Origin of the sequence: Enterobacter sp. T1-1, assembly GCF_000710795.1 — a bacterium.
Classification (GTDB): domain Bacteria; phylum Pseudomonadota; class Gammaproteobacteria; order Enterobacterales; family Enterobacteriaceae; genus Enterobacter; species Enterobacter cloacae.
The window spans coordinates 1-41,085 of the sequence record NZ_JALW01000069.1; the positions used below are offsets into that span (position 1 = coordinate 1).

Here is a 41,085-nt window from a genome sequence, read left to right on the forward strand (position 1 = left end):
TTTTTCTGGGGAACCCTCAGCCCGGTGGGAGAGGGCCGGTGTGGGGGCATCAGCCCGCCCCCGCTTAAATACTGAACGAAGACCCACACCCGCAGGTGCTGGTGGCATTTGGGTTCGTCACCACAAAGCGTGAACCTTCCAGACCTTCTGTGTAGTCTACCGAACCGCCCACCAGATATTGCAGGCTCATCGGGTCAACCACCAGCGCGACGCCCTGTTTCTCGATAGTCATATCGCCGTCGTTAACCTGGTCGTCAAAGGTAAAACCATACTGGAAGCCGCTGCAGCCGCCACCGGTAATATAGACACGCAGTTTCAGATCCGGATTGTCTTCGTCGGCAATCAGGGTTTTCACTTTGTTGGCTGCTGCTTCGGTAAACTCCAGCGGCAACGCTACGTCATCACTCATCTTATGCTCCCATGAATACTGCTACTGCAATTGGGTAAAATTCACCCAATTCTTTTTGTCATTATCTAATACCCTGGTAATTCATTCAAGTATTCTGCATTGCGGCCCGTTCTGCCTCCTGCTTCGCCAGGGTGCGTGCAAGAATGGTGGAGTATAGCGGTTTTCCACCCAGGAATTGGGCTAATAGTGTCGCGCCGAGACAGGTAATGATCATTGGCAAAATGAGCTGGTAATTATCCGTCATCTCCAGCACCAGCACGATGCCGGTGAGCGGCGCGCGCAGGGAGGCCGCCAGCAGCGCTCCCATCCCGGCAACGGCAAAGGTACCCGCATCCAGATGGTATGCCGGAAAACTGACCTCAGCGGCCATGCCAAAGGCAGTACCAAGCAGCGTCCCCAGCGCCAGCATCGGGGCAAAGATACCGCCAGGCGCACCGGAGGAAAAACAGAGCACCGTCGTGATGACGCGAGAAATAAACATAAACAGAAGCAGACCCACGCTGAAGTTGCCCGCAGCTGCAATCGGGATCAGTCCGAACCCGCCCCCCGCCGCGTTCGGTTCAATGAACCCCAGCACGCCGCACAGGCCGCCCAGCAGACCGCCCATCAACACCCACTTCGTGGTATTCCCGCCGTGGATGCGCTGGAACATATCCTGCATACGCAGAATAAAGGTGTTAAACAGCGGGCCGACTATGCCGAATATCATGCCGAGGATCAGGTACAGCCACAGCGTGTTGACCGGCGCATTGGTCAGTTTGCCCACTTCGATCACCGGGCTTTCGCCATTGAAAATGCGAAACACAATGCTCGACATGATCACACCGGTAAAGACCGCTTTGATCGAGATAAGGTTGTAACGGAACTGGGCGCGCATCTCTTCGATGATAAACAGGATCCCCGCCAGCGGCGCGTTAAACGCCGCCGAAAGCCCCGCTGCGGCACCTGTTGCCAGCAGCGTATGGCGCGCTTCCGCGCTGCGCATCCGGAACAGATCCCCCACCATGCGCCCGACGTTCCCGCCCAACTGCACGGTTGGCCCCTCTCGGCCCAGCACCATACCCGCACCAAGCGTTCCCATGCCGCCGATAAACTTCACCGGGATGACGCGCCACCAGCGCACCGGGCGCAGCTCTTCCAGCGCGCCTTCAATTTCAGGGATCCCGGAACCGCCCGCTTCCGGCGCAAATTTACGCACCAGAAAGTAGCCCACCATGGCAAATAGCGCGGACAACCCGAACGCCCAGACCCAGACCAGCCATCCTTTGTCGGCGAAACCGGCCACCGTACCAATACGCCAGTTCAGCACCGCATTGACTGCCTTTTCAAAGGCGACGCCCGCCAGCCCGGCGAGCGTACCGACTACAGCGGCGGCCAGTAAAATTGCCAGCGGTGTCTTATCGCGGTTAAGCAAGCGCCGGATGCTGATCCGGTGTTGCGCGCGTCGGAACTGTTGTTCTTCAAAAGAGGGAGAGTCTGCTTTCATTACCATGTCTTTTCGTCATACAAATCGCCGCAGGGATTTTACCAGAGTGCATCAGGTCGTCCCGTGAAAAATACTTAAAAATTGTTTAGCAATGAAAGGGGGCAAAAATTTCATTACCTTCCGCGGATCACTTAGAATAGTGTGCTTAATCATTTTATACGAACCAGGAACGACGCCATGAGCAAGTCTGAAAACCTCTACAGTGCAGCCCGCGAGCTTATCCCGGGCGGCGTGAACTCGCCTGTTCGCGCCTTTACCGGCGTAGGCGGAACGCCGCTGTTTATTGAACGTGCTGATGGCGCGTACCTGTTTGATGTCGACGGCAAGGCCTATATCGATTACGTCGGCTCCTGGGGCCCGATGGTGCTGGGTCACAACCACCCTGCCATCCGCAATGCGGTGATTGAAGCGGCCCAGCGCGGCCTGAGCTTCGGCGCGCCTACCGAGATGGAAGTCAAAATGGCGGAGCTGGTGACCGAGCTGGTGCCAACCATGGACATGGTGCGTATGGTGAACTCCGGTACCGAAGCCACCATGAGCGCTATTCGTCTGGCGCGCGGCTTTACCGGTCGCGACAAAATCATCAAGTTTGAAGGCTGCTACCACGGCCATGCGGACTGCCTGCTGGTGAAAGCGGGTTCCGGCGCACTGACCCTTGGTCAGCCAAACTCCCCGGGCGTACCGGCTGATTTCGCGAAACACACCCTCACCTGCACCTATAACGATCTGAACACCGTTCGTGCGGCATTCGAGCAGTATCCACAGGAGATCGCCTGCATCATCGTTGAGCCGGTTGCGGGCAACATGAACTGCATTCCACCGCAGCCCGATTTCCTGCCGGGCCTGCGCGCCCTGTGCGATGAATTTGGCGCGCTGCTGATTATCGACGAAGTGATGACCGGTTTCCGCGTCGCGCTCGCGGGTGCCCAGTCTTATTACGGCGTAGAGCCGGATCTGACCTGTCTCGGCAAAATCATCGGCGGCGGTATGCCAGTGGGCGCATTCGGGGGGCGCAAGGATGTGATGGAAGCCCTGGCACCAACGGGGCCGGTTTACCAGGCGGGTACGCTCTCCGGTAACCCGATTGCTATGGCGGCGGGCTTCGCCTGCCTGACAGAAGTCTCCCAGCCGGGCATTCACGAAACCCTGACTGAGCGCACGACGCAGCTGGCAAACGGTCTGCTGGAAGCGGCTGAAGAGGCGGGTATTCCGCTGGTGGTAAACCACGTGGGCGGGATGTTCGGGATCTTCTTCACGGAAGCCCAAACCGTGACAAGCTATCAGGACGTGGTGAAGTGCGATGTTGAACGCTTCAAGCGTTTCTTCCACCTGATGCTGCAAGAAGGCGTCTACCTGGCGCCGTCTGCTTTTGAAGCTGGCTTTATGTCCGTGGCGCACAGCGAAGAGGATATCAATAACACCATCGACGCGGCGCGTAAGGTGTTTGCGAAGTTGTAAGCACGTGCGGCGTGATGCCCTCACCCCGGCCCTCTCCCACAGGGAGAGTGAGCAAACCCTAAAACGTCAATCTTAGGATTGACGTTTACTTTTATTACCGACTCTGCTTTCTCAACAGATAAATAAAATACGGCGCGCCGATAAAGGTCGACAGCAAACCCGCCGGGATCTGATACGGGAACAGCACCATTCTTCCGCACCAGTCCGCCACCACCAGCATCACCCCGCCCGTCAAGGCAGACATCACGATATGCGGCATCGTCCGACGGAATCCCATCATTCTGGCGATATGCGGCGCCATCAACCCAACAAAACTCAGTGGACCAATGGTCATGGTGGCCGTGGCCGTCAGGCACGCCGCCAGCAGTAACAGCGCGACGCGCGTTGGCGTTAACGCCATGCCGACCGCACGTGCGGTTTCGCCCCCCAGCGGCAGGATCGTCATCCAGCGGCGGCACAGGGGCACAATCGCCAGCAGCACGATCATCACGATCCCGGAATGCACCACCTGACTGCCGGTGGCGTTGTACGTTGAGCCGGAGATCCAGGTCAGGATCTTCGCCATCCGCGGATCGCCGCTCGCCTGGAGCATCATCAGCAGCATGGTAAAGGCGGTGCTGAGCGCCATCCCGGCCAGCAGCATCCGGTGAGGCGAAAACCCGCCGCGGCCTGACGCAATCAGAATGATCATCAGCGTCACCGCCGCCCCGATGCTTCCGGCAGGCATCAGCCAGCCAAAGGCATTTCCCGGCACAAGGAACAGCATCAGCACCACGCCAAACGCGGCTCCCGAACTGATCCCCAGCACTTCCGGGCTGGCCATCGGGTTGCCGGTCAGGCGCTGGATAATACACCCCGCGACCGCCAGCATCACCCCGGCAATCAACGCCGAGAGGATCCGCGGCCAGCGCCACTGCAGCAGTTCCTGGAGCAAATCGCCCGTTGCCCAGTGCCAGCCCGTCGCATCGCGCCCGAAAGCAAGCGCCACAAACGAGACGATAATCAGCACCGCCAGCCCGGCGAGGCTGAACCACAGCACCGACTGACGCTCGGCATAAACTTTATCCCCCGCGTCCATCGCGGGAGCGCTCATACTGCGCAGACGTGGCAACAGCCACAGCAACAGCGGCGCGCCAACCAGTGCCGTTACCGACCCGGTAGAGACTTCCATCCAGACGCGCGCCAGCCAGAGAATGATTTGATCGGAAAGCCAGAGGATCAGCGCTCCAATTAGCGGGGCCAGCAGCAGTCGCGCCAGCAGGCGACGCGCACCGAGCATTTTTGCCAGCAGCGGGGCAAACAGCCCGATAAAGCCGATAATCCCAACCGCATTAACCAGCAATGCGCTGAGGACAATCGCCAGCGTCAGCGCCGCCAGACGCGCCAGGGAGAGCGCCAGCCCCAGATTACGGGCTACGCCGTCATCCAGCCCCATCAGCGTCAGCGGACGTAACAGCAGCAGCGTCAACATGGCGCCGCCAACAAGCTGCGGCCACAGACGCTGCACAATACTCCAGTCGGTCTGGGTCAGCGTGCCGGTACTCCACAGGAACATGCTTTGCAGCTGATCGTGATGAAACAGCACCAGCAGCTGGTTGATTGCCCCACAGTAGAGGCTCACCACCAGCCCTGCGAGGATCAGCGTCACTGGCGAGAGGCGTTTCCCCCACGCCACGCCGAAGACCAGCGCGCCTACCACGCACGCGCCTGCAAGCGCGGCAAACTGCGAGGTTAACGCGCCAGGCAGTGCCCACAGCGTGGTCACCGTGATCCCAAGCTGGGCACCGGTCGCGACGCCAAGCGTTGTAGGCTCGGCCAGCGGGTTACGCAAAACCTGCTGGAACAGGACGCCCACCAGACCTAACCCGGCCCCGACCAGCAGCGAAATCGCCAGACGCGGCAGCAGGCTGTAGTGGAACAGCATTTGCTGAATATTATCGATATCCGGCGCAGCCAGGGCCGCGCCCCACTGCCCGCGCGGTAAGGCGGTCGAGAGGTTAAACCAGGTCAAAGCCAGCGCGGTCAGGAAAATCAGAGCCAGCAACAGCGCCGGGAAACGGGCAATACGCGTACTCATGCTTTTCCCCCCAGCGCGTTATCCAGCACCCGGGCGAAGTGCATGGCCGACAGCGTCGCGCCGTAGAACCAGACCGCCGGTGCACGCGTAAAGCGTTGCTCACGCACGAACGGCATCGCCTGCCACAGCGGTGTCGCCATCAGCGCCTGCATTTCACGCTCGTTGCCGTGATCGAAGCACAATACGTCCACATCGCGGAACGCCGCCAGACGGTCGATACCGACGGCGGTGCTGCCCCAGAAGGTCATCTCCCCTTCCCAGGCATTAGGAATGCCAAAGCTATCGAGCACTTCCTGGAACAGACAGTTTTTGCCGAAGACCAGCATATGGCGCGCATCCAGCAGCGTCACCATCAGCAGCGGGCGGTCTCCGCGATGGGCAAAACGCGGCTTCAGGGCGTCAATCAGAGCATCAAACTCAGCGAAATGTTGTTTGGCTTCCGCCTCACGGTTGAGGAAATGCGCCATCTCGTTGATGGAGTTTTTCGCCATCGTCAGCGGTTTTTTACCGTCACTGAAGGAGAACCCCCGCCCAGGGGCAATACGTGCCATTGTCTCTTCTGACGGGCCATAACCCGCGGACCAGAACAGAAATGACGGCTTCATCTGCGTCAGCAGCTCAAGATTAGGCTCCGTACGCAGACCAATATCAATGACCGAATCGGGTAGCGCCGGCTCGTTCACCCACAGCCGGTAGTTGGGAATATCGGCCACGCCATACGGCGTGACGCCCAGCGCCATCATCAGTTCAACAGGCAGCCACTCCAGCGCCACAATACGGTGCGGATCGACGGCAGCAGCCCGCGCGAGGTTCATCTTTAACAGCAGCGGTGAAAGTGCCATGGCCGTCAGCAGGCGACGGCGGCTCAACAAGGTAGAATTCAGCATCAGTAAACAAAGCTCACCGGAGCAGCCCCGCCAGGATGAGGCAGGATCCCCATAGGAATACCGTAGATGTGTTCCAGCGTTTCGCTCCGCATCAGTTCAGACGGCGAACCCTCGGCAATCATCTCCCCACCGCGAAGGGCGACAAGATAATCACAGTAGCGCGCCGCCATGTTGATATCGTGCAGCACCGCGATAACCGTCAGGCCACGCTGCTGGCTCAGGCGGTGCACCAGCGCGAGAACATCAACCTGGTGAGCAATATCCAGTGCGGAAGTGGGTTCGTCGAGCAGCAGGCAGCGGCTGTCCTGCGCGACCAGCATCGCAATCCACGCGCGCTGACGTTCGCCCCCGGAAAGGCTGTCGACCAGACGGTGCGCCAGCGGCTTTAATCCTACCAGCGCAATCGCTTCTTCCACTTTCTCTCTGTCGGCGACACCGAAGCGCCCGAGTGCGCCATGCCACGGATAACGCCCGATTGCCACCAGCTCACGCACCGTCATCCCTTCTGCCTGAGGCAATTGCTGCGGCAGATAGGCGACTTTGCGCGCAAAGGCTTTACTGCTCCAGCTCTCCAGAGGCTGTTCGTCCAGCAAAATATCCCCTTCAGAAGGCGGCTGATGACGGCCCAGCATTTTAAGTAACGTCGATTTACCGGAACCATTGTGACCAATCAGGCCGGTAACTTTACCTGCGGGGAACGTCAACGAGAGCGGATGCAGCAAGGTGCGCCCGGGAACACGAAAGGAGAGTTGATTGAGCGTAAAGGTGGTATCGGATTGCGTTTTATTATCCTGCATATCAGCCAACTTAAATAAAAAGGGCACGGCGAACCGTGCCCGAAGAGAGATTAGAAGCGGAAGGTCGCGGTAGCCACAACCTGACGTCCTGCTCCCCAGTAGCATGCGTATTCGCTATAGCAGCTGGAAACGTACTCGCGGTCAAAGATATTGTTCACGTTAACGCCAACTGAAGAGCCTGGCAGCCCAAAACGCGCCAGATCGTATTTCACCGTCGCGTCCGCCAGCGCGTAACCCGCGACGTTAAACGATTCGTAGGCTTTCGGAGACGTTGAGGAGTAGTAGGAAACGGTGTTGCCGATATAGCGCGCACCCGCCCCCAGCGTCAGACCACTCAGTGCCGTCTCGTGGAAGGTGTAATCCGCCCACAGAGAGGCCATGTTACGTGGCACTTCCGCCGGGCGGCGGCCTTCAAACCAGGTATCGTGAGTGTATTTCGCATCGGTGAAGCTGTACGAGGCCGTCACGTTCACATTGGCTGATACGGCCGCTTTCGCTTCCAGCTCAACACCACGGGAACGAATTTCGCCCCCTTGTACGCTGAAGCCGCTGGTCGGGTTGGCCGGATCGGCCGTCAGATTATTGTTTTTGGTCAGCTGATACACCGCTGCCGTGACCACAACGGGCAGATCTTTCGGTACGTATTTCACACCGGCTTCATACTGCTTGCCGCGTGCCGGATCGAACGGTTTTCCGCCCTGAGTGGTACCCGAAATCGGTTCGAATGATTCGCTATAGCTGAAGTACGGCGTGATACCGTTGTCGAACAGGTAGTTAATCCCGCCGCGCCAGGTGAATGCCTGATCGTTAATTTCCGCGGTAGTACCGGTAGTACGGGTCAGCGCAGAGGTTTTCGCAAAATCATAGCGACCACCCATTGTCAGTACCCACTTATCCCACTCAGCCTGATCCTGAGCGTACAGACCAGTTTGTTCCTGACGATTAAGCACTTTGTACAGGTAGTAAACATCGACGTTCGGATTGCCGTACGCAGGCTTTGTCATGCTGATCGGATCGGCAGTACCGTAGTCTGCGTTGATGTCATTACGCATACGAAGGTAATCGACCCCGGTTAAGAGGGTATGATCCACAGCGCCGGTCGCGAATTTTGACTGGAGCTGAGTATCCACGGTGAACGAGTTGAGATCTTCGTCTGAACGTACATACGCGCGGCTGATTTGCGCCGGGGCAATATAGCCGTTGCCGTAGACGGAACGATACAGCGTGTTGATTTTGGTGTAGCGCAGGTTTTGACGCAGGGTAAAAGTGTCATCAAACGCATGCGAGAAGCTGTATCCCACCATTTTCTGGCGACGGGCGATCTTATTATCCTCTTCCCCTTCGTTGAAATTGGTCGGCAGCTTGTGCGCTTTACCGTTGGCATCATAGTAAGGCACAACGGTACCTTCCCGCGGCAGCCAGCCGTAATAGCCCGCATCCGGATCGCTCTGGAAGTTGCTCAGGAAAGTGAAATCGGTTTTATCGTCAGGACGCCAGCTGAAAGCCGGTGCAATGGCATAGCGGGTGGATTTGGCCATCTCCTGCTGCGCATTTTCACTACGGCCCAGACCGGTCAGGCGGTATGACCACACGCCGTCATCATCAATTGCATCGCTAAAATCAAACCCGGTCTGCCACAGGTTATCGGTGCCCATCTTGAACTGAATTTCTTTCAGCGGCTCAGTGGTCGGTCGCTTGCTGACCATGCTCACAACACCGCCCGGATGGCTTTTGCCGTACAGTACAGATGTTGGGCCACGCAGCAGCTCCACGCGCTCAAGGAAGTACGGATCCATGGACGCTTCAGAATAGTTATCGCCCTGCAGCTTCATCCCATCGAGATACTGGTTGGTATTCACGGTGCTGGAAGTGGTGAAACCACGAATCGACACCACATCATATGTCGTTGAGGCGCCGCGGGTGGCAAAAACGCTCGGCGTATAAGCCAGCGCTTGCTTCACCGTTCCCGGCTGCTTCATGTCAATTTCTTCACGCGTGACGACGGAAATCGACTGCGGCGTCTTTTCTATAGGTGTATCGGTCTTGGTTGCCGTTGCGGTACGTGTCGCCGCAATCGTTGGTGCAGGCCCCCAGGCACTTTCCTGTGCAGCCGGAGCGGCAGTGACAGTGATGGTTTCTTCTTTTTTCGGGGTTTCGGCAGCATGGGTATAAGCAGACATGCCTGCAACCGCTGTGGCTACGACAACTGCGATTTTACGCAGCGACGTGTTAATTGGCTGAGCAGTATTGGAAAGCGCCATGGTGTATCTCTGATAGAAAAGTGAATGATAACGTAAACGAGAATTATTATTATGACCGCAGCATAATAGGCGAAACGTTGGCTGCATAGCAAGCAGGAAGCGGCCCTACGAGAATTAAGGGTTTAAGAAATAACCAGGAGAAAACGAAGGGTTAATCAGAATTAAAACGAGGGTTAATAAAATGGGGAAAACGGGTAAAAAAATCCCCCCTTTCGGGGGGACCTTGAACGGTTAGTTACCGCCGAACATATCTCTAATCCAGCCCGCGACACCGTCGCTGTCTTTCTTCTCGTTCTGCTGCTGCGGCTGTTGTTGTTGCTGCGGCTGCTGAGGCTGAGAAGACTGGTCGAACGGGTTGCCCGTCGGCTGCTCTGGCTGGCTCTGCTGGCACAGGGAATCCGGGTTCGTTGTCCAGACAGGCAAGCTACGCATACCGCCGCCACAGACAAAGTTTCCGGAACTGTCCACGCCCATATCCACGATATCCTCCGGCGCAACCAGGTTTAGCGGCACCGGAGACTGATTCGCCAGATAACGCTGGTAAATCGACATCGCCCCGCTCGCACCATACAGTTTGGTTGGCTGGTTGTTGTCGCGGCCCACCCAGGTGATCACCACTTCACGACCATCGATACCGGCAAACCAGGTATCGACGTTGTTGTTGGTCGTCCCGGTTTTGCCCGCCAGATGCAGGCCCGGATACTTCGCCCCCAGCTGACGGCCGGTACCACGCTGCACAACCTGCTGCATCGTCCACAGCGTCATGTAGGCTGCCTGCGCCGGAACGGCGCGTTCCGCCTGCGGGAAGCTCTGATACAGCACGGAGCCATCTTCGGCAATCACCGAGCGCAGGGCTGACAGCGGTGCACGGTTACCACCGCTGGCAATGGTCTGGAACGCCTGTGCCACTTCGATTGGCGTCAGGTTTAACGCCCCCAGGATCATGGCTGGTACAGGGTGCAGCTGATCTTTGGCGACGCCCAGTTTCTGCCAGGTGTCGACAATCGCCGGCAGACCCAGTGCCATCCCCAGGTTTACCGTCGGCACGTTCATGGAGCGGGTCAACGCATCCACCAGCATTACCTGGCCGCTGAACTGTTTATCATCGTTCTGCGGTGACCAGACCTGGCCGTTAGGCTGACGCAGGGAGATCGGCGCGTCGGCAATCCAGGTATTCAGGCGATACAGATTTGGCTGGCTCAGGGCAGTGAGATAGGTTGCTGGCTTCGCCAGTGAACCGATCGAACGACGCGCCTGCATAGCACGGTTGTAACCTGCAAACTGCGGCTCAGCCCCGCCCACCATCGCACGGACTTCACCCGTGTTACGGTCAACCACCACCATCGCGGTTTCCAGGTCGCTCAGCTTACGCTGTTTCTTCAGCGCCGGAATGCCCTCAACGGCCGCTTTTTCTGCCGCATCCTGCGCCACGGAGTCAAAGGTGGTAAAGATCTTCACGCCGGAGAGATCTTTCACTTTATCACCGAGCTTGCTCTGCAGCTCCTGACGCACCAGCTGCATAAACGCAGGCTGAGGCGAAATCACACCGCCGCGCGGCTGCACGCCAAGCGGACGGGCGCTCAGCATGTCGTACAACTCCTGGTCAATCACCTGCTGTTGTTGCAGCAGACGCAGCACCAGGTTACGACGCTCCAGCGCCAGTTTCGGGTTACGCCACGGGTTATAGATGGACGCCCCTTTCACCATGCCCACCAGCAGGGCCTGCTGGTCCAGGCTCAGCTCTTCCACCGGACGGCCAAAGTAGTACAGGCTCGCCAGCGGGAAACCGCGGATTTCGTTATCACCGCTCTGACCGAGATAGACCTCGTTCATATACAGCTCAAGGATACGATCCTTGCTGTAACGCGCATCCATCAGCACGGCCATGTACGCTTCGTTGGCTTTACGCCAGTAAGAGCGCTCGCTGGAGAGGAACAGGTTCTTCACCAGCTGCTGGGTAAGCGTACTTGCCCCCTGTACCGTACGGCCCGCCGTCAGGTTGGCCAGCACAGCACGACCAATGGAGTAGAGGCTGATACCATCGTGCTCATAGAAGTGACGGTCTTCGGTTGCCAGCAGCGTGTCCACCAGCAGGTCCGGGAAACCGTTACGGGCGACGAACAGACGCTGTTCACCGTTCGCCGAAGAGAGCATGGTGATAAGACGCGGATCGAGACGGAAGAAACCGAACTGGCGGTTGTTATCCATGTTCTCGATGGTTTCCAGACGATCGCCGTCAAAGGTCAGACGCGCACGCACCTGCCCCTCTTTGCTGTCCGGGAAATCGAACGGACGACGGATCATCTCAATGCTTTTCGCCTGCACGGTAAATTCGCCAGGACGCGTCATTTTCGACACCTGACGATACTGGGTGGCCTCCAGCAGTTTCACCATCTCGTTCTTACTGATCGACATGTCAGGCTCAAGGTTTACCATGCGGCCATACACTGCCGCCGGCAATTGCCAGACTTTTCCGTCGATACGGCTGCGGATCTTCTGATCCAGATAAACGCCGTAGATCGCCATCAGTACAACAAAAACAATGAACAGCTTCAGCAGCAGCCAGAACCAGCCGCGTTTACCCCGAGGCTTACGCCCTTTGCCTTTTCCTTTACGCGGCATCGGTTCTTCATCCTCATAATCGTCTTCATAGTCATCGTCATAATCCTCATCTCTGAGGCGACGACGGCTCACCTTTTCTTTGGCCGGACGCGTTGGTTTTCCCTTACGCCCAATTGGCTCGCGGTCATTCCCCGCCATGCTTTTTCTCCGCAACGTTCAGGCGCAAAGGCCCGATTCTCATTTCTTCCACTGACCTGTGAAAGAAGAAATCTCTCAAAATTGCTTTTCTCCCTCTCCCTGTGGGAGAGGGTCGGGGTGAGGGCATCAGGCCGCACTCCCCTTTACGAATATTTCTTCGTCCGCCGTGTCGGTGCCGTATTCGCCGGATCGTCCGGCCAGACATGTTTGGGATAGCGCCCTTTCATCTCTTTTTGCACTTCACGGTAGCTCCCCGCCCAGAATGCGCCCAGATCGCGGGTAATCTGCAGCGGGCGATGCGCAGGTGACAACAACTCAAGCACCACGGCCACGCGCCCTTCGGCAATGGATGGCGTGGTCGCCTCGCCAAACATCTCCTGCATCCGTACCGCCAGCGCCGGTGGATTATCCTCGTGATAACGAATGGCAATCCGGCTGCCGGTCGGCACAGTGTAATGCCCTGGCAGTTCACTATCCAGACGTTGACGTAACGACCAGTCGAGTAAATTCTGTAACGCGACCTTAACATCAAGCGCTTTTAACGCCCGCAGCGAGTGTACACCGCTCATTTGCGGCAGGAGCCAGGTTTCCAGCGACGCAAGTAACGAGTCATCATCCACCGCCGGCCAGACATACTCCGGCAACCAGCGCGCGGCACAGTGCAGACGAATACGGTACTGTTCGGCCTCCGGGGTCCAGTTCAGAACACCTAGTCCTTTTTCCCGGATACCGTTCAGCATCGCCTGGTGCAACTCCTCTTCCGATGGCTTTGCCAGCGGCTTCGTCGCCAGGGTCAGTTTACCTATCTGGCTACGACGAAATGCCTTCAGGGTACCCTGCGCATCATCCCACTCGACGATGTCGGACTGCTGAAGCAGCTGCGGACAGGCGCGCGTGAGGGCATCGATATCCACAGCCACGGCCTGCAAAATTCGGGCATCGGGCGAGTGACTACCCTGCAGCAAAAGCGGCGCAATCAGCCATTCATGGCGCGTCAGGGCGTCATCGCTGTCCAGCATAGCCCCCATGCCGTTTGCCAGCTGGTAGCGTCCATCCAGCCCGCGACGACGCGCGATCCTGTCGGCAAATGCCTGCGCCAGGAGAGGCGCAATGCTGTCAGCGTCCGGCGTACCACCACGGCTGTTAAGCCGTTTACAGAGCTGCTGCGCGCGCTGCTGCCAGTTCCCCTGATTACGTGAAAAGGCCTGCACCAGATCGCAATTTGCACCACGAGGCGGCTCCTCAAGGATAGCCGCCAGTTTCGCCGCCGTAGCAATTTCATCATCCCCCTGAGCGGCCACCAGCATCGCGGCCAGCCGGGGATCGTTACCCAGCGCGGCCATTTTCTGCCCACGTGATGATAGCCTTTCGCCGTCCAGCGCCCCTAGCTGGGTCAGCAACGCGCGCGCCGCCGCCAGGTTTACCGCGGGAGGTGCATTGAGCCAGGTTAACTGCGCGGGATCGGGGCAACCCCACTGCAACAGTTCCATGATCAGCCCCGAAAGATCGCTTTGTAAAATTTCCGGCGTGCTCTGCACAGCCGCGCGTTCGGCCTGTTCTGCGCTGATGAGATGCACACAGATGCCCGGCTCAAGACGCCCGGCACGGCCAGCTCGCTGAACCATCGACGCCTGGCTGATGCGTTGCGTTAGCAGCTTTGTCAGCCCGGTGCGCGGGTCAAAACTGGCTACTCTCTCCTGGGCGCTGTCCACCACCAGGCGAATGCCTTCAATGGTCAGACTGGTTTCGGCAATATTGGTGGCCAGTACCACTTTACGCTGCCCCGTTGGCGCGGGAAGGATGGCCTTGCGCTGGTCACTCAACGACAGTGCGCCGTAGAGCGGGCAGAGTATTACGTCGCTGCCCACCCGGGCGGCAAGCTGCTCCTGCACCCGCTGGATTTCGCCAACGCCCGGTAAAAACAGCAGCAGCGAACCGGATTCCTGACGAAGCAAGTCAGCGGTGGCGATCGCCACCGCTTCATCGAAACGCTGTTGGGCAGGAAGCGGCTGATAGCGGCGCTCAACCGGAAACGCGCGCCCTTCGGAGGTGATGACCGGCGCATCCGGTAACGTCTGCTGTAGCCGCTCGTTATCCAGCGTGGCCGACATGATGAGCAGTCGGAGATCGTCCCGTAACCCCTGCTGGACGTCCAGCAACAGCGCCAGCGCCAGATCCGCCTGCAGGCTGCGCTCGTGGAACTCATCCAGAATCACCAGCCCGATGCCGGACAGTTCCGGATCGTTTTGCAGCATACGGGTGAGGATACCTTCGGTCACCACTTCAAGCCGCGTGGACGGGCCGACGCAGGTTTCGGCGCGCATACGGTAGCCTACCGTCTCGCCCGGTTTTTCATTTAGCAGTTCCGCCAGGCGCTGCGCCACGTTGCGCGCGGCCAGCCTGCGCGGCTCCAGCAGGATAATCTTCCCGCTGATAATGCCTGCGTTGAGGATGTGCAGCGGTAGCCAGGTGGATTTACCGGCACCCGTAGGGGCGTTAAGTAAAACCTGCGGGGCATCCTGCAAGGCAGCGAGCAGTTCAGGAAGGACGACGGCGACCGGCAATGAGGACACTAACAGCTCCAGAGGGTTAACATTAGTCGGCGTACATTGTAGCATCGGCGCATATCATTACCGAGTCCCCTGTATGTCTGAGTCGAAACGACTGTTTTTCGCCATTGAGCTGCCCGCGCCGATCCAACGGCAAATTGTTCGCTGGCGCGCCGAACACTTCCCGCCCGAAGCGGGCCGCCCGGTTGCTGCGGCAAACCTCCACCTGACGCTGGCTTTTCTGGGCGACGTCAGCGGCGAGAAACAGCGCGCCCTGGCGGCGATGGCCAGTCGGATTTCCCAGCCGGGATTTACGCTGACCCTTGACGATGCGGGGCAGTGGCTCCGATCCCGCGTCGTCTGGCTGGGCACGCGCCAGCCGCCGCGCGGATTATTACAGCTTGCGAATATGCTGCGCGCCCAGGCGGCACGTAGCGGCTGTTACCAGAGTCCGCAGCCGTTTCATCCTCACATTACGCTACTGCGCGATGCCGGTCAGGCCGTTGCTATCCCGCCACCGGGCTTTCACTGGGCCTTTCCGGTGACCTCTTTCGCGCTGTACGAATCTGTTTTTTCACAAGGACGCACCCGCTATACGCCGCTCCAGCGCTGGACGCTGGGCGATACCCTAAGGAATTCTGATGAAGTTTAGTCCTGCACTGCAACACGCCACGCTTATTCAACGCTACAAGCGTTTTCTCGCTGATGTCGTCACCCCTGAAGGGGAGCCGTTAACGCTGCACTGCCCCAACACCGGGGCAATGACGGGATGTGCGACACCGGGTGACACGGTCTGGTATTCCACTTCAGAAAATACTAAACGCAAATATCCTCACACCTGGGAAATGACGCAAACCCAACAAGGGGCTTTTATTTGCGTTAACACCCTGCGCGCGAATCAATTAGTTAAGGAGGCTCTGACTAACGGAACCCTTCCCGAACTGGTGGGTTATGGCACCCATAAATCTGAAGTGAAATATGGCGATGAAGGCAGCAGAATTGACTTTATGTTACAGGCGGAAGACCGTCCCGAGTGCTATATTGAAGTCAAATCAGTCACGTTAGCGGATCAGGAAAATGGCTATTTCCCGGATGCAGTCACGCTACGGGGACAAAAGCATCTGCGGGAGCTGATGAGTGTTGCGGCGGCGGGCAAACGCGCCGTACTGCTGTTTGCGGTTTTGCACTCAGCCATTGAACGGTTTTCTCCAGCCCGCCATATTGATCTCAAATACGCGCAATTGTTGAATGAGGCACAAAAGCAGGGGGTAGAGGTTTTGGCTTATAAAGCGGAACTTTCTGCCGATAATATGACTCTGAGATCCTCTCTTCCCATTGTCTTATAAGGGAATAGACGATTGATGAATAAGTGTTCTGGCCGCGTGCGCAAATACGCTTTTCCTCACAGGCTTGTCAAGTGTTACGTTTAGATAATTGCCATACGGAAAAGCATCTGCTATTTATAGCGACCTGATTTTTCCCCCAACACGGGGATCGATAGTGCGTGTTAAGGAGAAGCAACATGCAAGAAGGGCAAAACCGTAAAACATCGTCCCTGAGTATTCTCGCCATCGCTGGGGTGGAGCCGTATCAAGAGAAACCGGGCGAAGAGTATATGAATGAAGCCCAGCTGTCGCACTTCAAGCGTATTCTTGAAGCATGGCGTAATCAACTCAGGGATGAAGTCGATCGCACCGTTAGTCATATGCAGGATGAAGCGGCTAACTTCCCGGATCCGGTAGACCGTGCCGCTCAGGAAGAAGAGTTCAGCCTTGAACTGCGTAACCGTGACCGCGAGCGCAAACTGATCAAAAAGATCGAAAAAACGCTGAAGAAGGTCGAGGACGAAGATTTTGGCTACTGCGAATCCTGTGGTGTTGAAATTGGCATTCGTCGCCTGGAAGCGCGTCCGACCGCCGATCTGTGCATCGACTGTAAAACGCTGGCAGAAATCCGCGAAAAACAGATGGCGGGTTAATCCCGGTCCTGTTTACCCACTCCAAAGGCGGGAGTCTCTCCCGCCTTATTACTGTTGATATGTCTGAATCTCACTATATCGGGCGCTTCGCGCCATCCCCCTCCGGTGAATTACATTTCGGCTCGTTAATTGCCGCTCTCGGCAGCTACCTGCAGGCTCGCGCACGGCTGGGTAAATGGCTCGTCCGCATTGAAGATATTGATCCTCCACGTGAAGTTCCCGGTGCAGCAGACACCATTCTGCGTCAGCTGGAACATTACGGTCTTCACTGGGACGGCGAAGTTGTCTGGCAATCAACACGTCACGACGCCTACCGGGAACGTCTGGCCTGGCTCGCTGAGCAGGGGCTCTCATATAACTGCACCTGTACCCGCGCGCGCATACAGAGCGTGGGGGGCGTCTATGACGGCCACTGCCGCACGCTCAACCACGGCCCGGAAAACGCCGCCGTTCGTCTGATCCAGCGTGCCCCTGTGCTCCACTTTAACGACCTGCTCTCTGGCGACATTCATGCGGATGAACGGCTGGCGCGAGAGGATTTTATTATCCACCGCCGTGACGGGCTGTTTGCCTATAACCTGGCGGTGGTGGTAGATGACCACTTTCAGGGCGTTACCGAAATTGTGCGCGGAGCCGATCTGGTTGAACCTACGGTGCGTCAAATAGCGTTGTATCACCAGTTTGGCTGGACGGCGCCGGATTACATTCATCTGCCGCTGGCCGTCAACGAGCGGGGCGATAAGCTGTCGAAGCAAAACCACGCCCCCGCCCTGCCAGAGGGCGATCCACGCCCCGTTTTGATCGACGCGTTACGATTTCTCAACCAGAATGTAACCAACGAATGGCAGGATCTTTCCATTGACGAATTGCTGAAACAGGCCGTTGCCACCTGGTCGCTCACGAGCGTGCCAAAAATCCAGCATTCTCAAATGCGTTGCGCTGAGCTATGATTAGCCGCTTTTTTCATAACAAAACACACTACGAGGTGTACCATTTTTACCCGAGTCGCTAATTTTTGCCGTAAAGTGCTAAGCCGCGAAGAGAGCATGGCGAATGACGCTATTGCGCAACCACAGATGTCGGTTATCCCGCGTGAGCAGCACAATATTTCCCGCAAAGATATCAGTGAAAATGCCCTCAAGGTGCTCTATCGTCTGAATAAAGCGGGCTACGAGGCCTATCTCGTTGGCGGTGGAGTACGTGATTTACTGCTGGGCAAAAAACCCAAAGATTTCGACGTGACGACCAGCGCCACGCCCGAACAGGTGCGTAAATTATTCCGCAATTGCCGTCTCGTTGGCCGCCGTTTCCGTCTGGCACACGTCATGTTTGGGCCGGAAATTATTGAGGTGGCGACGTTCCGTGGTCACCACGAAGCGGGCGCATCCGATCGCACAACTTCCCAGCGTGGCCAGAACGGTATGCTGCTGCGCGACAACATCTTCGGTTCGATCGAAGAAGATGCCCAGCGTCGCGATTTCACCATCAACAGCCTTTACTACAGCGTGGCGGATTTCACCGTGCGTGATTACGTCGGCGGCATGCAGGATCTGAAAGAGGGCCTGATTCGCCTGATCGGCACGCCGGAAACCCGGTATCGCGAAGACCCGGTGCGTATGCTGCGCGCCGTGCGTTTCGCCGCCAAGCTGGATATGCGCATCAGCCCGGAGACGGCAGAGCCGATCCCGCGTCTGGCGACGCTTATCAATGACGTACCGCCAGCCCGCCTGTTCGAAGAAGCGCTCAAACTGCTGCAAGCCGGTCACGGCTTTGCCACCTATAACCTGCTGCGCGAATACAACCTTTTCCAGCCGTTATTCCCGTCCATTACCCGCTACTTCACCGAAAATGGTGACAGCCCAATGGAACGCATGATTGCGCAGGTGCTGAAGAATACCGACACCCGTATCCGCAACGATATGCGCGTGAACCCGGCGTTCCTGTTTGCGGCGATGTTCTGGTATCCGCTGCTGGAAACGGCTCAGCGTATTACCCAGGAAAGCGGCCTCGCCTATTATGACGCTTTTGCCCTGGCGGCAAACGACGTGCTGGACGAAGGCTGCCGTACGCTGGCCATTCCGAAACGTATTACCACGCTGGTGCGCGATATCTGGCAGCTTCAGCTGCGTATGTCCCGTCGTCAGGGCAAACGCGCCTGGAAGCTGATGGAGCATCCTAAGTTCCGCGCGGCCTTTGATCTGCTCTCTCTGCGTGCTGAAATTGAACGCAACCAGGAGCTGCAGCGTCTGGCGCAGTGGTGGGCCGAGTTCCAGGTCTCCGCACCGCCGGAGCAGAAAGACATGCTCACTGGCCTTGATGAAGAGCCGGCGCCGCGTCGTCGTCACCGTCGTCCGCGCAAGCGCGCACCGCGTCGCGAAGGCACGGCATGACCCTCGCGTATATCGCTATCGGCAGCAATCTGGCCTCTCCTCTGGAGCAGGTTAATGCTGCCGTTCAGGCGCTGGGTGAGATCCCCCAGAGCCGCATTGTGGCAGTCTCCTCGTTTTACCGTACACCGCCGCTCGGCCCGCAGGATCAGCCTGATTACCTGAATGCCGCCGTGGTGCTGGACACCGCACTGGATGCCGAAACGTTGCTGGATAACACCCAGCGCATTGAGCTGCAACAGGGTCGCGTGCGTAAAGCAGAGCGCTGGGGGCCACGTACCCTTGACCTCGACATCATGCTGTTTGGCAACGAGGTGATTAACACATCACGCCTGACGGTGCCGCATTACGACATGAAAAATCGCGGATTTATGCTCTGGCCGCTGTTTGAAGTCGCCCCCGATCTCACCTTCCCGGACGGCATCCCGCTCAGGGAGATCCTGGACAACCTCCACGCAGAAAAACCCGCTCGCTGGTAAGCCTGTGCCCCCGCGCATTAGCCACAAAATAATTGTGGCTAATAGACGACCTAAAATCATTGTTCCCTCGAATGTTACTGTTAGAATGCGCAAAGATTCGCTTTGGGTTATCAGGAAACAGTATGAAACCAACCACCATCTCCTTACTGCAGAAATGCAAACAGGAAAAGAGACGCTTCGCCACCATCACCGCATATGACTACAGCTTCGCCAAACTGTTTGCCGAAGAGGGGATCAACGTCATGCTGGTCGGGGACTCGTTAGGGATGACGGTACAAGGACATGACTCCACCCTGCCGGTCACGGTCGAGGATATTGCTTACCACACCCGAGCCGTGCGCCGTGGTGCACCTGCCTGCCTTCTGCTTTCCGATCTGCCGTTTATGGCCTACGCCACGCCGGAGCAGGCTTTCGACAATGCGGCGGCCGTGATGCGCGCCGGTGCCAATATGGTCAAAATCGAAGGCGGCGCCTGGCTGGTGGAGACGGTAAGAATGCTCACCGAACGCGCCGTGCCGGTGTGCGGACATTTGGGCCTTACGCCACAGTCCGTCAATATCTTTGGCGGTTACAAGGTGCAGGGCCGCGGTGATGCCGCGCAGGCGCTGTTTGACGATGCCCTCGCGCTGGAAGCGGCGGGCGCACAGCTGCTGGTGCTGGAATGTGTACCGGTTGAGCTGGCAAAACGCATCACCGACGCGCTGTCTATTCCGGTCATCGGGATTGGGGCTGGCAACGTGACCGACGGTCAGATTCTGGTGATGCACGACGCCTTTGGCATCACCGGCGGCCATATCCCGAAATTCGCCAAAAATTTCCTTACTGAAGCGGGCGACATGCGCGCCGCGGTCAGGCAGTATATTGCCGACGTCGAATCCGGTGTTTACCCGGGTGAAGAACACAGTTTCCATTAAGGAGTCTCGTTGTGCTAATCATTGAAACCCTGCCGCTGCTTCGCCAGCATATTCGCCGTGCACGACAGGAAGGTAAACGTATCGCACTGGTCCCGACCATGGGTAACCTGCATGACGGCCATATGAAACTGGTCGACGAAGCGAAAGCCCGTGCAGATATCGTGGTGGTCAGTATCTTCGTTAATCCGATGCAGTTTGACCGTGCGGACGACCTGGCGCGCTATCCTCGTACGCTGCAGGAAGATTGCGAGAAGCTGAAAAAGCGCCATGCGGACTTCGTCTTTGCGCCGGCACCTGCAGATGTCTACCCTCAGGGTACGGAAGAGTCCACGTACGTTGATGTCCCGGGCATTTCGACCATGCTCGAAGGGGCCAGCCGTCCAGGCCACTTCCGCGGCGTGTCCACCATCGTCAGCAAGCTGTTCAACCTGGTGCAGCCGGACGTAGCCTGCTTTGGTGAGAAAGATTTCCAGCAGCTGGCGCTGATCCGTAAGATGGTTGCCGACATGGGTTATGATATCGAGATCGTGGGCGTGCCGATTGTACGCGCCAAAGACGGTCTGGCGCTCAGCTCCCGTAACGGTTATCTGACCGCTGACCAGCGTAAGATTGCCCCAGGATTAAGCAAAGTCATGAATAGCATGGCAGAGCAACTGTTGGCGAAAGAGCTGACCGCTGAAGAGATCGTGGCCCTGGCTGAACAAGCGCTGAACGATAAAGGCTTCCGCGCTGACGATATTCAAATCCGTGATGCTGACACGCTGCTTGAGTTAACCGACGCCAGCAAGCGCGCGGTTATTCTGGTGGCTGCATGGCTCGGCCAGGCGCGCCTTATCGACAACAAAGTGGTTGAACTGGCATAACCTTCTTACCCTCCCCTCTTACAGGAGGGGTTAACGCATGATTAAAGGTACACGTAATGATTCGCAAAATGCTGCAAGGTAAGCTTCACCGTGTGAAAGTCACGCAGGCCGACCTGCACTATGAAGGCTCCTGCGCGATTGATCAGGATTTTCTCGACGCGGCGGGTATTCTTGAAAACGAAGCGATTGATATCTGGAACGTGAACAATGGCAAACGCTTCTCCACCTACGCGATTGCCGCAGAGCGCGGGTCTAAGATCATCTCCGTTAACGGTGCCGCCGCGCACTGTGCAGACGTAGGGGATATTGTGATCATCGCGAGCTTCGTCATGATGTCCGACGAAGAGGCGCGCCGCTGGCAGCCTAAAGTCGCCTATTTTGAAGGCGACAACGAGATGAAACGCACCGCAAAGGCGATTCCGGTCCAGGTTGCCTGATGCCGCCAGGAGCGGAGCCTTCAGGTTCCGCTCCTCAAAGGTAAAGAAAACATCCTTTTTTTGTATACATAGCCTCTCCCTCATTTATTTCCCCTATTTTCTCCTCTCTTAGCGTTTCTCTTGGTTTAAAAAAAACATTATTCTGAATGATATAATTAAAGGAATGATCTTTGCCATTTATAATCTAAACAATCCAATATAACTTGGCTGCAATAAAAATCGTCTCTCTCCGTTCATTCAAAACAAATTTAAAGATCATTTTCAATAACTTATCAAACATTCAATTTTTCTAATAATGGCTTTTAGCAATTTTAAATACCCAACCCATTCATAGATCCCTATCATCATTTTGCTTAAATTAAATCTGTACAATGTTTTTAAATGGAATTTTAATCATGTTAAAAAAGACGTTATTAGCTTCAGCTGTAACTTTGTTTGCAATGGGTTCATTTTCAGCAATAGCAGGCACCGATATCGGTTTAATCACCTTTGACGGTGCGGTAACAGACACAACGTGTAATATTTCCACCGCCAATGGTGAATCACAAAATAATATTACTATTACCTTACCGGTTGTTAAAAAATCTGATGTTGAATCAACCACCATCGATACCGGTGTCGGCTCTAAGAATTTTGAACTGCTGCTCACCAACTGCCCTGAGTCATTAAATAATGCCTCTGCAAGCTTTATGTCAAAAAATATGGGTGCCATTGCAAACGGTACCATTGAACCTGACGCCAGCGTAGCAGGCGCAGCAACCAACGTTGCACTTGCCTTGTATAATAATGCCCCTACCGAATCTTCTCGTATTATGGTCGGCCAGCCTGCTAATAATACGCAGAAAGCCAATCTTACCGCCGGTTCCGGCAAGCTGTTCTATCGCGTTGCATACGTTCCGGGTTCCAACTGGGTGAAAGACACGAACCCAGTGCAGTCAGGTAAAGTCAGCGCCAACGCATACTTCACCATGAGCTACGAATAATTTTATCCCTCCCGTTAATGTGCCCTGTTGGGCACATTTTTGCGTATTTATTGAGAGTTTACATGTACGTACTGAATATTAAGAGCGGATTAAAAGCCCTGCTGCTGGCCTCGATGAGCGTGTTTGCTCTTAACGCCAGTGCAGATATTGTGATTTCCGGCACCCGTGTCATTTATCCTGAATCGGCAAAAGACGTAACGGTGTCTATGGATAACCGTGGCACCCGGCCTCTGCTGGTACAGACCTGGCTCGATGATGGAAGAGATACCACTAACCCTCAGGAGCTGAAACTGCCTTTTATTGTGACGCCGCCTGTTTCGCGTGTTGAACCGCAAAAAGGACAAACCGTCAGAATCACCTGGCTGGGTCAGGCATTGCCAAAAGATAAAGAATCGCTGTTCTGGTTTAACGTTCTGGAAGTTCCGCCGAAGGCTAAGGAGAGCGATAACCAAAGTATGCTTCAGCTTGCTTTCCGCACCCGTATTAAACTCTTTTTCCGTCCCACTGGGTTAAAAGGGGAACCGACAGACGCGGCCAAAAATCTTAAGTGGTCCCAAACCCGACAAGGGCAAAAAATCGTTTTAAGTGCGAAAAATGATTCGCCTTATTATGTGTCGCTGGCAAGTGCGGCGCTTATTTCAGGCGGTAAAAGTTACGAGATCGAAACGCATTATATTGAACCGTTCTCAAGCCAGACGATGAATGTGAAAAATTACACCTCATCCGGAAAAAGCAAAATAACCTGGCAAGCCATTAATGATTTCGGTGGAATTGATAAGTATGAGTCTATACCGCATTGATTCCCTGTCAGCTTCAGAACATTCACAAAAACTATAATTAGCGTTGCCCTGGGACAGAGTTCATCATGCACTTTAGACGTTCGCTACTATGTTTATCGATAAGTGCGGTATTGCCGTTATGTGCATTTGCTGCTGAAAATAATAACGAAGAAGACGTGCAGTTTAACGAGCAGTTTCTTTATAACACTGGCGCATCCATTGATATCAGTCGTTTTTCAAAAGGCAACCCTGTTATTGCCGGAACCTATAAGGTGAAGATGATCGTTAACGGGAAACCTTCGGTGACCACGGATCTTCTGTTTAAGGAGAATGGCACACCGCGCGCCACTCCCTGCATCACCCCGAAACTACTCACGCAGGCAAATGTCACCACCGAGCAACTGAAACACCCTGAGGAGGATTCTGCTGACACCTGTGTCTCTATGCCAGACGCCTATCCCGGCTCGCGTGTGGCTTACGATCCCTCCACACAGGAGTTAGACCTTTCCATTCCTCAGGCTTTCGTCATTCAGCGTCCTGCGGGATTTGTCGATCCTTCACTGTGGGAAGACGGGATCCCGGTGGCCATGCTCTCATGGGATCTTAACGGCTGGCACGCAGACATGCCGGATTCCAGCACTGATACGGCCTATGCAGGTCTGCGCTATGGGGCAAACCTGGGGCCATGGCGACTCCGGGCGCGAGGCAACCTGAACTGGGATCAGGATTCCGGTACCCATTACGCCAGCCAGGATATCTATCTTCAGCGTGATATCACGCCGTTGAAAGCGCAGTTTATCGCCGGCGATTCCTATACCCGTGGCGACGCCTTCGATTCCATTAGCCTGCGCGGGGCGCGTTTATATAACGATGACCGTATGCTTCCAAATGGTATATCGACCTATGCGCCGGTGATCCGAGGGGTTGCAAACAGCAACGCCAAAGTCACGATCGCCCAAAGCGGCAATACGATTTACGAAACCTCCGTCCCCCCAGGACCGTTTGAGATCACCGACCTCAGTACAACAGGTTACGGTAGCGATCTCATCGTCACGGTAGAAGAGACGGATGGGAGCAAACGCTCCTTCTCAGTCGCCTATTCTTCCGTCGCACAAATGCTTCGTCCTGGCTACTCCCGATGGGATGTCGGCGTGGGTGAACTGCGTGACGACAGCCTGCGTGACAAACCAAAGGTGGGATATGCGACGGGCTACTATGGCTTAACCAATACCTTCACGGGGTATGCGGGCCTGGAATATACCGATAGCGATTTCTACGCCGCATTGTTGGGTATTGCCATGAATACCGGAGTCGGCGCATTCGCTCTTGATGTCACGCATTCGGATGCCCGGATCGACGGCTTACGACATCTCACGGGCGAAAGTTATCGCATCTCCTACAGCAAACTTATGGAAGCCACGAATACCTCTTTCAACGTCGCCGCCTACCGGTTTTCAACGTCTGACTATCTCAGCCTGAACGATGCGGCCTCGTTGACCAATGAGATCAAATACCGTGACAGGGAGCGTAACCCGGAACGTAACAACAGCGACGTGTATCAGACCTTCCAGCGCATGAAAAACCAGATCCAGGTGAATATCAGCCAACCGTTGAATATTGCCGATCTTGATTTGGGATCGCTGTATGTCAACTCAACCTGGCAGGACTACTGGAATGAAAGCAGTTCGTCCGCGCAATACTCGGTTGGCCACAGTCATTCGCTAAGCTGGGGAAGTTATAGCCTCACCGTGCAGCGCACCTACAATGAGTTTGGGGAAAAAGATGACAGCGTCTATCTGAACCTCACGATTCCATTCGACACGCTGATGGGTAACAGCAAGCGAGCGGGTGGCTTCTCCTCACTCACGACGGGCATCGGCAGCGATTTAAAAGGCGGCAGTAGCTTTAACGCCAGCGCTAACGGCAACACCGAAGATAACCGCTTCAGTTACAGCATTACCGAAAGCACCACGCGTTACGACGATACGTTAAATCAGTTAAGCGGGTACGGCAGTTACAACGGCCCGCATGGACCGCTAAGCCTTTCCGTCTCCGCCTCAGATGACGATACACGACAATATTCTGCCAGCTATAGCGGCGGAATGGTTCTGCACTCGGGTGGCGTAACACTCGCCCCTGGCAGCATCAGCGAAAGCGATACGCTTGCCTTAATTAAAGCTGAGGGGGCGGAAGGTGCACGCGTCTCTATCGGTAACGGTGAAATCGGCGCCTCAGGCTATGCCCTTATGCCCTATCTGTCCGCCTACCGTGAAAACAGCGTTGGTCTTGATATCAGTGAAATGCACTCTGACGTGGAAGTGAAAAATACCCGCTCCACCACCATCCCCCGTAGCGGTGCCGTTGTGCTGGTTAACTTTGAAACCGATCAGGGGCGCTCAGTGTTAATGGAACTGATGCGTGACGATGGCGGGTTTATCCCGTTAGGCGCCGATGTGCAAACCGACCAGGGCGTATCCGTGGGTAGCGTGGGTCAGGCCGGGCAAGCCTGGATCCGCGGAATTGAAGATAAAGGAACGTTAAATATCGTCTGGGGAAATGAGCCCGGCACATCCTGTACCGTCTCCTACCACATCCCACCGGATGCGAAAAAGATTGGACCGACAACGCTGCTGACGGGCCAGACCTGCCGCGTCACAGCCTTATAAAGGGAGTTAAAACATGCTTTTTAGAGCCTGGAAAAAAACAGGGTTAGTTATTTTAAGCACGGGGCTAATGGCGCTGTCGCTGGAAACACGCGCCGATAATCTCGATATTACCTTTACCGCAAATATCCGTGACACCACCTGCGATATGAAAATCGAAGGCGGCAGCGGTGATGGCACCAGCAACGTTATCCCCATTGGGACTAACGGCAAGGTGCGCCTGGATTACATCATCCTGAAAAATGCCAAAGCCACGACCAACTTTAAACTCAAAATGGTCTCATGCCCGCCGAGTCTGGCATCGCTGAAAACCACCATCAGCGGTAGCGCCAGCCCGCTGACGACGGCAATTAAGAACTCACTTTCCGGCGACGGCAGTGCGGAAAATATTGGCGTGGCGATTTCCCGTACCGCCACCCCGAATACCCCCTTTGTCATTAATTCATCCACCGATGCACAGCGCCTCGTCTGGTCGAGCGGAGAGATAAGTGCTGGCGAAGTACCACTTCTGGCGACGCTGGTGGAAACCGCAAACGGGCAGGGCACGACCGGCAATTTTAGCGGTATCGCTACGTTTAATTTCACCTATGAATAACTGGCAGCAATGCGGAGCGTTGATATGAAAATGAAAATGACATTACTGGTGCTTGCAATGACTGCCACCCTGCCTTCCGTTGCGTTAAGTGCGATTACAGGGACGACGAGCGTGCAGGCAACGTTTACATCCACCATTGAGGCCGGGACCTGTAACGCGGAGATTCAAAACGCCAGCGGAGCCCCGATTGACATTTTGCCGTTTGGCGATGTGTTTAAGTCTGACCTGGTGAGCCAGAGCCGACGAGAAGCCTTCAAAATCGCCTTCACGAACTGTGCCGGGGTAAAAAACGCCGCCATTCAGGCCATGCCGGGTGCAGGCGGGTCGTGTACCGGTAACGCGTATGCAGCCGGGCATAACGTCGGTTTTGAAATCTGGAAAGGCTCTGTCGACTCAGGCTCCATATTGAACTGCGCCACTGTCCCGACGTCTGTCATCAACCTGTCTAACGGGACGGGGAATTTTGAGATGGATGCGCGCATCGTCATTGCAAAAGGTAAAACAATTTCGGACGTGACGACAGGTTCGGTCAATGCGCCCGTGACGTTTACCGTGACCTATCAATAATGTTTATTCAGACAGGTAGCTTAAACAGGATGTGCCAGTCCCGCTTAATCTTAAGAAATGCGATGTCATGGCTGGCCCTCTGCATGGGGTTTCCCGCAGCGGGTTTTGCCTCCAGCCTGGAAATGGATATGACGGCAAACATTATCAACAATACGTGCCAGGTCAGTATTCCAGAAAGTGGAAACGTAACGCTGCCAACGGTGGGGAAACCGTGGTTTTACACCGCGGAGGGCACCGATCGACTTCAACCAGCAGACCCCGCGGGAGGAACACGCTTTATGATTCAGGTTGTGGACTGCAGCGGGGATGAATCGGGATCCGGGCAAGCGCTGCACTTTACCTTTAAACCGCAGTCTGCCCAAATTGATGGGATTTCAAAACAGATATTCAGTAATGAAACATCCGCCCTTGCTGGCGGCGCTGAAAACGTGGGGATTGTTATTTTTTCTGAATCCAATAATCAAAATGTCCTCGACAGCGAGGGGCAGTCTGATGTGGAGGTCAAAATAGCGACCCCATCAGACCAACAAAGCTATTTGAAAGCGTATAACTTTTACGCCCGCTATCAAAATTACGGCCCGGTCAGCGCAGGAAAAGTGACCGCGCGCGCATTAGTCAGCGTGACATATCGCTAACAGGCAACGCTAAAAGGAATAACTATGGCACAGCGTCCTGGGATAACTGTTTCCCCACGTTTTTACGGTTTTATTATTTTATTTATGTGCTTAACCATGAGCGCCTTTTACGCCCATGCAGCCGAGGAGTGCCAGGTTGGTAGGGCTAAGCCACGTTCGGTTGGCGATTTCACAGGCGGAAAACCAACGCTGAGAGCCGTTGATGCCGTCACCACTCCTACAAAAATCAGCTCACTCTATCCCTTAAGCCTAACCCCCCGGTTAATGAGCATATGCTCAGGTGGAGATGATGGAGAAAACATCTTCACCGCAACACGGGCTAACCTGCAGGTTGGCAGCATTGACGGAAAAGCCTTATTCAAAACCAATGTGACCGGCATTGCTTATGCACTGGCGTTTCGCACAAAAGGTACGGGAGTTACGGCCTATTTTGCCCCCAGCACAACCTGGTATCTGACGTTGCATATGGAAGATCAAGATGAATTATTGCGATACCAAACCTGGGAGGCCGCGGTCGAGTTTTATCAGCTTCCCAGCTTTGCCGGGGTTCCCGCAGAGGTGGTCTCCGTTGGCCCTGTCGGAGGGACTATCGGAGACTTTGGTATCGGCGATCCCTATGCGCCTAATGATGACCATCCAGGCACAACCATCAGCATCGCCGACATGGCATTTAAAACCCCTATAGAAATACCGACCTGCACCCTTACGGCTCCTAAAACCGTTGACCTGGGGGATTATGGTGTATCCGATATCGAGAACGATAAAACCATAAACGCCGATTTTGGGGTGACAGGGAATTGCACCAACACCCGTAAAGTCACCGTGAAGTTGACCACCAGTAAAACAACCGGAACTGATGGCTCATTACTTGCCAACACCGCACCGTCGAACGCGGCAAAAGGCGTGGGCGTGTTACTGAAGTGGCCGAACAACAGGCAGATAGTGCCTAATTCAACTAGCAGCTTTACCGCACAAGAGAACACTACCCTTGCCCTATTCAGCTTGTTACTTACGGCCCGGTTAGTTAAGTCTGGTACAGAAAAAGTCACCTCTGGCACGTTCAGCGCCATCGGCACCCTGCAGTTCACCTACGAGTAGCTTACCCCTGCGGCTGGTTGCTGATCAGCCGCGACATAGTCTCCAGCGAATCCGTTCTTAAGATGTACAGGCGTTTCAGTAAGAACGGATTATCCCCCGGCTTGACCTTCCCTTTTACCGTTGTCACTGCGAGGTGAAAACCGGCGTCATTCGCGGCTTTTATGGCTTTATTGTCATAGCCACCAAACGGATAAGAGAGATACAGCACGCGCGGGTTAAACTGCGCCAGCGCCCGGCGCGAGCGTTCGAAATCAAACAAAATCACGTGGTAGCTGCGGCTCAGTAGAATCGGATGCTTGTTACCATCCACGCGGTGCAGGAAGTGCGTGTGGGACTGAATGTCAAACACGTCCTGGATGCCCTTCAACTCCTGAACGCTCATAAATTGAAGTGATTTCGGATCCCACTTTTGCGGATGTCGCTTAATGCGGGATGAGATGATAAACGCCGTGGCGTTAAACCCGTACTCTTTCAGAATCGGGTAAGCATAGCGGCTTACGGATTTCAGTCCGTCATCAAACGTGATCACTACCGATTTGGCCGGCAGGTTCAGTTTGTTACGTACATACCCTTCCAGCTGATACATCGTCAGGGTGGTATACCCCTGGTCACGCAGCCAGGCCATCTGGTTATTGAACGCGCGCACGCTGGTGGTGGTAGAGGTATGCCGGAAGCGCGTGTTCTCTTCATCACGCAGAATATGATGGTAGGTCAGCACCGGGAGGCCATTATCTTCCTGCGCGTCCAGGCTGCTGATCCATGCCAGTCGGTTGCCGATACGGATTTGGTACCACGTCTGGTTTAAGCGGTCTTTGAGTTTACTTAAAACCGGATACCGCAGATTGGCGCTCAGCGTACCGAATGGCGCACTGCCGCTGGACGGCGCGTTGTACACCGGCGTGTCTTTCCAGGTGATCAGGTTTTGATTACTGAGCGGCTTATTAAGATCGCCAAGGCTGTCCTCAACGCGCTGCTTTCCCTGCACCTGCTCCAGATGGCCTTTATCGATAAATCCCGTCCCGAAGCCGAAGCGAAACTCGTAATAATCCGCAGCGGTAGGCACAACGGCAAGGATCTGTCCGGCTCTGACATGGCCGACGTTAACGACCTCGTTTCCCACCTGCGCCCAGATAGCCGCATCTTCAGTGGTTTGCATGTACTGGGCTGGAAGACCTTGCTGACTTAATAAACTGGCTGATGCCCCTCCAGAGAGAACCAGCAGGCACAGGAACAAAATACGCGTGAACATGTATGTGATATCGGTACGAATAAACTGGTGCCATTGTAACAAATGCACCATCAATACCAATGTTTAATTCTTATACAGGTCGTGAAGAAGAACGAAGGGGGGATTTTTCTGCTGCTGATGCCACAGGCTGCTGACGCCCGGCTTACCCTGCGCCACGATGGCATCGCGAAACTCTGCGCTGCTTAATAATTCACGCCGTGGATACATTAACTCAAGCAGGGGAAGATCAATACCGGAGATCACTTCGCAGCAGTCGTGTTTGTGGCTCAACAGAGCAGCCGCGCGATACGGCGCAGCGCCAGATTTATCGGTGAGAAAGATAACGCCTTCGCCAGTGTCGGTTTCATGCAGGGCATCACACATCATCCGGCTCAGCATGTTGGTGCTCAGCCCTTGCCAGTAATTCACCGCACGACACTGCGCCAGTGGACCAAACCTGGCTTCAAGCTTTATCAACATCTCCTGCGCCTGTTCATCGTGGCAGGTAATGACCCATCCCAGCATAACTCTCTCCTTAGCAGGCGAGTAGTTTAGCGAAGTGAAGATTAGCTTACGGTGATAACAGTCAAAGAAAAGGCCCGGCAACCAGAAAGTCACCGGGCGGAAGGTTAGCTGCGCAGTCCGCGTCCGCGCTGGATTAAGTACCAGCACAGCAGGTAGAAGGCGACGATAAATACCACCAGCACCGCAACGGTAGTGAACAGCGGTACGTCAGTAATGCCGAGGAAGCCGAAGCGGAAACCGCTGATCATGTAGACAATCGGGTTCAGGTGCGACAACGCCTGCCAGAACGGCGGCAGCAGCGTCAGGGAATAAAACACCCCACCCAGATAGGTCAGCGGCGTCAGCACAAAGGTCGGGATCAGGCTGATATCGTCAAACGTTTTGGCAAACACCGCGTTCAGCAGACCGGCAAGCGAAAACAGGATCGCCGTCAACAGCAGCGTCAGCCCCACGAACAGCCAGGAGTGCACCTGGAACGGCACGAAGAACAAGGAGATAGCCGTCACCAGGATCCCGACGCACAGGCCGCGCGCCACACCACCGCCAACGTAACCCGCGATGATCACATGCGTTGGCACCGGTGCCACCAGCAGCTCCTCAATGTTGCGCTGGAACTTAGCGCTAAAGAAAGACGAAGCCACGTTGGCATAGGCGTTGGTGATCACCGCCATCATGATCAAACCCGGAACGATAAACTGCATATAGGTAAAGCCATGCATCTCACCAATGCGGGAACCAATCAGATTACCGAAGATGATGAAATAGAGCGTCATGGTGATCACCGGCGGCACCAGGGTTTGTACCCAGATGCGCATAAAGCGGTTAATCTCTTTCGCCCAGATGCTTTTCAGCGCGACCCAATAAAGATGCGTCATGCCTTGTCTCCTTGTTTATCCTGCACCAGAGAGACAAACAGCTCTTCCAGTCGGTTCGCTTTGTTACGCATACTTAAAACCTGAATGCCCTGGGCACTCAGCTGGGAGAAGACGCTGTTAATGCCCTGCTCCCGCAATACTTCCACCTCCAGCGTGGAGGTGTCGACCAGGCGATACTGGTACCCTTCAAGCTTCGGCAGCGCGCTTTTTGCCGCCAGATCCAGAATGAACGTTTCTGATTTGAGCTTCGAGAGCAGATCCTTCATTGAGGTGTTTTCCACCAGCTCGCCGTTCTGAATGATGCCGATGTTGCGGCACAGCATTTCCGCTTCTTCAAGGTAGTGCGTCGTCAAAATAATGGTGGTGCCTTTGTCGTTGAGATCTTTCAGGAACCCCCACATTGAGCGACGAAGCTCAATATCTACCCCGGCGGTGGGCTCGTCGAGGATCAACAGTTTTGGCTCATGCATCAGCGCACGGGCAATCATCAGACGGCGCTTCATGCCGCCAGACAGCATACGCGCACGTTCCTTACGTTTTTCCCATAGATCAAGCTGCTTCAGGTACTTTTCGCTGCGAGCTAACGCTTCTTTTCGCTCAACGCCATAGTAGCCCGCCTGGTTGACGACGATCTGCTGCACCGTCTCAAACGGGTTGAAGTTGAACTCCTGCGGTACCAGACCGAGCTGACGTTTGGCGTTGACCACATCTTTTTGCAGATCGTAGCCAAACACGCAGACCCGGCCAGAGGTCTTATTGACCAGCGAGCTGATAATGCCGATGGTCGTCGATTTCCCCGCGCCGTTCGGCCCCAGAAGCGCATAGAAATCCCCCGCTTCTACTTTGAGATCTATCCCGCGTAGCGCCTGAACGCCGCCCGGATAGGTTTTTTTAAGCTGCTCAAGCTCCAGTGCAATCGCCATGAATTAAACTTACCTTAGGTTCTGACACACGTTGTGTGGTTTCATTAAAAGTCGGGTTACCCTATAGTAGCGCAACGCAATCACTTGGTTACAGGTCGCTAACCTCCATGAACAACATAGATACACTCATCAGCAACAATGCACTATGGTCAAAAATGCTGGTGGAGGAAGACCCCGGTTTTTTTGGAAAGCTCGCGCAAGCGCAGAATCCACGCTTTCTCTGGATTGGATGTTCCGACAGCCGTGTTCCGGCTGAGCGACTGACGGGCCTTGAGCCCGGCGAACTGTTTGTTCACCGTAACGTTGCCAACCTGGTGATTCATACCGATCTCAACTGCCTGTCTGTCGTTCAGTACGCCGTAGACGTCCTGGAGGTCGAGCACATCATTATTTGCGGTCACTACGGCTGCGGCGGCGTGCAGGCCGCTGTGGAAAACCCGGAACTGGGGCTCATCGATAACTGGCTGCTACACATCCGCGATATCTGGTTCAAACATAGCTCACTGCTGGGTGAAATGCCGCAGGAGCGCCGGATGGACACGCTGTGTGAACTGAACGTGATGGAGCAGGTATATAACCTGGGTCATTCAACGATCATGCAGTCAGCGTGGAAGCGCGGGCAGAAGGTCTCTATCCACGGCTGGGCGTACGGCATTCACGACGGCCTGCTGCGCAATCTGGAAGTGACCGCCACCAACCGCGAAACGCTGGAGCAGCGTTACCGTTCGGGCATTGCCAACCTCAAGCTTAAGCATGTGAACCATAAATAAAGCGGGGATTTTCGCCCTCTCCCTGTGGGAGAGGGCTGGGGTGAGGTCACCAGGCCGCACTACTCGTCCAGAAGCACAACCTTCCCAACATACGGCAGATGGCGATAACGCTGCGCGTAGTCAATACCGTAACCGACGACGAACTCGTCCGGAATAGAGAAACCAACAAACTCCACCGGTACCTGCACTTCACGGCGGTCTGGTTTATCCAGCAGAGTACAGATGGCCAGGGATTTCGGCTCACGCAGGCTCAGGATCTCGCGCACTTTAGAAAGCGTGTTACCGGAGTCGATGATGTCTTCGACGATCAACACATCTTTGCCACGAATATCTTCATCCAGATCTTTCAGGATTTTCACATCACGGGTTGTGGACATGCCGCTGCCGTAGCTGGAGGCGGTCATAAAATCGACCTCATGTGACACCTGCACTTCACGGCACAGGTCTGCCATGAACATGAAAGAGCCACGCAACAGACCAACCAGCACCATTTCGCTGCCGCTGTCCTTGTAATGTTCGGTGATTTGACGACCCAGTTCGGCGATACGCGCTTTGATCTCGGCTTCCGGGATCATCACTTCAACAGTATGTTTCATATTACTAACCATATGATTTTAATGAAAATCTCTCAATGCGGATGAATGTTATTCCGGCATCGATACGCAAGCCAGCCATTATATCAGCAAATGGCTAAGCCTGGCGTATGAGTTATAAAAAGCAAATATTGTGATTCCGATCACACTTGTTAATACCTATAATTAGTTGCTAGCAAATTATTAACAAAAACTGACGAGTACACTTTCTATGGCTGAAACAAACTCTAAACAGCCGCGTCTACTGGTGACACTAACAGCGTTATTCGCCGCCTTCTGCGGCCTGTACCTGTTAATCGGTGGCGTCTGGCTGGTCGCAATTGGCGGCTCCTGGTACTACCCCATTGCGGGCCTGGTTATGCTTGGCGTAACTGTTCTGCTCTGGCGTAGAAAACAATCCGCACTGTGGCTTTATGCGGCATTACTCCTCGCAACCATGATCTGGGGCGTCTGGGAAGTCGGGTTCGACTTCTGGGCACTGACGCCACGCAGCGACATTCTGGTCTTCTTCGGTATCTGGCTGATCCTGCCGTTCGTCTGGCGTCGCCTGATTGTGCCTTCCAGCGGTGCCGTTGCAGCGCTGCTTGTCGCTCTGCTAATCAGTGGCGGTATCCTGACCTGGGCCGGCTTTAACGACCCGCAGGAGATCAACGGTACGCTGAATGCAGAATCCACCCCTGCGGCGGCTATCTCGCAGGTGGCTGACGGCGACTGGCCAGCGTATGGCCGTAACCAGGAAGGTCAGCGCTACTCCCCGCTGAAGCAGATCAACGCGGACAACGTGAAAAACCTGAAAGAAGCCTGGGTATTCCGTACCGGCGATCTGAAGATGCCAAACGATCCGGGTGAACTGACCAACGAAGTGACGCCAATTAAAGTGGGCAACATGCTTTATCTGTGTACGGCGCACCAGCGACTGTTCGCGCTCGACGCGGCCACCGGTAAAGAGAAATGGCACTTCGATCCGCAGCTGAACTCCAACCCGTCGTTCCAGCACATCACCTGCCGCGGTGTCTCTTACCACGAAGCGCGTGCGGATAATGCCAGCCCGGACGTCATTGCCGACTGTCCTCGCCGCATTATGCTGCCGGTGAACGATGGCCGCATGTTCGCGATTAACGCCGAAACGGGCAAGTTGTGCGAAACCTTCGCCAACAAAGGTATCCTGAACCTGCAGACCAACATGCCGGACACCACGCCGGGTCTGTATGAACCCACCTCACCGCCAATCATCACCGATAAAACCATCGTGATTGCTGGTTCGGTGACGGATAACTTCTCCACCCGCGAAACCTCTGGCGTTATCCGTGGTTTCGACGTGAATACCGGTAAACTGCTGTGGGCCTTCGATCCGGGCGCGAAAGATCCTAACGCGATCCCGTCTGATGAACACACCTTTACCTTCAACTCGCCAAACTCCTGGGCACCGGCTGCGTATGATGCGAAGCTGGATCTGGTCTACCTGCCAATGGGCGTGACCACGCCTGATATCTGGGGCGGTAACCGTACCCCTGAGCAGGAACGTTATGCCAGCTCCATTCTGGCGCTGAACGCGACCACCGGTAAACTGGCGTGGAGCTACCAGACCGTACACCACGATCTGTGGGATATGGATATGCCGTCCCAGCCAACGCTGGCGGATATTACCGTTAACGGCAAAACCGTTCCGGTGATTTATGCTCCGGCGAAAACCGGTAACATCTTCGTACTGGACCGTCGTAACGGCGAGCTGGTTGTGCCTGCACCGGAAAAACCGGTTCCTCAGGGTGCGGCAAAAGGCGATTACGTCACTAAAACGCAGCCGTTCTCCGAACTGAGCTTCCGTCCGAAGAAAGACCTCAGCGGCGCAGACATGTGGGGTGCCACCATGTTTGACCAGCTGGTGTGCCGCGTAATGTTCCATCAGCTACGCTATGAAGGCATCTTTACCCCGCCTTCTGAGCAGGGCACGCTGGTCTTCCCGGGTAACCTTGGGATGTTCGAATGGGGCGGGATCTCCGTTGACCCTAACCGCCAGGTAGCGATCGCCAACCCGATGGCGCTGCCGTTTGTCTCTAAACTGATCCCACGTGGTCCGGGTAACCCGATGGAGCAGCCGAAAGACGCGAAAGGCAGCGGTACCGAAGCCGGTATTCAGCCGCAGTATGGCGTACCGTTTGGCGTGACCCTGAATCCGTTCCTGTCTCCGTTTGGTCTGCCGTGTAAACAGCCTGCCTGGGGATATATCTCCGGTCTGGATCTGAAAACCAACCAGATCGTGTGGAAAAAACGTATTGGTACCCCGCAGGACAGCATGCCGTTCCCGATGCCGGTTCCAGTGCCGTTCAACATGGGTATGCCAATGCTGGGTGGCCCAATTTCCACCGCCGGTAACGTGCTGTTCATCGCGGCAACCGCAGATAACTACCTGCGCGCGTACAACATGACCAACGGTGAGAAACTGTGGCAAGGCCGTCTGCCAGCCGGTGGGCAGGCAACGCCGATGACCTATGAAGTGAATGGCAAGCAGTACGTTGTCATCTCTGCGGGCGGTCACGGTTCGTTTGGCACGAAGATGGGCGACTATATTGTCGCGTATGCGTTGCCGGATGACGCAAAATAAATGCAAAACGGCAACCTCGGTTGCCGTTTTTTATGTTTGTTCCCTCTCCCACCGGGAGAGGGTCAGGGTGAGGGCATCAGGCCGCACCTGCGAAATGTAGGCCGGGTAAGGCGAAGCCGCCACCCGGCTTTTTTATACGGTAAAACCAAGCATCATCCCCGTATCTTCGTGTTCCAGCAGATGACAGTGCGCCATATAGGCAAACTCCTTCGGCGCCTCGTGGTCAAACTTCACCAGCACCTCGCTGACGCCGCCTTCCACTCTCACTGTATCTTTCCAGCCCGCGCGATGCGCATCCGGCGTTTTGCCGTTCTCTGAAAGAATACGGAACTGGGTGCCGTGAATATGGAACGGATGCAGCATCATGTCGCCTTCGCCTGAAATCACCCAGCGCTCAAACTGCCCTTTTGTAGCAGCAAACATTGGCGTGTTCATATCGAACGCTTTGCCGTTGATCATATTGGCATTGTGGAAATCAAACCCGTGACCGCCGTGATTCATACCGCCCATCTTGCCGTGATCCATGTTCATATGGCCCATCATCTGCCCGTGGTGCATCCCCGCCATCGCCTGATCGCCATACTTTTTCATCAGCGCCTGCATGCCCATCATGTCGAGCATCGGATCCATGGAGAGCTGCAGCTTACGTTGCGTAAGCCCAGCAAGCGATGGAAGCGCCGGCAGCGTGGTTAAGGTGTCCGGCAGCGTACCGGAGGCGGTGATCTGCAGCGGCTGAATACGTAAAACCGGGTGTGGCTTATCGAATGGCGCAACGGCCATCCCCATCTGGCTGACCGGGAGCGTCACCAGGTCAAATGACTTACCGTCGCTGATGTCCACCAGCACCTCAAAGCGCTCGCCCATCAGCACAGGGAGTTCATTCACTTTGACCGGCTCAGGCAGCAGTCCTCCGTCGCTCGCCACGACGTACAACGGACGATTATCGCTGGTGGCAAAGTTCAGCGAGCGCGCGTTGCATCCGTTGAGCAGACGTAACCGCAGCCAGCCTTTTGGTGCAGCGTGCTGGGGGTAGATCGCGCCATTGGTCAGCAGCGTATCGCCAAACCAGCCTACCGCCGCGGTCATCACATCCAGCTGATAATCAATCTGACCGTCTGTGGAGAATTTTTTGTCCTGCACAATGACCGGCACATCGTCGATACCCCACTGTTTGGGCAGACGCAGCAGGCGACTTTCGTCATCTTCAATCAGCACCAGGCCTGCCAGCCCCATGGCCACCTGATGGCCCGTTTTACCATGCTGATGCGGGTGGAACCAGCAGGTCGCCGCCCGCTGCTCGGGGGTAAAGGTCACGGTACGCTTCCCGCCCGCTTTTATAATCCCTTGCGGGCCGCCGTCGACCTCGCCCGGCACTTCCAGCCCGTGCCAGTGCAGCGTCGTCTCTTCTGCCAGCGTGTTGTGAATATCAACGGTGACGGCTTTTCCTCTGCGCAACTGCAACGCCGGGCCAAGCACATTGCCGTTATAGCCCCAGGTGGTGGCGTTATTTTTACCAAACGCCGTTTTACCGGACTGAACCACCAGCTGGATACGGCCACGGGCATCGGCGGTCAATAAATCAGGAATGGGTAAGGCAGGTCTGTCAGCCGCCAGAACCGCACGACTCCACAGTGGTAATGCGCTGGCAACCCCCAACGCAACGGAATATTTTAGAAATTCACGACGTTGCATATTCATTTCCTTATTTCGTGCAGACGATCTTTTGAGCATAAACCCTCCCCTTACCGGAAGGTCAAGTAACGCGGCAATAATAAAGATCGTCGCACTGGCACCAAATATGCTAACGTTGATTTTCCGTGATGCAGTGGTAGAAGCAATGAAGACGTTTTTCAGGACAATTTTGTTCACCAGCCTGATGGCAATGTGTGCCAACAGCTATGCGCTCAGTGAAAATGAAGCGGAAGATATGGCCGATCTGACGGCGGTTTTTGTATTCCTGAAAAATGATTGTGGCTACCAGAATTTACCCAACGGGCAAATTCGTCGCGCACTGGTCTTTTTTGCCCAGCAGAACCAATGGGACCTCAGCAACTACGACAGCTTCGACATGAAAGCGCTCGGTGAAGACAGTTACCGTGATTTAAGCGGTATTGGCATCCCAACGGCAAAAAAATGCAAAGCGCTGGCCCGCGATTCGCTTAGCCTGCTCGCCTACGTGAAATAACCTTCCCGACGCCTCTTGTTTCGCCTGGAACCGTGCAACCACGGTTATAGTTAGCTATCATGTTTCGCTCATTTTTCGTGAGTGTAACGGATGTTAACGAAGAGGAGTCCGCGTATGGCCGACCACACGTTGTGGCATGAAACACTGCATGACCAGTTTGGTCAGTACTTTGCCGTTGATAACGTGCTATATCATGAGAAAACCGATCATCAGGATCTGATCATCTTCGAGAATGCCGCTTTTGGCCGCGTAATGGCGCTGGACGGCGTGGTGCAAACCACCGAGCGAGATGAGTTTATCTATCATGAGATGATGACCCACGTCCCGCTGCTGGCCCATGGCCACGCGAAGCACGTGCTGATTATCGGCGGCGGCGACGGGGCGATGCTGCGCGAAGTCTCCCGCCACCAGTCCATTGAAACCATCACCATGGTAGAGATCGACGCGGGCGTGGTCTCATTCTGTCGTCAGTACCTGCCTAACCATAACGCGGGTAGCTACGACGATCCGCGCTTTAAGCTGGTGATTGACGATGGCGTGAACTTCGTCAACCAGACGACTCAGACGTTTGACGTCATTATCTCCGACTGTACCGACCCTATCGGCCCGGGCGCCTCGCTGTTTACCTCATCGTTCTACGAGGGTTGCAAGCGTTGTCTGAACCCTGGCGGTATCTTCGTGGCGCAAAATGGCGTCTGCTTCCTGCAGCAGGATGAAGCGCTCGACAGCCACCGCAAACTGAGCACCTATTTTGGCGATGTTAGCTTCTATCAGGCTGCCATTCCGACCTACTACGGCGGGATCATGACCTTTGCCTGGGCGACGGATAACGACGTCCTGCGTCATCTCTCCACGGAGATTATCCAGGCGCGCTTCCATCAGGCAGGTCTCCAGTGCCGTTACTACAATCCGGCGGTCCATACCGCAGCCTTCGCCTTGCCGCAGTACCTGCAAGATGCACTGTCCTCCCAGGGGGTGAACTAATTGAAAAAGCTTAAACTGCATGGCTTTAACAACCTGACCAAAAGCCTGAGTTTTTGTATTTACGATATCTGCTACGCCAAAACAGCGGAAGAGCGCGATGGCTACATCGCCTATATCGATGAACTCTACAACGCCAACCGACTGACCGAGATCCTGTCGGAAACCTGCTCTATTATCGGCGCAAATATTCTGAACATCGCCCGCCAGGATTATGAACCTCAGGGCGCCAGCGTGACCATACTGGTCAGCGAAGAGCCGGTCGATCCTAAGCTTATCGACAAAACCGAACACCCGGGCCCGCTGCCTGAAGTGGTTGTCGCCCACCTCGATAAAAGCCATATCTGCGTGCACACCTATCCGGAGAGCCACCCGGAAGGCGGCCTGTGCACGTTCCGCGCCGATATCGAAGTATCCACCTGCGGCGTGATCTCCCCACTAAACGCGCTGAACTATTTAATTCACCAGTTGGAATCCGATATCGTCACCATTGATTATCGTGTGCGTGGTTTTACGCGCGATATCAACGGCATGAAGCACTTTATCGATCACGAGATCAACTCCATTCAGAACTTTATGTCCGAGGACATGAAATCGCTGTACGACATGATGGACGTGAACGTGTACCAGGAGAACATCTTCCACACCAAGATGCTGCTTAAGGAGTTTGACCTTAAGCACTACATGTTCCACACAAAGCCAGAAGATTTAAGCGAAGAAGAGCGTAAGGTCATTACCGACCTGCTCTGGAAAGAGATGCGCGAAATCTACTACGGCCGCAATATTCCGGCCGTGTAAGACTCGCACGGAGCAAGGACGCTCCTGTGTGCTATTTCTGTTTCATAAACTCCCGGTACGCCGCCACGACCTGCAGAAAGTCCTCCACGCCACACAGCGACAGGCTCTCTTCGTCGTAATAGCTCATCCCCTCTTCCATCTCGTCGCCCGAGAATTCCAGCTGATTGGCCCGCACCATCACCTCTTCGCCATCCATCCACAGCGTGTATTCATGACCCGCACGTTGCCAGGAGCGTTCACTGCCTTTTATCGCATTCGCCGCCTGTTCAACTTCATCAAGAAGCGCAAGATTTTCTTTCACCTCTTCGTTAAACCAGTGTCCAACGGCTTCGTGGCCCATCGACATACGCACTTTCACCCCCCCGGTGATGTCGCGCAGAAATTCGTAATCCATAGTGTTTTCCTCTGCAAAGCCATTACGGTAATTATCGCAGCAGAGAGGAAGAAAAAAAGCGTGTGAGGTGGGAGGAATGAAAATAAAAAGGTGAGAGCAAGGCCCTGCGGCCTGATGCCCTCACCCCGGCCCTCTCCCACGGGAGAGGG

At 55.2% G+C, this 41,085-nt stretch carries 37 protein-coding genes; 22 read left to right on the top strand and 15 right to left on the bottom strand.

The annotated features are described in order from the left end of the window. Positions 1–64 precede the first annotated feature (64 nt). On the bottom strand, positions 65–409 hold the full coding sequence (erpA, locus tag AK59_RS0120060) for an iron-sulfur cluster insertion protein ErpA (protein WP_013095643.1): 345 nt from the start codon (positions 407–409) through the stop codon (positions 65–67). Between the two features lie 85 nt (positions 410–494). After that, entirely contained in the window at positions 495–1,895 is a 1,401-nt protein-coding gene (gene clcA, locus AK59_RS0120065; RefSeq protein WP_023620753.1) for a H(+)/Cl(-) exchange transporter ClcA, read from the bottom strand. A 177-nt stretch (positions 1,896–2,072) separates the two neighbouring features. Here clcA and hemL point away from each other — a divergent pair, with 177 nt between their 5' ends. Next, entirely contained in the window at positions 2,073–3,353 is a 1,281-nt protein-coding gene (gene hemL, locus AK59_RS0120070) for a glutamate-1-semialdehyde 2,1-aminomutase (protein WP_029883628.1), read from the top strand. A 94-nt stretch (positions 3,354–3,447) separates the two neighbouring features. Here hemL and fhuB read toward each other — a convergent pair whose 3' ends face one another. From fhuB to hrpB, 6 genes are all read right to left on the bottom strand, one after another. Continuing rightward, complete coding sequence (fhuB, locus tag AK59_RS0120075; protein ID WP_013095640.1) at positions 3,448–5,430, bottom strand: Fe(3+)-hydroxamate ABC transporter permease FhuB; 1,983 nt, start codon at positions 5,428–5,430, stop codon at positions 3,448–3,450. After that, positions 5,427–6,317 (bottom strand): Fe(3+)-hydroxamate ABC transporter substrate-binding protein FhuD, encoded by an 891-nt coding sequence (gene fhuD / locus AK59_RS0120080; protein WP_013095639.1) that lies wholly within the window; start codon positions 6,315–6,317, stop codon positions 5,427–5,429. The genes fhuB and fhuD overlap by 4 nt, the downstream gene beginning before the upstream one ends. Then, a complete protein-coding gene (fhuC, locus tag AK59_RS0120085; RefSeq protein WP_023620747.1) occupies positions 6,317–7,114 on the bottom strand; it encodes a Fe3+-hydroxamate ABC transporter ATP-binding protein FhuC in 798 nt (265 codons plus the stop codon). Before fhuC ends, fhuD begins: the two co-directional genes overlap by 1 nt. A gap of 50 nt (positions 7,115–7,164) precedes the next feature. Further along, positions 7,165–9,375, bottom strand: a complete 2,211-nt coding sequence (fhuA, locus tag AK59_RS0120090; protein WP_029883629.1) for a ferrichrome porin FhuA — start codon at positions 9,373–9,375, stop codon at positions 7,165–7,167. Positions 9,376–9,606: 231 nt separating this feature from the next. Next, complete coding sequence (mrcB, locus tag AK59_RS0120095; RefSeq protein WP_029883630.1) at positions 9,607–12,135, bottom strand: bifunctional glycosyl transferase/transpeptidase; 2,529 nt, start codon at positions 12,133–12,135, stop codon at positions 9,607–9,609. Between the two features lie 143 nt (positions 12,136–12,278). Next, complete coding sequence (gene hrpB, locus AK59_RS0120100) at positions 12,279–14,708, bottom strand: ATP-dependent helicase HrpB (RefSeq protein ID WP_029883631.1); 2,430 nt, start codon at positions 14,706–14,708, stop codon at positions 12,279–12,281. 73 nt (positions 14,709–14,781) lie between these two features. On the opposite strand from hrpB, the gene thpR reads away from it, so the two are divergent. The 16 genes from thpR (at position 14,782) to AK59_RS0120180 (ending at position 29,062) form a co-directional block, all read left to right on the top strand. Continuing rightward, the gene (gene thpR / locus AK59_RS0120105) at positions 14,782–15,336 is read left to right on the top strand and encodes an RNA 2',3'-cyclic phosphodiesterase (protein ID WP_029883632.1); all 555 of its coding nucleotides are present in this window, start codon (positions 14,782–14,784) and stop codon (positions 15,334–15,336) included. Next, positions 15,326–16,030 (top strand): DNA/RNA nuclease SfsA, encoded by a 705-nt coding sequence (sfsA, locus tag AK59_RS0120110; RefSeq protein WP_013095633.1) that lies wholly within the window; start codon positions 15,326–15,328, stop codon positions 16,028–16,030. The genes thpR and sfsA overlap by 11 nt, the downstream gene beginning before the upstream one ends. A gap of 176 nt (positions 16,031–16,206) precedes the next feature. Beyond that, positions 16,207–16,662, top strand: coding sequence for an RNA polymerase-binding protein DksA (dksA, locus tag AK59_RS0120115; protein WP_013095632.1), 456 nt, complete (start codon positions 16,207–16,209; stop codon positions 16,660–16,662). Positions 16,663–16,721: 59 nt separating this feature from the next. After that, the gene (gene gluQRS / locus AK59_RS0120120) at positions 16,722–17,612 is read left to right on the top strand and encodes a tRNA glutamyl-Q(34) synthetase GluQRS (protein WP_029883633.1); all 891 of its coding nucleotides are present in this window, start codon (positions 16,722–16,724) and stop codon (positions 17,610–17,612) included. A gap of 42 nt (positions 17,613–17,654) precedes the next feature. Continuing rightward, on the top strand, positions 17,655–19,052 hold the full coding sequence (gene pcnB, locus AK59_RS0120125; RefSeq protein WP_072193776.1) for a polynucleotide adenylyltransferase PcnB: 1,398 nt from the start codon (positions 17,655–17,657) through the stop codon (positions 19,050–19,052). Continuing rightward, positions 19,049–19,528: a 2-amino-4-hydroxy-6-hydroxymethyldihydropteridine diphosphokinase gene (gene folK, locus AK59_RS0120130; RefSeq protein WP_013095629.1), complete on the top strand. Its 480-nt coding sequence runs from the start codon at positions 19,049–19,051 to the stop codon at positions 19,526–19,528. The genes pcnB and folK overlap by 4 nt, the downstream gene beginning before the upstream one ends. A 122-nt stretch (positions 19,529–19,650) precedes the next feature. Next, on the top strand, positions 19,651–20,442 hold the full coding sequence (gene panB, locus AK59_RS0120135; protein ID WP_013095628.1) for a 3-methyl-2-oxobutanoate hydroxymethyltransferase: 792 nt from the start codon (positions 19,651–19,653) through the stop codon (positions 20,440–20,442). 11 nt (positions 20,443–20,453) lie between these two features. Further along, complete coding sequence (gene panC / locus AK59_RS0120140) at positions 20,454–21,305, top strand: pantoate--beta-alanine ligase (protein ID WP_029883635.1); 852 nt, start codon at positions 20,454–20,456, stop codon at positions 21,303–21,305. A 56-nt stretch (positions 21,306–21,361) separates the two neighbouring features. After that, entirely contained in the window at positions 21,362–21,742 is a 381-nt protein-coding gene (panD, locus tag AK59_RS0120145) for an aspartate 1-decarboxylase (RefSeq protein ID WP_003856284.1), read from the top strand. A gap of 395 nt (positions 21,743–22,137) precedes the next feature. Then, positions 22,138–22,725: a fimbrial protein gene (locus tag AK59_RS0120150; RefSeq protein ID WP_029883636.1), complete on the top strand. Its 588-nt coding sequence runs from the start codon at positions 22,138–22,140 to the stop codon at positions 22,723–22,725. A gap of 62 nt (positions 22,726–22,787) precedes the next feature. Further along, positions 22,788–23,525, top strand: a complete 738-nt coding sequence (locus tag AK59_RS0120155; protein ID WP_029883637.1) for a fimbrial chaperone — start codon at positions 22,788–22,790, stop codon at positions 23,523–23,525. Positions 23,526–23,590: 65 nt separating this feature from the next. Then, the gene (locus tag AK59_RS0120160) at positions 23,591–26,170 is read left to right on the top strand and encodes an outer membrane usher protein (protein ID WP_029883638.1); all 2,580 of its coding nucleotides are present in this window, start codon (positions 23,591–23,593) and stop codon (positions 26,168–26,170) included. A 13-nt stretch (positions 26,171–26,183) separates the two neighbouring features. Then, positions 26,184–26,762, top strand: coding sequence for a fimbrial protein (locus AK59_RS0120165; RefSeq protein WP_029883639.1), 579 nt, complete (start codon positions 26,184–26,186; stop codon positions 26,760–26,762). 24 nt (positions 26,763–26,786) lie between these two features. Continuing rightward, the gene (locus AK59_RS0120170) at positions 26,787–27,329 is read left to right on the top strand and encodes a fimbrial protein (RefSeq protein WP_029883640.1); all 543 of its coding nucleotides are present in this window, start codon (positions 26,787–26,789) and stop codon (positions 27,327–27,329) included. 29 nt (positions 27,330–27,358) lie between these two features. Continuing rightward, the gene (locus AK59_RS0120175) at positions 27,359–27,964 is read left to right on the top strand and encodes a fimbrial-like protein (protein ID WP_013095621.1); all 606 of its coding nucleotides are present in this window, start codon (positions 27,359–27,361) and stop codon (positions 27,962–27,964) included. Between the two features lie 24 nt (positions 27,965–27,988). Next, positions 27,989–29,062 (top strand): fimbrial protein StkG, encoded by a 1,074-nt coding sequence (locus AK59_RS0120180; protein ID WP_029883641.1) that lies wholly within the window; start codon positions 27,989–27,991, stop codon positions 29,060–29,062. 1 nt (position 29,063) lies between these two features. Here the strand turns inward: AK59_RS0120180 and AK59_RS0120185 are convergent, their stop codons facing one another. From AK59_RS0120185 to AK59_RS0120200, 4 genes are all read right to left on the bottom strand, one after another. After that, a complete protein-coding gene (locus tag AK59_RS0120185; RefSeq protein WP_029883642.1) occupies positions 29,064–30,311 on the bottom strand; it encodes a polysaccharide deacetylase family protein in 1,248 nt (415 codons plus the stop codon). A gap of 63 nt (positions 30,312–30,374) precedes the next feature. Further along, positions 30,375–30,815: a PTS sugar transporter subunit IIA gene (locus tag AK59_RS0120190; RefSeq protein ID WP_029883643.1), complete on the bottom strand. Its 441-nt coding sequence runs from the start codon at positions 30,813–30,815 to the stop codon at positions 30,375–30,377. A gap of 104 nt (positions 30,816–30,919) precedes the next feature. Continuing rightward, positions 30,920–31,690 carry an ABC transporter permease gene (locus AK59_RS0120195; protein ID WP_013095617.1) on the bottom strand — a complete coding sequence of 257 codons (771 nt, stop codon included), beginning with the start codon at positions 31,688–31,690 and terminating at the stop codon, positions 30,920–30,922. Continuing rightward, entirely contained in the window at positions 31,687–32,613 is a 927-nt protein-coding gene (locus AK59_RS0120200) for an ABC transporter ATP-binding protein (protein ID WP_029883644.1), read from the bottom strand. The genes AK59_RS0120195 and AK59_RS0120200 overlap by 4 nt, the downstream gene beginning before the upstream one ends. A gap of 107 nt (positions 32,614–32,720) precedes the next feature. Here AK59_RS0120200 and can point away from each other — a divergent pair, with 107 nt between their 5' ends. Continuing rightward, the gene (can, locus tag AK59_RS0120205; RefSeq protein ID WP_013095615.1) at positions 32,721–33,383 is read left to right on the top strand and encodes a carbonate dehydratase; all 663 of its coding nucleotides are present in this window, start codon (positions 32,721–32,723) and stop codon (positions 33,381–33,383) included. Positions 33,384–33,442: 59 nt separating this feature from the next. Here can and hpt read toward each other — a convergent pair whose 3' ends face one another. Then, positions 33,443–33,979: a hypoxanthine phosphoribosyltransferase gene (gene hpt, locus AK59_RS0120210; RefSeq protein ID WP_013095614.1), complete on the bottom strand. Its 537-nt coding sequence runs from the start codon at positions 33,977–33,979 to the stop codon at positions 33,443–33,445. 208 nt (positions 33,980–34,187) lie between these two features. On the opposite strand from hpt, the gene AK59_RS0120215 reads away from it, so the two are divergent. Beyond that, on the top strand, positions 34,188–36,578 hold the full coding sequence (locus tag AK59_RS0120215) for a glucose/quinate/shikimate family membrane-bound PQQ-dependent dehydrogenase (protein WP_029883645.1): 2,391 nt from the start codon (positions 34,188–34,190) through the stop codon (positions 36,576–36,578). A 132-nt stretch (positions 36,579–36,710) separates the two neighbouring features. Here AK59_RS0120215 and cueO read toward each other — a convergent pair whose 3' ends face one another. Beyond that, a complete protein-coding gene (gene cueO, locus AK59_RS0120220) occupies positions 36,711–38,270 on the bottom strand; it encodes a multicopper oxidase CueO (RefSeq protein WP_029883646.1) in 1,560 nt (519 codons plus the stop codon). Positions 38,271–38,415: 145 nt separating this feature from the next. Here cueO and AK59_RS0120225 point away from each other — a divergent pair, with 145 nt between their 5' ends. The 3 genes from AK59_RS0120225 (at position 38,416) to speD (ending at position 40,542) form a co-directional block, all read left to right on the top strand. Beyond that, positions 38,416–38,763, top strand: coding sequence for a YacC family pilotin-like protein (locus tag AK59_RS0120225; RefSeq protein ID WP_014830675.1), 348 nt, complete (start codon positions 38,416–38,418; stop codon positions 38,761–38,763). A gap of 114 nt (positions 38,764–38,877) precedes the next feature. Beyond that, complete coding sequence (speE, locus tag AK59_RS0120230; protein WP_013095610.1) at positions 38,878–39,747, top strand: polyamine aminopropyltransferase; 870 nt, start codon at positions 38,878–38,880, stop codon at positions 39,745–39,747. Then, positions 39,748–40,542 carry an adenosylmethionine decarboxylase gene (speD, locus tag AK59_RS0120235; protein WP_013095609.1) on the top strand — a complete coding sequence of 265 codons (795 nt, stop codon included), beginning with the start codon at positions 39,748–39,750 and terminating at the stop codon, positions 40,540–40,542. A 31-nt stretch (positions 40,543–40,573) separates the two neighbouring features. On the opposite strand, the gene yacL is transcribed toward speD, so the two are convergent. Continuing rightward, entirely contained in the window at positions 40,574–40,936 is a 363-nt protein-coding gene (gene yacL, locus AK59_RS0120240) for a protein YacL (RefSeq protein WP_029883647.1), read from the bottom strand. Positions 40,937–41,085 lie beyond the last annotated feature (149 nt).

Bases quoted from the DNA above. Each gene is read 5' to 3' on its own strand.
- erpA (WP_013095643.1), bottom strand. From the start codon at position 409: ATGAGTGATGACGTAGCGTTGCCGCTGGAGTTTACCGAAGCAGCAGCC.
- clcA (WP_023620753.1), bottom strand. From the start codon at position 1,895: ATGAAAGCAGACTCTCCCTCTTTTGAAGAACAACAGTTCCGACGCGCG.
- hemL (WP_029883628.1), top strand. From the start codon at position 2,073: ATGAGCAAGTCTGAAAACCTCTACAGTGCAGCCCGCGAGCTTATCCCG.
- fhuB (WP_013095640.1), bottom strand. From the start codon at position 5,430: ATGAGTACGCGTATTGCCCGTTTCCCGGCGCTGTTGCTGGCTCTGATT.
- fhuD (WP_013095639.1), bottom strand. From the start codon at position 6,317: ATGCTGAATTCTACCTTGTTGAGCCGCCGTCGCCTGCTGACGGCCATG.
- fhuC (WP_023620747.1), bottom strand. From the start codon at position 7,114: ATGCAGGATAATAAAACGCAATCCGATACCACCTTTACGCTCAATCAA.
- fhuA (WP_029883629.1), bottom strand. From the start codon at position 9,375: ATGGCGCTTTCCAATACTGCTCAGCCAATTAACACGTCGCTGCGTAAA.
- mrcB (WP_029883630.1), bottom strand. From the start codon at position 12,135: ATGGCGGGGAATGACCGCGAGCCAATTGGGCGTAAGGGAAAACCAACG.
- thpR (WP_029883632.1), top strand. From the start codon at position 14,782: ATGTCTGAGTCGAAACGACTGTTTTTCGCCATTGAGCTGCCCGCGCCG.
- sfsA (WP_013095633.1), top strand. From the start codon at position 15,326: ATGAAGTTTAGTCCTGCACTGCAACACGCCACGCTTATTCAACGCTAC.
- dksA (WP_013095632.1), top strand. From the start codon at position 16,207: ATGCAAGAAGGGCAAAACCGTAAAACATCGTCCCTGAGTATTCTCGCC.
- gluQRS (WP_029883633.1), top strand. From the start codon at position 16,722: ATGTCTGAATCTCACTATATCGGGCGCTTCGCGCCATCCCCCTCCGGT.
- folK (WP_013095629.1), top strand. From the start codon at position 19,049: ATGACCCTCGCGTATATCGCTATCGGCAGCAATCTGGCCTCTCCTCTG.
- panB (WP_013095628.1), top strand. From the start codon at position 19,651: ATGAAACCAACCACCATCTCCTTACTGCAGAAATGCAAACAGGAAAAG.
- panD (WP_003856284.1), top strand. From the start codon at position 21,362: ATGATTCGCAAAATGCTGCAAGGTAAGCTTCACCGTGTGAAAGTCACG.
- AK59_RS0120150 (WP_029883636.1), top strand. From the start codon at position 22,138: ATGTTAAAAAAGACGTTATTAGCTTCAGCTGTAACTTTGTTTGCAATG.
- AK59_RS0120155 (WP_029883637.1), top strand. From the start codon at position 22,788: ATGTACGTACTGAATATTAAGAGCGGATTAAAAGCCCTGCTGCTGGCC.
- AK59_RS0120160 (WP_029883638.1), top strand. From the start codon at position 23,591: ATGCACTTTAGACGTTCGCTACTATGTTTATCGATAAGTGCGGTATTG.
- AK59_RS0120165 (WP_029883639.1), top strand. From the start codon at position 26,184: ATGCTTTTTAGAGCCTGGAAAAAAACAGGGTTAGTTATTTTAAGCACG.
- AK59_RS0120170 (WP_029883640.1), top strand. From the start codon at position 26,787: ATGAAAATGAAAATGACATTACTGGTGCTTGCAATGACTGCCACCCTG.
- AK59_RS0120175 (WP_013095621.1), top strand. From the start codon at position 27,359: ATGTGCCAGTCCCGCTTAATCTTAAGAAATGCGATGTCATGGCTGGCC.
- AK59_RS0120180 (WP_029883641.1), top strand. From the start codon at position 27,989: ATGGCACAGCGTCCTGGGATAACTGTTTCCCCACGTTTTTACGGTTTT.
- AK59_RS0120185 (WP_029883642.1), bottom strand. From the start codon at position 30,311: ATGTTCACGCGTATTTTGTTCCTGTGCCTGCTGGTTCTCTCTGGAGGG.
- AK59_RS0120190 (WP_029883643.1), bottom strand. From the start codon at position 30,815: ATGCTGGGATGGGTCATTACCTGCCACGATGAACAGGCGCAGGAGATG.
- AK59_RS0120195 (WP_013095617.1), bottom strand. From the start codon at position 31,690: ATGACGCATCTTTATTGGGTCGCGCTGAAAAGCATCTGGGCGAAAGAG.
- AK59_RS0120200 (WP_029883644.1), bottom strand. From the start codon at position 32,613: ATGGCGATTGCACTGGAGCTTGAGCAGCTTAAAAAAACCTATCCGGGC.
- can (WP_013095615.1), top strand. From the start codon at position 32,721: ATGAACAACATAGATACACTCATCAGCAACAATGCACTATGGTCAAAA.
- hpt (WP_013095614.1), bottom strand. From the start codon at position 33,979: ATGAAACATACTGTTGAAGTGATGATCCCGGAAGCCGAGATCAAAGCG.
- AK59_RS0120215 (WP_029883645.1), top strand. From the start codon at position 34,188: ATGGCTGAAACAAACTCTAAACAGCCGCGTCTACTGGTGACACTAACA.
- cueO (WP_029883646.1), bottom strand. From the start codon at position 38,270: ATGCAACGTCGTGAATTTCTAAAATATTCCGTTGCGTTGGGGGTTGCC.
- AK59_RS0120225 (WP_014830675.1), top strand. From the start codon at position 38,416: ATGAAGACGTTTTTCAGGACAATTTTGTTCACCAGCCTGATGGCAATG.
- speE (WP_013095610.1), top strand. From the start codon at position 38,878: ATGGCCGACCACACGTTGTGGCATGAAACACTGCATGACCAGTTTGGT.
- yacL (WP_029883647.1), bottom strand. From the start codon at position 40,936: ATGGATTACGAATTTCTGCGCGACATCACCGGGGGGGTGAAAGTGCGT.